General features: G+C 63.9%; 56 protein-coding genes (2 of these 56 cut by a window edge). 27 read left to right on the forward strand and 29 right to left on the reverse strand.

Translation table 11 applies throughout. From position 1 onward, the window contains the following. The 6 genes in view from metW to I9018_RS30435 are tightly spaced (at most 29 nt apart) and all read left to right on the forward strand, a layout consistent with a single transcriptional unit that may run on beyond the window. Window positions 1-307, forward strand: the 3' end of a protein-coding gene (metW, locus tag I9018_RS30410; RefSeq protein ID WP_068575481.1) for a methionine biosynthesis protein MetW. Its footprint begins 314 nt before the window's first position; only the last 307 of its 621 coding nucleotides appear in the window; its start codon lies beyond the left edge, outside the window; the stop codon is at window positions 305-307. Between the two features lie 26 nt (window positions 308-333). Continuing rightward, window positions 334-768, forward strand: a complete 435-nt coding sequence (locus I9018_RS30415) for a DUF4426 domain-containing protein (RefSeq protein ID WP_068575480.1) — start codon at window positions 334-336, stop codon at window positions 766-768. Further along, window positions 765-1,361, forward strand: coding sequence for an RdgB/HAM1 family non-canonical purine NTP pyrophosphatase (gene rdgB, locus I9018_RS30420; RefSeq protein WP_083235652.1), 597 nt, complete (start codon window positions 765-767; stop codon window positions 1,359-1,361). Before I9018_RS30415 ends, rdgB begins: the two co-directional genes overlap by 4 nt. Then, window positions 1,358-2,560, forward strand: a complete 1,203-nt coding sequence (gene hemW / locus I9018_RS30425; protein WP_241108231.1) for a radical SAM family heme chaperone HemW — start codon at window positions 1,358-1,360, stop codon at window positions 2,558-2,560. Before rdgB ends, hemW begins: the two co-directional genes overlap by 4 nt. 9 nt (window positions 2,561-2,569) lie before the next feature. Beyond that, the gene (locus I9018_RS30430; protein WP_022641629.1) at window positions 2,570-2,893 is read left to right on the forward strand and encodes a DUF3392 domain-containing protein; all 324 of its coding nucleotides are present in this window, start codon (window positions 2,570-2,572) and stop codon (window positions 2,891-2,893) included. 29 nt (window positions 2,894-2,922) lie between these two features. Then, window positions 2,923-3,471 (forward strand): RNA 2'-phosphotransferase, encoded by a 549-nt coding sequence (locus tag I9018_RS30435; protein ID WP_241108232.1) that lies wholly within the window; start codon window positions 2,923-2,925, stop codon window positions 3,469-3,471. Window positions 3,472-3,525: 54 nt separating this feature from the next. Here I9018_RS30435 and trmB read toward each other — a convergent pair whose 3' ends face one another. The 4 genes from trmB to I9018_RS30455 form a co-directional block, all read right to left on the reverse strand. Further along, window positions 3,526-4,251, reverse strand: a complete 726-nt coding sequence (gene trmB, locus I9018_RS30440) for a tRNA (guanosine(46)-N7)-methyltransferase TrmB (RefSeq protein WP_241108233.1) — start codon at window positions 4,249-4,251, stop codon at window positions 3,526-3,528. Between the two features lie 9 nt (window positions 4,252-4,260). Then, window positions 4,261-5,055 (reverse strand): thiazole synthase, encoded by a 795-nt coding sequence (locus I9018_RS30445; protein ID WP_068575475.1) that lies wholly within the window; start codon window positions 5,053-5,055, stop codon window positions 4,261-4,263. 185 nt (window positions 5,056-5,240) lie between these two features. Continuing rightward, the gene (gene thiS / locus I9018_RS30450) at window positions 5,241-5,441 is read right to left on the reverse strand and encodes a sulfur carrier protein ThiS (protein WP_164487305.1); all 201 of its coding nucleotides are present in this window, start codon (window positions 5,439-5,441) and stop codon (window positions 5,241-5,243) included. Window positions 5,442-5,512: 71 nt separating this feature from the next. Then, on the reverse strand, window positions 5,513-5,893 hold the full coding sequence (locus tag I9018_RS30455; RefSeq protein WP_068575474.1) for a DUF423 domain-containing protein: 381 nt from the start codon (window positions 5,891-5,893) through the stop codon (window positions 5,513-5,515). Between the two features lie 74 nt (window positions 5,894-5,967). On the opposite strand from I9018_RS30455, the gene mtgA reads away from it, so the two are divergent. The 3 genes from mtgA to I9018_RS30470 all read left to right on the forward strand — a co-directional run bounded on the left by mtgA (window position 5,968) and on the right by I9018_RS30470 (window position 7,438). After that, window positions 5,968-6,690 carry a monofunctional biosynthetic peptidoglycan transglycosylase gene (gene mtgA / locus I9018_RS30460; protein WP_241108234.1) on the forward strand — a complete coding sequence of 241 codons (723 nt, stop codon included), beginning with the start codon at window positions 5,968-5,970 and terminating at the stop codon, window positions 6,688-6,690. A gap of 143 nt (window positions 6,691-6,833) precedes the next feature. Next, window positions 6,834-7,148, forward strand: coding sequence for a type II toxin-antitoxin system RelE/ParE family toxin (locus I9018_RS30465; RefSeq protein WP_241108235.1), 315 nt, complete (start codon window positions 6,834-6,836; stop codon window positions 7,146-7,148). After that, on the forward strand, window positions 7,148-7,438 hold the full coding sequence (locus I9018_RS30470) for a helix-turn-helix domain-containing protein (protein ID WP_241108236.1): 291 nt from the start codon (window positions 7,148-7,150) through the stop codon (window positions 7,436-7,438). The genes I9018_RS30465 and I9018_RS30470 overlap by 1 nt, the downstream gene beginning before the upstream one ends. Window positions 7,439-7,536: 98 nt before the next feature. On the opposite strand, the gene rpoH is transcribed toward I9018_RS30470, so the two are convergent. From rpoH to ftsY, 4 genes are all read right to left on the reverse strand, one after another. Then, the gene (gene rpoH, locus I9018_RS30475; RefSeq protein WP_068575472.1) at window positions 7,537-8,391 is read right to left on the reverse strand and encodes an RNA polymerase sigma factor RpoH; all 855 of its coding nucleotides are present in this window, start codon (window positions 8,389-8,391) and stop codon (window positions 7,537-7,539) included. Window positions 8,392-8,504: 113 nt separating this feature from the next. Beyond that, window positions 8,505-9,527: a permease-like cell division protein FtsX gene (ftsX, locus tag I9018_RS30480; protein ID WP_068575471.1), complete on the reverse strand. Its 1,023-nt coding sequence runs from the start codon at window positions 9,525-9,527 to the stop codon at window positions 8,505-8,507. Continuing rightward, complete coding sequence (gene ftsE / locus I9018_RS30485; protein ID WP_068575470.1) at window positions 9,524-10,195, reverse strand: cell division ATP-binding protein FtsE; 672 nt, start codon at window positions 10,193-10,195, stop codon at window positions 9,524-9,526. Before ftsE ends, ftsX begins: the two co-directional genes overlap by 4 nt. Then, a complete protein-coding gene (gene ftsY / locus I9018_RS30490) occupies window positions 10,192-11,736 on the reverse strand; it encodes a signal recognition particle-docking protein FtsY (RefSeq protein WP_241108237.1) in 1,545 nt (514 codons plus the stop codon). Before ftsY ends, ftsE begins: the two co-directional genes overlap by 4 nt. Before the next feature lie 427 nt (window positions 11,737-12,163). Between ftsY and I9018_RS30495 the strand changes: the two genes are divergently transcribed. The 5 genes from I9018_RS30495 to I9018_RS30515 are packed head-to-tail and all read left to right on the forward strand — an operon-like array spanning window position 12,164 to window position 17,504. Further along, entirely contained in the window at window positions 12,164-13,519 is a 1,356-nt protein-coding gene (locus tag I9018_RS30495; RefSeq protein WP_068575468.1) for a pitrilysin family protein, read from the forward strand. Beyond that, entirely contained in the window at window positions 13,512-15,002 is a 1,491-nt protein-coding gene (locus I9018_RS30500; RefSeq protein ID WP_241108238.1) for a pitrilysin family protein, read from the forward strand. The genes I9018_RS30495 and I9018_RS30500 overlap by 8 nt, the downstream gene beginning before the upstream one ends. After that, a complete protein-coding gene (gene rsmD, locus I9018_RS30505) occupies window positions 15,002-15,622 on the forward strand; it encodes a 16S rRNA (guanine(966)-N(2))-methyltransferase RsmD (protein ID WP_068575466.1) in 621 nt (206 codons plus the stop codon). Before I9018_RS30500 ends, rsmD begins: the two co-directional genes overlap by 1 nt. Before the next feature lie 54 nt (window positions 15,623-15,676). Further along, window positions 15,677-16,678, forward strand: a complete 1,002-nt coding sequence (locus I9018_RS30510; protein ID WP_124347165.1) for a hydrolase — start codon at window positions 15,677-15,679, stop codon at window positions 16,676-16,678. Beyond that, entirely contained in the window at window positions 16,671-17,504 is an 834-nt protein-coding gene (locus tag I9018_RS30515) for an AraC family transcriptional regulator (protein ID WP_068575464.1), read from the forward strand. The genes I9018_RS30510 and I9018_RS30515 overlap by 8 nt, the downstream gene beginning before the upstream one ends. 91 nt (window positions 17,505-17,595) lie before the next feature. Here the strand turns inward: I9018_RS30515 and I9018_RS30520 are convergent, their stop codons facing one another. Both I9018_RS30520 and I9018_RS30525 read right to left on the reverse strand, forming a co-directional pair. Then, window positions 17,596-18,450: a sulfurtransferase gene (locus tag I9018_RS30520; RefSeq protein WP_241108239.1), complete on the reverse strand. Its 855-nt coding sequence runs from the start codon at window positions 18,448-18,450 to the stop codon at window positions 17,596-17,598. 35 nt (window positions 18,451-18,485) lie between these two features. Continuing rightward, window positions 18,486-19,157, reverse strand: a complete 672-nt coding sequence (locus I9018_RS30525; protein WP_068575462.1) for a TetR/AcrR family transcriptional regulator — start codon at window positions 19,155-19,157, stop codon at window positions 18,486-18,488. Window positions 19,158-19,303: 146 nt separating this feature from the next. Between I9018_RS30525 and I9018_RS30530 the strand changes: the two genes are divergently transcribed. From I9018_RS30530 to I9018_RS30550, 5 genes are all read left to right on the forward strand, one after another. Beyond that, window positions 19,304-20,734, forward strand: a complete 1,431-nt coding sequence (locus I9018_RS30530; RefSeq protein ID WP_068575461.1) for a coniferyl aldehyde dehydrogenase — start codon at window positions 19,304-19,306, stop codon at window positions 20,732-20,734. Between the two features lie 81 nt (window positions 20,735-20,815). After that, window positions 20,816-21,361, forward strand: a complete 546-nt coding sequence (locus I9018_RS30535; protein ID WP_124347164.1) for a twin-arginine translocation pathway signal protein — start codon at window positions 20,816-20,818, stop codon at window positions 21,359-21,361. Window positions 21,362-21,448: 87 nt separating this feature from the next. Continuing rightward, window positions 21,449-23,044: a GMC family oxidoreductase gene (locus tag I9018_RS30540; RefSeq protein WP_241108240.1), complete on the forward strand. Its 1,596-nt coding sequence runs from the start codon at window positions 21,449-21,451 to the stop codon at window positions 23,042-23,044. Between the two features lie 115 nt (window positions 23,045-23,159). Further along, a complete protein-coding gene (gene coaD / locus I9018_RS30545) occupies window positions 23,160-23,639 on the forward strand; it encodes a pantetheine-phosphate adenylyltransferase (RefSeq protein WP_007953414.1) in 480 nt (159 codons plus the stop codon). Window positions 23,640-23,772: 133 nt separating this feature from the next. Next, window positions 23,773-24,024 carry a YfhL family 4Fe-4S dicluster ferredoxin gene (locus I9018_RS30550; RefSeq protein WP_011064042.1) on the forward strand — a complete coding sequence of 84 codons (252 nt, stop codon included), beginning with the start codon at window positions 23,773-23,775 and terminating at the stop codon, window positions 24,022-24,024. A 73-nt stretch (window positions 24,025-24,097) separates the two neighbouring features. On the opposite strand, the gene mutM is transcribed toward I9018_RS30550, so the two are convergent. Next, window positions 24,098-24,910, reverse strand: coding sequence for a bifunctional DNA-formamidopyrimidine glycosylase/DNA-(apurinic or apyrimidinic site) lyase (gene mutM, locus I9018_RS30555; RefSeq protein WP_068575458.1), 813 nt, complete (start codon window positions 24,908-24,910; stop codon window positions 24,098-24,100). Then, window positions 24,910-25,722: an HDOD domain-containing protein gene (locus I9018_RS30560; protein WP_164487358.1), complete on the reverse strand. Its 813-nt coding sequence runs from the start codon at window positions 25,720-25,722 to the stop codon at window positions 24,910-24,912. Before I9018_RS30560 ends, mutM begins: the two co-directional genes overlap by 1 nt. A gap of 214 nt (window positions 25,723-25,936) precedes the next feature. Between I9018_RS30560 and I9018_RS30565 the strand changes: the two genes are divergently transcribed. Beyond that, window positions 25,937-27,133 carry a class I SAM-dependent rRNA methyltransferase gene (locus I9018_RS30565; protein ID WP_124347162.1) on the forward strand — a complete coding sequence of 399 codons (1,197 nt, stop codon included), beginning with the start codon at window positions 25,937-25,939 and terminating at the stop codon, window positions 27,131-27,133. A 108-nt stretch (window positions 27,134-27,241) separates the two neighbouring features. Beyond that, a complete protein-coding gene (locus I9018_RS30570) occupies window positions 27,242-28,435 on the forward strand; it encodes an MFS transporter (RefSeq protein WP_068575455.1) in 1,194 nt (397 codons plus the stop codon). On the opposite strand, the gene I9018_RS30575 is transcribed toward I9018_RS30570, so the two are convergent. Then, window positions 28,404-28,916, reverse strand: a complete 513-nt coding sequence (locus I9018_RS30575) for a hypothetical protein (RefSeq protein ID WP_241108241.1) — start codon at window positions 28,914-28,916, stop codon at window positions 28,404-28,406. The two genes, I9018_RS30570 and I9018_RS30575, sit on opposite strands and share 32 nt — an antisense overlap. Before the next feature lie 366 nt (window positions 28,917-29,282). Between I9018_RS30575 and ilvD the strand changes: the two genes are divergently transcribed. Continuing rightward, window positions 29,283-31,124: a dihydroxy-acid dehydratase gene (gene ilvD / locus I9018_RS30580; protein ID WP_068575453.1), complete on the forward strand. Its 1,842-nt coding sequence runs from the start codon at window positions 29,283-29,285 to the stop codon at window positions 31,122-31,124. 67 nt (window positions 31,125-31,191) lie between these two features. Here the strand turns inward: ilvD and I9018_RS30585 are convergent, their stop codons facing one another. The 4 genes from I9018_RS30585 to I9018_RS30600 all read right to left on the reverse strand — a co-directional run bounded on the left by I9018_RS30585 (window position 31,192) and on the right by I9018_RS30600 (window position 36,200). Continuing rightward, complete coding sequence (locus tag I9018_RS30585) at window positions 31,192-32,415, reverse strand: SGNH/GDSL hydrolase family protein (protein ID WP_241108242.1); 1,224 nt, start codon at window positions 32,413-32,415, stop codon at window positions 31,192-31,194. Between the two features lies 1 nt (window position 32,416). Then, on the reverse strand, window positions 32,417-33,550 hold the full coding sequence (locus I9018_RS30590) for an SGNH family hydrolase (RefSeq protein ID WP_241108243.1): 1,134 nt from the start codon (window positions 33,548-33,550) through the stop codon (window positions 32,417-32,419). Further along, window positions 33,537-34,937 (reverse strand): MBOAT family O-acyltransferase, encoded by a 1,401-nt coding sequence (locus I9018_RS30595; protein ID WP_241108244.1) that lies wholly within the window; start codon window positions 34,935-34,937, stop codon window positions 33,537-33,539. Before I9018_RS30595 ends, I9018_RS30590 begins: the two co-directional genes overlap by 14 nt. Before the next feature lie 207 nt (window positions 34,938-35,144). Further along, window positions 35,145-36,200 carry a phosphorylcholine phosphatase gene (locus I9018_RS30600; RefSeq protein ID WP_068575449.1) on the reverse strand — a complete coding sequence of 352 codons (1,056 nt, stop codon included), beginning with the start codon at window positions 36,198-36,200 and terminating at the stop codon, window positions 35,145-35,147. 240 nt (window positions 36,201-36,440) lie between these two features. Here I9018_RS30600 and I9018_RS30605 point away from each other — a divergent pair, with 240 nt between their 5' ends. Together I9018_RS30605 and I9018_RS30610 are read left to right on the forward strand one after the other, a co-directional pair. After that, a complete protein-coding gene (locus tag I9018_RS30605; protein ID WP_022641662.1) occupies window positions 36,441-37,832 on the forward strand; it encodes an L-cystine transporter in 1,392 nt (463 codons plus the stop codon). 353 nt (window positions 37,833-38,185) lie between these two features. Next, window positions 38,186-39,160 carry a transposase gene (locus I9018_RS30610; RefSeq protein ID WP_241106977.1) on the forward strand — a complete coding sequence of 325 codons (975 nt, stop codon included), beginning with the start codon at window positions 38,186-38,188 and terminating at the stop codon, window positions 39,158-39,160. A gap of 22 nt (window positions 39,161-39,182) precedes the next feature. Here the strand turns inward: I9018_RS30610 and I9018_RS30615 are convergent, their stop codons facing one another. Then, window positions 39,183-39,695 (reverse strand): dihydrofolate reductase, encoded by a 513-nt coding sequence (locus tag I9018_RS30615; protein WP_241108245.1) that lies wholly within the window; start codon window positions 39,693-39,695, stop codon window positions 39,183-39,185. Between the two features lie 120 nt (window positions 39,696-39,815). On the opposite strand from I9018_RS30615, the gene I9018_RS30620 reads away from it, so the two are divergent. Continuing rightward, entirely contained in the window at window positions 39,816-41,195 is a 1,380-nt protein-coding gene (locus I9018_RS30620; RefSeq protein ID WP_124347158.1) for a DUF2868 domain-containing protein, read from the forward strand. Further along, complete coding sequence (locus I9018_RS30625) at window positions 41,188-42,564, forward strand: GTPase/DUF3482 domain-containing protein (protein ID WP_241108246.1); 1,377 nt, start codon at window positions 41,188-41,190, stop codon at window positions 42,562-42,564. The genes I9018_RS30620 and I9018_RS30625 overlap by 8 nt, the downstream gene beginning before the upstream one ends. 102 nt (window positions 42,565-42,666) lie before the next feature. On the opposite strand, the gene I9018_RS30630 is transcribed toward I9018_RS30625, so the two are convergent. The 7 genes from I9018_RS30630 to I9018_RS30660 form a co-directional block, all read right to left on the reverse strand. After that, window positions 42,667-43,224 (reverse strand): phosphonate degradation HD-domain oxygenase, encoded by a 558-nt coding sequence (locus I9018_RS30630; protein ID WP_241108247.1) that lies wholly within the window; start codon window positions 43,222-43,224, stop codon window positions 42,667-42,669. Further along, window positions 43,224-44,357 carry a TIGR03364 family FAD-dependent oxidoreductase gene (locus I9018_RS30635; protein WP_241108248.1) on the reverse strand — a complete coding sequence of 378 codons (1,134 nt, stop codon included), beginning with the start codon at window positions 44,355-44,357 and terminating at the stop codon, window positions 43,224-43,226. The genes I9018_RS30630 and I9018_RS30635 overlap by 1 nt, the downstream gene beginning before the upstream one ends. A 61-nt stretch (window positions 44,358-44,418) precedes the next feature. Beyond that, window positions 44,419-45,444: a putative 2-aminoethylphosphonate ABC transporter substrate-binding protein gene (locus tag I9018_RS30640; RefSeq protein ID WP_068575444.1), complete on the reverse strand. Its 1,026-nt coding sequence runs from the start codon at window positions 45,442-45,444 to the stop codon at window positions 44,419-44,421. 46 nt (window positions 45,445-45,490) lie between these two features. Continuing rightward, window positions 45,491-47,215: a putative 2-aminoethylphosphonate ABC transporter permease subunit gene (locus I9018_RS30645; protein ID WP_068575443.1), complete on the reverse strand. Its 1,725-nt coding sequence runs from the start codon at window positions 47,213-47,215 to the stop codon at window positions 45,491-45,493. Window position 47,216: 1 nt separating this feature from the next. After that, entirely contained in the window at window positions 47,217-48,293 is a 1,077-nt protein-coding gene (locus tag I9018_RS30650) for a putative 2-aminoethylphosphonate ABC transporter ATP-binding protein (protein WP_068575442.1), read from the reverse strand. Window positions 48,294-48,474: 181 nt separating this feature from the next. Then, window positions 48,475-49,338, reverse strand: a complete 864-nt coding sequence (locus tag I9018_RS30655; protein ID WP_241108249.1) for a LysR family transcriptional regulator — start codon at window positions 49,336-49,338, stop codon at window positions 48,475-48,477. Window positions 49,339-49,445: 107 nt separating this feature from the next. Then, window positions 49,446-51,788: a heavy metal translocating P-type ATPase gene (locus I9018_RS30660; protein WP_241108250.1), complete on the reverse strand. Its 2,343-nt coding sequence runs from the start codon at window positions 51,786-51,788 to the stop codon at window positions 49,446-49,448. Window positions 51,789-51,876: 88 nt separating this feature from the next. Between I9018_RS30660 and cadR the strand changes: the two genes are divergently transcribed. Further along, the gene (gene cadR / locus I9018_RS30665; RefSeq protein ID WP_068575437.1) at window positions 51,877-52,326 is read left to right on the forward strand and encodes a Cd(II)/Pb(II)-responsive transcriptional regulator; all 450 of its coding nucleotides are present in this window, start codon (window positions 51,877-51,879) and stop codon (window positions 52,324-52,326) included. A 24-nt stretch (window positions 52,327-52,350) separates the two neighbouring features. On the opposite strand, the gene I9018_RS30670 is transcribed toward cadR, so the two are convergent. From I9018_RS30670 to I9018_RS30685, 4 genes are all read right to left on the reverse strand, one after another. Further along, window positions 52,351-52,935, reverse strand: a complete 585-nt coding sequence (locus I9018_RS30670) for an undecaprenyl-diphosphatase (RefSeq protein WP_068575436.1) — start codon at window positions 52,933-52,935, stop codon at window positions 52,351-52,353. Window positions 52,936-53,113: 178 nt separating this feature from the next. Next, the gene (locus I9018_RS30675) at window positions 53,114-54,085 is read right to left on the reverse strand and encodes a thymidylate synthase (RefSeq protein ID WP_241108251.1); all 972 of its coding nucleotides are present in this window, start codon (window positions 54,083-54,085) and stop codon (window positions 53,114-53,116) included. A gap of 48 nt (window positions 54,086-54,133) precedes the next feature. Beyond that, window positions 54,134-54,943: a prolipoprotein diacylglyceryl transferase gene (gene lgt, locus I9018_RS30680; RefSeq protein WP_241108252.1), complete on the reverse strand. Its 810-nt coding sequence runs from the start codon at window positions 54,941-54,943 to the stop codon at window positions 54,134-54,136. A gap of 79 nt (window positions 54,944-55,022) precedes the next feature. Then, on the reverse strand, window positions 55,023-55,395 hold the 3' portion of the coding sequence (locus tag I9018_RS30685; RefSeq protein WP_068575434.1) for a sulfite exporter TauE/SafE family protein. 410 nt of this gene lie beyond the right edge of the window; only the last 373 of its 783 coding nucleotides appear in the window; its start codon lies beyond the right edge, outside the window; it ends in the stop codon at window positions 55,023-55,025.

Here is a 55,395-nt window from a genome sequence, read left to right on the forward strand (position 1 = left end):
GTGCATCATCACCTTCCCCAACTTCGGCCACTGGCGCTGCCGCTGGTACCTGGCCAGCAAGGGCCGGATGCCGGTGTCGGAATTCATGCCGTACACCTGGTACAACACGCCGAACATCCACTTCTGCACCTTCGAGGATTTCGAAGCGCTGTGCCGCGAGCGCCAGGCCCGGGTGATCAACCGTCTTGCGGTCGATCAACAACACCGCCATGGGTGGGCCAGTAAGCTATGGCCTAATCTCTTAGGGGAGATCGGTATCTACCGCCTCAGCAGTCCCGGCCTGCAGGAGCACAAGGTCGCGGTTTAACCCACGTTGCGTCGAGGAGAACGATCATGGGACGTCTGGTTACTTTTCTACTGGCTGCCTGCCTGAGCTTCACAGCCCTGGCAGCGGACCCGATCAAGGGTGAACGCCAGGAGGTGTTCGGCGATATCACCGTGCACTACAACACGTTCAACTCCACCTACCTGCAACCTGACATCGCCAGGGCCGCGGAGCTGGTTCGCAGCAAGAACCAGGGGGTGATCAACGTTTCGCTGATCAAGGACGGCAAGCCGTTGGTCGCTCAAGTCAGCGGTACGGTCAAGGACCTGACCAGCAAGAGCATTCCGCTGAAGTTCCGCCAGATCACCGAACAGGGTGCGATCTACTACATCGCCCAGTTCCCGGTGGAACAGCAGGAAAACCGTACGTTCACCATCAGCGTCCAGACTGGCGGTGACACCAACAGCTTCAGCTTCAACCAAGAGCTATTTCCGGGCGAATGATGAATCTCACGCAACTCGTATTGGCCAGCCATAACGCTGGCAAACTCAAAGAACTCCAGGCCATGCTCGGCGCCTCGGTGCAGCTGCGCTCGATCGGCGAGTTCAGCAGCATCGAGCCCGAGGAAACCGGCCTGTCGTTCGTCGAGAACGCCATTCTCAAGGCGCGCAATGCCGCGCGCATCTCCGGCCTGCCGGCGCTGGCGGATGACTCCGGCCTGGCAGTGGACTTCCTCGGCGGCGCCCCGGGCATCTATTCGGCGCGCTACGCCGATGGCCAGGGCGATGCGGCGAACAACGCCAAGCTGCTAGAAGCCCTCAAGGACGTACCCGAGGACCAGCGCGGTGCGCAGTTCGTCTGCGTCCTGGCCCTGGTGCGCCACGCCGACGACCCGCTGCCGATCCTCTGCGAAGGCCTCTGGCACGGTCGCATCCTCACCGCTGCCAGTGGCGAACACGGCTTCGGCTACGACCCGCTGTTCTGGGTACCGGAGCGCAATTGCTCCAGCGCCGAACTGAACCCGGTGGAAAAGAACCAGCTCAGCCACCGCGCTCGCGCCATGGCCATCCTGCGGCAACGCCTGGGCCTGCAATGAATCACGATCCAGCCGCGTCGCCACTGATCCTCGGTGGCGCGCAAGCTCCCCGGGCGGCCCTGCCCCAGCTACCGCCCCTGGCGCTGTACATTCACATCCCGTGGTGTGTACGCAAATGCCCCTACTGCGACTTCAACTCCCATGCCGCCAGCCCGACGCTGCCGGAGCAAGAGTATGTGGACGCCCTGCTGGCCGACCTCGACCAGGACCTGCCCGCCGCGTACGGCCGGGAACTGAGCTCGATCTTCTTCGGCGGTGGCACCCCGAGCCTGTTCAGCGCCCAGGCCCTGGGCCGGCTGCTGGCCGGGGTACAGCAACGCATCCCGTTCGCCGGTGACATCGAGATTACCCTGGAGGCCAACCCCGGGACCTTCGAGCAGGAGAAGTTCACCGCCTATCGCGCCCTCGGGATCAACCGCCTGTCCATCGGTATCCAGAGCTTCCAGGAGCAGAAGCTCGAGGCCCTGGGTCGCATACACAGTGGTGCCGAAGCGGTGCGGGCCGCCGACATGGCGCGCCAGGCCGGGTTCGACAACTTCAACCTGGACCTGATGCACGGCCTGCCGGACCAGTCCCTGGAGGATGCCCTGGGCGACCTGCGCCAAGCCATCGCCATGAAGCCGACCCACCTGTCCTGGTACCAGCTGACCCTGGAGCCCAACACGGTGTTCTGGAGCCAGCCGCCGACCTTGCCGGAGGACGACATCCTGTGGGACATCCAGGAAGCTGGCCAGGCACTGCTGGCCGAGCATGGATACGCCCAGTACGAGGTCTCGGCCTATGCCCAGCCCGGCCATGCGGCACGACACAACCTGAACTACTGGAGCTTCGGCGACTTCATCGGCATCGGCGCCGGGGCCCACGGCAAGCTCAGTCACCCGGACGGACGCATCCTGCGGACCTGGAAAACCCGCCTGCCCAAGGACTACCTGAACCCGGCCAAGCCGTTCAAGGCCGGCGAAAAGACCCTGGGCAACGATGAGCTGCCGTTCGAGTTCCTGATGAACGCCCTGCGCCTGACCGATGGCGTGGATGCCGTGCTGTTCGCCCAGCGTACCGGCCTGGACCTGGCCAGCCTCGCCGAAGCCCGGCGCCAAGCCGAACAAAGCGGCTTGTTGCAGGTCGAACCGTCACGCCTGGCGGCCACGCCCCGTGGGCAACTGTTCCTCAACGACCTGCTGCAATACTTTCTGATCTAAGGAAATCACATGGATCTGGTACTCGACCTGCTTGCCACCGTGTCCCGCTGGAGCCGCAGCAATCTCTCGGAAATCTCCCTGGCGCTGGTGGGCTGCCTGTTGGTGCTGTTCGGTGCCGACATCAAGGGCTGGGTGGAGGCACGCCTGGGTGGCCTCGCCGGCGCCCTGCGGGTACCCCTGATGGCCCTGCTGTGCATGATCGGCAGCGGCCTGGCACTGATCTATGCCACGCCGTGGATCGTCCGCGGCCTGAGCCAGTTCAACAACTACAGCCTGGCGCCCGTGCTGCTGGTGGTACTGGTGCTGATCGGCGTGGTCGCCGATCGCCGCTGATGCGGGCTTGTAGCTGAACAAGGACATGTATGAGCAAGAACCTCATGGAAACCACCAGCAAGTTCCTCAGCTATGTGCTGCGCCATGAACCCCAGGCCATTGGCCTGGAACTGGACAGTGAAGGCTGGGGCGAGGTCGACGCGCTGATCGCCGGCGCGGCCAGCGAAGGCCGGCCGCTGACTCGGGAACTGATCGAGCAGGTGGTCCGCGATAGCGACAAGAAACGCTTCACCCTGTCGGCCGACGGCCAGCGCATTCGCGCCGCCCAGGGCCACTCCAACAAGGCCGTGCAGCTGCAACTGCAAGAGCGCCAGCCGCCAGCCGTGCTCTATCACGGCACCGCCACGCGCTTCATGGATTCGATCAACCAGCAGGGCCTGGTTCCGGGCTCGCGCCATCACGTACACCTGTCCCATGACCCAGACACTGCCCGCTCGGTGGGCCAGCGCTACGGCCAGGTGGTGTTGCTGCAGGTCGATACCCAGGCCATGCAGGCCCAGGGCTGCAAGTTCTACCAGGCGGAGAATGGCGTGTGGCTGACCGACCAGGTGCCGGCCAGCTGCATCACCGAGGTGTAGCGGCCGGGCCACTGCAGGGCCCGGCAAGAACCCCTCGGGAAGAGGGGCGGCAGGTCAGTCCAGCTTCTCGAACTTCAAGTCCCAGACACCATGGCCCAGGCGCTCGCCGCGGCGCTCGAACTTGGTGATCGGACGCTCGGCCGGACGCGGCACGCACTTGCCGTCCTCGGCCAGGTTGCGATAACCCGGGGCGACGTTCATCACTTCCAGCATGTACTCGGCGTAGGGCTCCCAGTCGGTGGCCATGTGCAGGATACCGCCGACCTTCAGCTTGCTGCGCACCAGCTCGGCGAAGGTCGCCTGGACGATACGGCGCTTGTGGTGCCGGCTCTTGTGCCACGGATCGGGGAAGAACAGCATCAGGCGATCGAGGCTGTTATCGGCCACGCAGCGGTTGAGCACTTCGATGGCGTCGCAGTCGTAGACCCGCAGGTTGGTCAGGCCCTGGGTCAGCACGCCGTTGAGCAGCGCACCAACGCCCGGACGGTGGACTTCCACGCCGATGAAATCCTGCTCCGGGGCCGCCGCGGCCATTTCCAGCAGCGAGTGACCCATGCCGAAACCGATTTCCAGGGAGCGTGGCGCCGAACGACCGAACACCTGGTCGTAATCCACCGGGGCATCGGCCAGGGGCAGCACATACAGCGCAGCGCCCTGGTCCAGGCCGCGTTGCTGGCCTTCGGTCATGCGTCCGGCGCGCATCACGAAGCTCTTGATACGGCGGTGCTGGCGTTCGTCGCCAGCTTCCGGCTCGATTGGCGTGTCGTTTGATTCAGTCATCAATGGCTCTTACTTGATCAGACCATCCAGCGGCGAGGATGCGCTGGCATAGAGTTTCTTCGGCATGCGACCGGCGAGGTACGCCAGGCGGCCCGCGACAATCGCGTGTTTCATGGCTTGCGCCATCATCACCGGCTGCTGCGCGTGGGCGATGGCCGAGTTCATCAGCACCGCCTCGCAGCCCAGCTCCATGGCGATGGTGGCATCGGAGGCGGTGCCGACACCGGCATCCACCAGTACCGGGACCTTGGCTTCTTCGAGAATGATCTGCAGGTTATAGGGGTTGCAGATTCCCAGCCCGGTACCGATCAGGCCGGCCAGCGGCATGACCGCGATGCAGCCCATTTCCGCCAGCTGGCGGGCAATGATCGGGTCATCGCTGGTGTAGACCATCACGTCGAAACCTTCCTTGACCAGCACTTCGGCGGCCTTGAGGGTTTCCAGCACGTTGGGGAACAGGGTCTTCTGGTCGGCCAGGACTTCCAGCTTCACCAGGTTGTGGCCATCGAGCAGCTCGCGGGCCAGGCGGCAGGTGCGCACGGCTTCCACCGCGTCATAGCAACCGGCGGTGTTGGGCAGGATGGTGTAGCGGTCCGGCGGCAGGATATCCAGCAGGTTCGGCTCGCCCGGGTTCTGGCCGATGTTGGTCCGGCGCACGGCTACGGTAACGATCTCGGCGCCGGAGGCCTCGATGGCCAGGCGAGTTTCTTCCATGTCGCGGTACTTGCCGGTGCCTACCAGCAAACGCGACTGGTACGTCCGACCGGCCAGGACGAAAGGCTTGTCACTACGAACGTTGCTCATCGGAAATCCTCTGTTGGGGTGAGGTTCTTGCAGAATTCTTTGGTAGACCGAACGCCGCGAGGGCCTAGCGAGCGAAGGAAAGGCAAGGCAAACAGGCGAGAAAGCGAAGACCAGGGACTGGTGGGGCATTCCAAGCTGTTTTCAACGCAAGCCTTTCTGAGCGCTGTAGTTCTCGCGGTGCCTGGCTAGCCGCCGCCGATGGCGTGGACGACTTCCACCTGGTCACCCTCGTTGAGGGTGGTTTCGGCGTGCTGGCTGCGCGGAACGATATCCAGATTGAGCTCCACTGCGATCCGGCGCCCGGTCAGCTCCAGGCTCGTCAGCAGGGCCGCAACGGTCGAGCCGTCGGGCAGTTCAAAGGATTCACCGTTCAACTGAATGCGCATGCTCGAGGCCGCCATCATTTTTAGGGGCCAGCATTCTAGCCCGATCATGACCTAAAGGTCAGCTACAAGCGTCAGGCGGCTGCTTGCAGGCGCCAGGCGGCAAGCCCCAGCAGCAACCAGCCAGCAAGGAACGAGGCGCCACCCAGGGGGGTGATGATGCCCAGCTTGCCAATCCCCGTGAGGGTCAGCAGGTACAGGCTGCCGGAGAACAGCAGGATGCCCAGGGTGAAGGCCCCTCCCGCCCAGGCCACCAGTCGCCCCGGAACCTGGGTGGCCAGCAGGGCTACGCCGAAGAGGGCCAGGCAATGCACCAACTGGTAAGTGACCCCGGTATGGAAAATGGCCAGGTACTCGGCGCTCAGGCGATTCTTCAGGCCGTGGGCGGCGAAAGCACCCAGGGCGACCCCGGTGAAACCGAAGAAGGCAGCCAGCATCAGGAAGCCACGCAACATGGGGAACTCCAGTCAGATTCAGCGCAAAGGGTCTGTATAATGGCGCGCTCAAACGGTTCGGCCAAGCCATCTCTATGCTGCGTTATCTGTTTCGTCGTCTGGTAAAAGCCTTGAAATGGTTCGTCATCGGCAGTATCGCGCTGGTGCTGTTGTTGCGTTTCATACCGCCGCCAGGCACGGCCTTGATGGTGGAGCGCAAGATCGAGTCCTGGATCGACAACGACCCCATCGACCTGCAACGCACCTGGACCCCCTGGGACGAGATCTCCGATAACCTCAAGGTCGCGGTGATCGCCAGCGAGGACCAGAAATTCCCCGAGCACTGGGGGTTCGACTTCGACGCCATCCAGGCGGCCCTGGTCTATAACGAGCGTGGCGGCAAGATCCGCGGCGCCAGTACCTTGAGCCAGCAAGTGTCGAAGAACCTGTTCCTGTGGTCTGGCCGCAGCTACCTGCGCAAGGGCCTGGAAGCCTGGTTCACCGCTCTGATCGAGGTGCTCTGGCCAAAACAACGAATTCTCGAGGTCTACCTCAACAGCGCAGAATGGGACGAAGGCGTGTTCGGCGCCGAGGCCGCTGCGCGCCATCACTTCGGCGTCAGCGCCGCCAATCTCAGTCGCCAGCAGGCCAGCCTGTTGGCCGCAGTACTGCCCAACCCCCGGGTCTGGAGCGCAGCTCGCCCCAGCACCTACGTGCTCCAGCGTGCCGGCTGGATCCGGCGGCAGATGAGCCAACTGGGCGGGGCCGCCTACCTCAATCGCCTGGACGAATCACGCCGGGCGCCCTGGGCCGAGTAAATCCGACTGCCTGCGCCATGGCTGCGAGTGCCCTCTGGCATGCAGCCCATGCTGCCAATTGAGGCTGTTCGTCCGAACGATATTGTCCGTCGCTACTCGACCGACTAGCCTATCTATACGCCAATGACGGATAGGTCGCAGGGATGATTTTCATCGAATCACCTATTTTCACGGAAGATCTGAAGAGCCTCTTGAGCGACGAAAGCTACAGAGCGTTTCAGGAGTACCTGGCCGAGAATCCAACCGCAGGCGATATCATCCAAGGGACCAATGGCCTCAGGAAAGTCCGCTGGGGTGCCAATGGACGGGGTAAAAGCGGCGGGGCCAGGGTGATCTACTATCACGTCACAGCGGCCTATCAGATCCGTCTGATCCTGATTTACCGCAAAGGCATCAAGGATGACCTATCGCCCAGTGAGAAAAAGATACTGAGTGAAATAAACAAAGGGTGGCAATGATGGAAAAGAACCTCTTCAACCGCTTGGTCGAAAGCATGACCCAAATGGATGAAATTCAGCGTGGTGAACGTTCTCCATCCCGTGAATTTCACATCGATGCTCTCAAGGTCAAAATGATTCGCAAGGCATCGGGACTTTCCCAGGCCCGCTTCGCCAAAGCCATCGATGTCCCGGTGGGCACGCTGCAAAACTGGGAACAGGGTCGTCGTGAGCCAGAAGGGCCTGCACGCGCTCTGTTACGAGCAATACACAATGATCCTGAACATGTGCTTGCCGCTCTTGAACACTAGATAGAGCAAACCCCGACTCCACTGGCCCGGTCAGAAAGCTGCATAAACAAAAACGCCCCGATCATCTCGGGGCGTTTTGCTTGGCGCCTGGCTTGGTATTACGCGGCAATGGACAACTTCAGCTTGTTCATCGCGCTCTTTTCCAGCTGGCGAATACGCTCGGCCGAAACGTTGTACTTCTGCGCCAGGTCGTGCAGCGTCGCTTTCTCCTCTGCCAGCCAGCGCTGGTAGAGAATGTCGCGGCTACGCTCGTCCAGCACTTCCAGCGCTTCGTGCAGGTTGTTGGTGGAGTTGTCGCTCCAGTCAGCATCCTCCAGCTGCAACGCCGGGTCGTAGCGGTGATCTTCCAGGTAGTTGGCCGGCGACTGGAAGGCGCTGTCGTCGTCGGCTTCGGCAGCCGGGTCGAAGGCCATGTCCTGGCCGGTCAGGCGACTTTCCATCTCGCGCACTTCACGCGGCTCCACACCGAGGCTTTCCGCCACGCGATGGACTTCCTCGTTGTTCAACCAGGCCAGGCGTTTCTTCTGGCTGCGCAGGTTGAAGAACAGCTTGCGCTGGGCCTTGGTGGTCGCGACCTTGACGATCCGCCAGTTGCGCAGGATGAACTCGTGGATTTCCGCCTTGATCCAGTGCACGGCGAAAGACACCAGGCGCACGCCCATTTCCGGGTTGAAGCGCTTCACGGCTTTCATCAGGCCAACGTTGCCTTCCTGGATCAGGTCGGCCTGGGCCAGCCCGTAGCCGGAATAGCTGCGGGCGATATGTACGACAAAACGCAGGTGGGCAAGCACCATCTGCCGAGCTGCCTCAAGATCCTGCTCATAGTAGAGACTCTCGGCCAGTTCACGCTCCTGCTCCGGCGTCAGCAGTGGAATGCTGTTCACCGTGTGCACATAGGCCTCCAGGTTTGCGCCCGGAACCAATGCGTAAGCAGGTTGCAAAGAAGTGGTCATACGAAAAAACCTCCGACTCACATAACTCGTGCAGTTCAGCACTGCGAAAATTGACCAGGAACCGCTAAACAAGTTCCCATGAACGCTGAAAGGTCAATACAAGCAAAAAGACACTACTTCGGTGCCAGCTCCCTCAGGTGGCGGGCCACCGCAATCCACGCACCGATATAACCCAACAGCACCGCCCCTAGCAAGAGCGACAGACCATCGGCAACAGGGACTCCCGCCAGGGCGAAATCACTGCCGTAGAGGCCGGCCAGGCCGACCACCGCATCGTTCAGCCAGTTAAGGCCAAAGGCCAGGACACCCCAGGACAGAATCCCCGCACCGAAGCCATACAACGCCCCCATATAAAGGAAAGGACGTCGCACGTAGCTGTCTGTGCCGCCAACGAGTTTAATCACTTCTATCTCGGTGCGGCGGTTTTCAATATGAAGACGAATGGTATTGCCTATCACCAAAAGTAATGCGGAAACCAGCAGCACCGTCAGGCCGAAGACAAAACGATCCCCCAGCTTGAGGATCGCGGCCAGCCGCTCGACCCATACCAGGTCAAGCTGCGCCAGTTGCACCTTGGGCATGTCCGCCAGGCGCTGGCGCAGGGCTTCCAGGGTTGCCTTGTCCACTTCGTCAGGGGTTACCAGGACCACTCCCGGCAACGGGTTATGGGGCAGTTCACGCAGTGCCTCGCCCAGCCCGGATTGCTGCTGGAACTCTTCCAGGGCCTTTTCCTTGCTGATGAACTCGGCGTCTGCCACGCCAGGCAGCGCCTTGATCTGCTCACTGAGCTGCTCGCCTTCGTTGGCCGATGCCCCCAGTTCCAGGTACAGGGAGATCTGTGCCGCACGCTGCCAGGAACCGCCCAGGCGCTCGATATTGTTGAGCAACAGTGACAAGCCCATGGGCAAGCTCAAGGCCACGGCCATCACCAGGCAGGTGAAGAAGCTGCCAATGGGCTGCTTGCCCAGGCGACGCAAGCTGTCCATCAGGCTGGCACGATGACTTTCGATCCAGGCGTGCAACAGGGTGCCGAAATCCGGACCGTCGTCCTCACTGCCTTTTTTCTTTGGCGGCGGCGCATCGGATGCCTTGGGCGCTACGCGCTCCGCCACTTTAGGAGTACGTGTGGCACTCATACGCCAGCCTCCCCGTCACCGATCAATCGCCCGCGCTGCAGGGTCAGCATGCGATGGCGCATGCGGGCAATCAGGGCCAGGTCGTGGCTGGCGATCAGCACGCTGGTACCCAGACGATTGATATCTTCGAATACGCCCATGATTTCCGCCGCAAGACGCGGGTCGAGGTTACCGGTGGGCTCGTCCGCCAGCAGCAAGGCCGGACGGTGGACGATGGCCCGGGCGATACCCACCCGCTGCTGCTGGCCAGTGGACAGGTCGCCAGGGTAGAGCTCGGCCTTGTCCGACAGGGCCACGCGCTCCAGGGCCGAATCCACGCGCTTGGCAATCTCGGCCTTGGACAGGCCGAGGATTTGCAGCGGCAAGGCCACGTTGTTGAATACCGTGCGATCGAACAACAACTGGTGGTTCTGGAACACCACGCCGATCTGGCGGCGCAGGAACGGAATCTGCGAGTTGCTGATCTGCCCCAGGTCTTGCCCGGCCAGCAGCAACTTGCCCGAGGTCGGGCGTTCCATGGCCAGCAACAGGCGCAACAGGGTGCTTTTACCGGCACCGGAGTGGCCGGTGACGAACAGGAATTCGCCGCGCCGGACGCGAAAGCTCAGCTCATGCAAGCCAACGTGACCATTGGGATAGCGCTTACCGACCTGTTCGAAACGAATCATGAACGCTCCCGCTCGGCAAACAGTGCCTGGACAAAGGGTTCGGCCTCAAAAGTACGCAAGTCGTCGATGCCCTCGCCCACCCCGATGTAGCGGATCGGCAGGCCGAACTGCTTGGCCAGGGCGAAGATCACGCCGCCCTTGGCGGTACCGTCGAGCTTGGTCAGGGCCAGGCCGGTCAACGTGACCGTCTGGTTGAACTGCTTGGCCTGGTTAATGGCGTTCTGGCCAGTACCGGCGTCCAGCACCAGCAGCACCTCATGAGGCGCATCGGCGTCGAGCTTGCCGATGACCCGACGGACCTTCTTCAGCTCTTCCATCAGGTTGTCCTTGGTGTGCAGGCGCCCTGCCGTATCGGCGATCAGTACGTCGATACCCCGGGCCTTGGCGGCCTGCACGGCGTCGAAAATCACCGAGGCCGAGTCGGCGCCCGTGTGCTGGGCAATCACCGGGATCTTGTTGCGTTCGCCCCAGACCTGCAGTTGCTCTACCGCTGCGGCACGGAAGGTGTCGCCAGCGGCCAGCATGACTTTCTTGCCTTCGAGCTGCAGCTTCTTGGCCAGCTTGCCGATGGTGGTGGTCTTGCCAGCACCATTGACACCCACTACCAGGATCACGAATGGCTTGTTCTGGGCAACGACTTTCAGCGGCTGCTCCACCGGCTTGAGCATGCCAGCCAGCTCGGCCTGCAACGAGGCATATAGCGCGTCGGAGTCGGTCAGCTGCTTGCGCGCCACCTTCTGGGTCAGGTTCTGGATGATCACCGAAGTGGCCTCGACACCAACGTCGGCGGTCAGCAGGCGGGTCTCCAGGTCTTCGAGCAGTTCGTCGTCGATGGCCTTCTTGCCCAGGAACAGGCTGGCCATGCCTTCGCCGATGCTGGCGCTGGTCTTGGACAGGCCTTGCTTGAGGCGGGCGAAGAAACCGACCTTGCCTTCATCGCTCGAACGAGCAGGCTCGGCAACGACCTCAGGCTCAGGCTCGACAACCGCCACCGGCGCCACGACAGGAGCAGGAGCAGGAGCAGGAGCAGGAGCAGGAGCAGGAGCAGGAGCAGGAGCAGGAGCAGGAGCGACAGGCTCGGGGGCGACGAATACCGGGGCAACAGGTGCCTGGACGTCAGTCACCGGAGCGATCACCGGGGCCTCGACCACTGGCTCAGGCGCTGCGGCCACGGTTGGAATCGCTGGCGTCACGTGCTCGGCCTGGACATCCTCCACCAGGGCCGCGGGCTCCTCGGCCACCGGCAAGGTCAACCAGGGCTTGTGCTCGGGATTCGGAGTCAAGGGCAGGTCGGGGGCAACCGGCGCGGAGGAATGCGGCTGCGCCTGGGGTTGCACCACGGGTTCGGCGACCGGAGCAACCACCGGTTCAGCCGGGATGGTGCTCGGTGCAGGCTCGATGACTGGAGCCGCTACCGGCTCGGCAGGCACTGGTGGCTGCTGGACGACGGGTTCCTGCGGCTTCTTGCGCAGCCACCCGAACAGGCCTTTCTTCTCGCCAGCCGCGGCTGGAGTCTTTTTGTCGTCGTTGGAACCAAACATGGAGACGGCTATCTCAAGGTAGCGATGCGCCAGCAGGCGCCTCGGTAAATAAATATTCGATGCAGAACAGACTATGTTTCATCCAGCTTGTTCACGCGCAACATGTTGTCGAAATGCCCGGAGGCACCTCAGGGATCGATTTTACTAAAGGACTGGAACGGCAAAATCGGCGAAACGTCGAATTTTAGCTGATAAATCAAGGATTATTGCCGGAAACTCATGCAACCTGATCAAGTTATTGCTGACCCGCGAGAACCTGATAGGCGTGGCCGCCAGTAAAACGGATCAGTATCCTAGGGCGTGTCACCCCTCATTACCAGTACCGCGTGGCCACCCGCAAGGCCCGGCCCGGTAATGAATGGCGACACGCCCCAACCTCTCGCCCGCAGGCCAAGACCCAGCGGACAGCCCAACAGGTTTAAAACGAATGAATGCTCTAGCCCGCCGCGCCGCAGGCCTGCTGCTCAGCACAGTTTGTCTGCCGCTTGCAGCCCTGGCTGCCGACCCGCAACCCACCCACGAATTCACCCTCGACAACGGCCTGAAGGTCGTAGTCCGCGAAGACCATCGTGCCCCGGTGGTGGTCTCACAGGTCTGGTACAAGGTCGGCTCCAGCTACGAAACCCCAGGCCAGACCGGCCTTTCCCACGCCCTGGAACACATGATGTTCAAGGGCAGCGAGAAGGTCGGCCCCGGCGAAGCCTCGTTGATCCTGCGAGACCTGGGCGCCGAAGAGAACGCCTTCACCAGCGATGACTTCACCGCCTACTACCAGGTCCTGGCTCGCGACCGCCTGGGCGTGGCCCTGGAACTGGAAGCCGACCGCATGGCCAGCCTGCGCCTGCCGGCCGACGAATTCAGCCGCGAAATCGAGGTGATCAAGGAAGAGCGCCGCCTGCGCACCGACGACAAGCCCCTGTCCAAGGCCTACGAGCGCTTCAAGGCCATGGCCTACCCCGCCAGCGGCTACCACACGCCGACCATCGGCTGGATGGCCGACCTGAACCGAATGAAGGTCGAGGAACTGCGCCACTGGTACCAGTCCTGGTACGTGCCCAACAACGCCACCCTGGTAGTGGTTGGCGATGTCACCCCAGACGAGGTCAAGAACCTGGCCCAGCGCTATTTCGGTGCGATTCCCAAACGTGACGTACCGCCAGCGAAGATCCCCATGGAACTGGCCGAACCCGGTGAGCGCCTGATCACCCTGCATGTGAAGACCCAGCTGCCCAGCCTGATGCTGGCCTTCAACGTGCCAAGCATCGCCACCGCCGAGGACAAGCGCGCAGTCAACGCCCTGCGCCTGGCCGCTGCGCTGCTGGACGGTGGCTACAGCGCCCGTATCCCGACCCAGCTGGAGCGCGGCGAGGAGCTGCTGTCCAATGGCTCCAGCAGCTACGACGCCTATACCCGTGGCGACAGTCTGTTCATGCTGTCCGCCACCCCCAACGGCCAGAAGAAAAAAACCATCGCCCAGGCCGAAGCCGGGCTGTGGCGCCTGCTGGAGCAACTCAAGACCACCCCGCCCTCCGCAGAAGAGCTGGAACGGGTCCGGGCCCAGGTGATTGCCGGCCTGGTCTACGAGCGCGACTCGATCACCAGCCAGGCCACCGCCATCGGTCAGCTGGAAACCGTCGGCCTGTCGTGGAAGCTGATGGACACCGAGCTTGCCGAACTGCAAAGCGTGACCCCGGAAGACATCCAGAAGGCCGCCCGCACCTACTTCACCCGGGAACGTATGAGCGTGGCCCACGTACTGCCTGAGGAGTCCGCTCATGAATAAGCGCAAGAATGCTTCACCGATCCTGCTGGGCGCCGCATTGGCGGCCCTGCTCACCGCCGGCGGCCTGTACCTCTCGCGATCCGGCGAAAGCAATGCCAGCCAGGCCCTGGACAACGCCAAGAGCAGCCAGAAGCTGCAATCTCTGGCCGAGCTCGATGGCAAGGCTCCCAGCCACCGCAACCTCAATGTGCAGACCTGGAGCACCGCCGAAGGCGCCAAGGTGCTGTTTGTCGAGGCCCGCGAGCTGCCGATGTTCGACATGCGCCTGATCTTCGCCGCCGGCAGCAGCCAGGATGGCAACACCTCCGGCCTGGCCCTGCTGACCAACGCCATGCTCAACGAGGGCGTGGCCGGTAAGGATGTGGGCGCCATCGCCCGAGGCTTTGAAAGCCTGGGGGCGGATATCGGCAACGGCGCCTACAAGGACATGGCCGTGGTCTCGCTGCGCAGCCTCAGCGCGGTGGATAAACGCCAGCCGGCACTGAAGCTGTTTGCCGAAGTGGTGGGCAAGCCGACCTTCCCCGCCGACTCCCTGGCCCGGATCAAGAACCAGCTGCTCGCCGGCTTCGAGTACCAGAAACAGAACCCCGGCAAGTTGGCCAGCCTGGAGCTGATGCAGCGCCTGTACGGCAGCCATCCCTATGCTCACGCCAGCGAAGGCAACGCCAAGAGCGTTCCGGGCATTAGCCTGGCGCAACTGCAGGCGTTCCACGCCAAGGCCTATACCGCCAGCAATGGGGTGATCGCCCTGGTGGGCGACCTCTCGCGCAGCGACGCCGAGGCGATTGCCGCCCAGGTTTCCGCCGCCCTGCCCAAGGGCCCGGCCCTGGCGAAAATCGAGCAGCCGGTAGAACCCAAGGCCAGCGTCGGCCACATCGAGTTCCCATCGAGCCAGACCAACCTGCTGCTGGCGCAACTGGGCATCGACCGTGACGACCCGGACTACGCCGCGGTATCCCTGGGCAACCAGATTCTCGGCGGTGGCGGTTTCGGCACCCGGCTGATGAGCGAAGTGCGCGAGAAGCGCGGCCTGACCTACGGCGTCTACTCCGGCTTCACCCCAATGCAGGTCCGCGGCCCGTTCATGATCAATCTGCAGACCCGTGCCGAGATGAGCGAAGGCACCCTCAAGCTGGTGCAAGATGTATTCGCCGACTACCTGAAGAACGGCCCGACCCAGAAAGAACTGGACGACGCCAAGCGTGAACTGGCCGGCAGCTTCCCGCTGTCCACCGCCAGCAACGCCGATATCGTCGGCCAACTGGGCGCCATGGGCTTCTACAATCTGCCGCTGAGCTACCTGGAGGACTTTATGCGTCAATCCCAGGAGCTGACGGTGGAACAGGTCAAGGCCGCCATGAACAAGCACCTTAGCGTCGACAAGATGGTCATCGTCAGCGCCGGCCCGACCGTCGCCCAGAAGCCGCTACCACCCCCTACTGACAAACCCGCCGAGCAACCGCTCGGGGTTCCGGAGCACTGATGGCCCGTCCAGCCCGTCCCAGCAAGAAACCCGTCCATAACCAGCACAACGGCGTGGGCCAGCTGCGCATCATCGGCGGCGAGTGGCGCAGCCGCAAGCTGAGCTTCCCCGACCTGCCGGGCCTGCGCCCGACCCCGGACCGGGTGCGCGAGACCCTGTTCAACTGGCTCGCACCCTATGTACCCGGGGCCAAGGTGATCGACCTGTTCGCCGGCAGCGGCGCGGTGTTCCTCGAAGCCCTGTCCCGCGGTGCTGCCTCGGGCCTGGCGCTCGATAGCAGCAGCGTTGCGGTGTCCAGCCTGCGCGAACACCTGGGTACCCTGCGCTGCACCGTCGGCCAGGTACAAACGGCCGACGCCTTGCGTTATCTGGAAACCCAACCGGCCACCGCCTTCGACCTGGCTTTCCTCGACCCACCGTTCAACCAGAACCTGCTACCCGCGGCCTGTGCCTTGCTGGAAGAGCGTGGCTGGCTGGCGGACGATGCCTGGATCTACACCGAAAGCGAGGCAGCGCCCTCGACCCTGGGCCTGCCGGCACGCTGGCGCCTGCATCGTGAGCAAAAATCCGGGCAAGTGCATTACGCGTTGTGGCAACGTATGGCGGACAACGCCGCTTAAGCCGGCTGCAAGCACAGCCCCCGGGCTGTGCACCGCTGCCTAGAGATCCTCCCCGTGTCCGATTCGCCTGATCGCTTCACCCCTGCCTTCGGCCTTGGCAATCCGCACCTGCAGACCTTGTGGGGCCCGCTGTGGCGCCCCACCACGCACCTGGAACGCCAGCGCGAGCGCCTGTGGCTGGAGGACGGCGACTTCCTCGATCTCGACTGGCACGGCCCCCATAGTGCCGATTCACCCTTGGTACTGGTACTGCATGGCCTGACCGGCTCCTCCAACTCACCCTACGTGGCCGGCCTGCAACAGGCGCTCGCCGCCCGCGGCTGGGCCAGCGCCGCGCTGAACTGGCGTGGTTGCTCGGGCGAACCCAACCTGCTGCCGCGCAGCTATCACTCCGGTGCCAGCGAAGACCTGGCCTCGGCCATCGCCCACCTGCAGGCCAGGCGCCCCCAGGCACCGCTGTACGCCGTGGGCTACTCCCTGGGGGGCAACGTGCTGCTCAAGTACCTGGGGGAAACCGGCAGCGCCAGCCCACTGCAAGGAGCCGCGGCGGTCTCGGTACCCTTTCGCCTGGACCAGTGCGCCGACCGGATCGGCCAGGGTTTCTCCAGGGTCTACCAAGCGCACTTCATGCGCGAGATGCTGGCCTACATCAAGGACAAGCAGCGCCAGTTCCAGCACGACGGCCGCCATGACGGACTGGCGACCCTGGCACAACTGGGACCACTGACCAAGATGCGCACCTTCTGGGATTTCGATGGCCGGGTCACCGCGCCACTGCATGGTTTCGCCGACGCCCAGGACTATTACCGGCGCGCCTCCAGCCGCTACTTCCTGGGGGAGATCCGCACCCCGACCCTGATCATCCAGGCCGCGGATGATCCTTTCGTCTTCCGCCACAGCCTGCCCGAAGCCAGCGAGCTGTCGGCCAGCACCCACTTCGAGCTACAGGCCAGGGGCGGGCATGTCGGGTTCGTCGAAGGCACCCTCAAGCACCCCGGCTATTACCTGGAGCGGCGCATTCCACAATGGCTGGCAGGCCTGGGGCGCCATGGATAGCCCCGCCCGCGAATCGATCCGTTTCTGGCAGACCGCCCCGCTGACAGGCGTCGAGCTGCTCTCGGCACGCTACATCGAGCATCGTTTCGTACCCCACGTGCATGACGGTTTCGTGATCGGCATGATCATGGCCGGGGCCCAGCGCTACCGCTATCGCGGCGCCGAGCACCTGGCGGGTAGCGGCACCCTGGTGCTGATCAACCCCGACGAACTGCACACCGGGGCCAAGGGTACCGAGGACGGCTGGCTGTACCGAGCCTTCTACCCAGACAACCAGCAGGTGCTCGGCCTGCTCGGCGAACTGGGCCTGCCCAACAGTAACCTGCCGGCATTTGGCGCGACCCTCTACCGCGACCCGGACCTGGTCAAGGGATTCACCTGCCTGCACCACTTGCTGGAAAGCCCTGCCACGGCTTTGCAACAGCAGACCCAATGGCGTGAAATGCTGCTCCTGCTGCTCCAGCGTCATGCCAGGGTCAAGGCGCCGAAGGCGCCTGGGCAGGAGCACCGGGCCATAGTCCAGGCCAAGGAACTATTGCGTGAGCAGTTGGCAGCACCGCCGTCCCTGGAAGAACTGGCTGCGGCAGTGAACCTGTCGCCCTTCCACTTTGCCCGGGTGTTCCGCCATGCCACCGGCATTCCTCCCCATACCTGGCTGATGCAGCAACGCATCGCCAAGGCTCGGGCCCTACTGCGCGAAGGCTGTTTGCCACTAGAAGTGGCGACGCAACTGGGCTTCGCCGACCAGAGCCACCTCAGCCGGCAGTTCAAGCAGGTCTATGGGGTCGCGCCTGCGGCCTACCGCAGTGCCCTGCAAGGCCACTGAATCCGGCCGTGCCTGGTGAGGCACCGGCCGGTATCAGCTCGCGCAGTCCACAAACTTGCGCAATGAGAAGCGAACGCTGGCAATAGCGGGCTCAGTCGCCCGTGGCAATGGCCCGCGCAGGATCGGTGATCCACTCGCTCCACGAGCCGGCATACAGCCGGGCCAGCGGGTACCCGGCCAGGCACAGGGCGAACAGGTTGTGACAGGCCGTCACACCGGAGCCGCAATAGGCCACCAATTGCTCCGGTGAACGCCCGGCGAGTTTCTCGGCAAAGCGCTGCTTGAGCTGTGGCGCTGGCAGGAAGCGGCCATCGCTGCCCAGGTTGTCGGTGAACGCGGCGCACTGTGCCCCGGGAATGTGCCCGGCCACCGGGTCGATCGGTTCCACCTCGCCACGAAAGCGAGGCAATGCCCGGGCGTCCAGCAGGGTCAGCTCCGGCTGGCCCAGGCGTCGCTGCAAGTGCTCGGCATCCAGCAACAGGCTGTGGTCAGGCTGGCCGCTGAAGTGCCCCTGGACATGGGGCGGGGCATCCAGGCTCAGCGGCAGGCCAGCGCCATGCCAGGCCTTGAGGCCGCCATCGAGGATGAACACGCCCTCACGCTTGCCCAGCCAGGCCAGCAGCCACCAGGCGCGGGCGGCATAAGCGCCGGGGCCATCGTCGTACAGCACGATGTCGCTGTCGTTATCGACTCCCCAGGCTTGCAGGCGCTCCACCAGCCGGGCCGGGTCCGGCAACGGATGCCGGCCCGTCACGCCCTTGGTCACCGGCCCACTGAGATCCCGGTTCAGGTCGGCGAAATGCGCCCCGGCCAAATGCCCCTCGGCATAGCAACGCTGCCCGTAGTCCGGGTCTTCCAGGGCAAAGCGGCAATCCAGAATCACCAGGCCAGGCTGTTGGCGCTTCTGGTCCAGGGCTAGCGGGCTGATCAATTGCGCAAGGGGCATAGCGGGCTCCTGTGAATGAGGGTCGAAACTGGATCCTACTGCACTTCTTCCAGGGCTTGGGCCAGAGGCACGTAAAACTCCTCGAACAGTCCGTTGACCGCTTCCCGGGCCTGCTCGGTGACAAAGCCGGCTTCCAGCACCAGCACCTGGTAGACGCCACGCTTGATCGCCTCCTCGCTCAGGTGCGTGGAGTTCTCGCGAGTCGTGCACAAGAAACGCACCCAGGAGGTGAGGATGATCCAGGCATTGAGGGTCAGGGATTCGATCTGCACCCTGTCCATGGCGATGATCCCGGCATCGACGAAACGTCCATAGATGGCCATGCCCTGGATCAGGCAGCGCTGCGAGAAGCGCCGATAACGCGCCGCCAGCTCAGGGTCGCTGTCGAGCAGGTGCTCCAGGTCCCGGTGCAGGAAACGGTAGCGCCACATGGCCGCCAGCAGGGCCTGCAGGTAGTAGCGCTTGTCCTCTACGGTGACCGCCCGCCCGGGAGGCGGACGCAGGAAGCTGTCCACCAGGCTTTCGTACTCGGCGAAGAGCACGGCGATGATCGCCTGCTTGTTGGGGAAGTGGTAGTACAGGTTGCCCGGGGATATCTCCATATGCGCGGCAATGTGATTGGTACTGACATTGCGCTCGCCCTGCTGGTTGAAGAGCTCCAGGCTGAACTGGACGATGCGTTCACGGGTTTTTATACGTGGGGCCATGGATGTGGGCTTTAATTCGGAAGACTGGGTGCATTTTACGACCTATTCCCCCTGGGGATAAATCGCGACCGGCACGGGATGGTAATTGACAATTTAGAGCATAAGCTCTAAAAAACTAGCCACCTCACAAAAACCGGAGCCCGGTCATGTCTGCCGAAATCGCCTACCTACAGGATTCCCTTCAGCAACAGGACGGGCTGCTGGAGCTGTTCGAAGCCCAACGCCGGGCCTATGCCGCCAACCCGATGCCCCCTGCCGCCCAGCGCGACCAATGGCTCAAGGCATTGCAGGAGCTGCTGAGCAATGAACGCCAGGCGCTGGTCGACGCCATCAGCCAGGACTTCAGCAACCGCAGCGCCAATGAAACCCTGGTGGCAGAAATCATGCCCAGCCTGCATGGCATCCACTATGCCCGCAAACACCTGAAGGGCTGGATGAAACCCTCCCGCCGCGCTGTCGGCCTGGCCTTCCAGCCGGCTTCAGCCAAGGTGATCTACCAGCCGCTGGGCGTGGTGGGGGTCATCGTGCCCTGGAACTACCCCCTGTTCCTGTGCATGGGCCCACTGACCGGAGCCCTGGCCGCCGGCAACCGGGTCATGCTCAAGCTCAGCGAGTCGACCCCCGCCACCGGCCTGCTGCTCAAGCAACTGCTGGCGCGGATCTTCCCCGAAGACCTGGTGTGCGTGGTCCTGGGCGAGGCGGAGGTGGGCATGGCCTTTTCCAAGCTGCCCCTGGACCACCTGCTGTTCACCGGCGCCACCAGCATCGGCAAGCATGTGATGCGTGCCGCGGCGGAAAACCTGACCCCGGTGACCCTGGAGCTGGGAGGCAAGTCCCCGGCCATCGTCTCCCATACCGTGCCGCTCAAGGATGCTGCCGAGCGTATCGCTTTCGGCAAGACCATGAACGCGGGCCAGACCTGCGTCGCCCCGGACTATGTGCTGGTGCCGGAGGAGCGCGTGGACGCCTTCGTCGAGGCCTATCGCCAGGTAGTGAACCGCTTCTTCCCGACCCTGGCGGACAACCCCGACTACACCGCCATCATCAACCAGCGCCAGTTGGCGCGGCTCAACAGCTACCTGAGCGACGCCACCAGCAAGGGCGCGCAGGTGGTGTCGCTGTTCGATCAGGGCCAGGAACGCCGCCTGCCCCACAGCCTGCTGCTCAATGTCACCGATGACATGACAGTCATGCAGGATGAGATCTTCGGGCCGATCCTGCCCGTGGTGCCCTACAAGACCCTGGACCAGGCCCTGGCCTATATCACCGAACGGCCTCGCCCCCTGGCGCTGTACTACTTCGGCTACGACAAGGCCGAGCAGCAGCGCGTGCTCACCGAAACCCATTCCGGTGGCGCCTGCATGAACGACACCTTGTTGCACGTGACCCAGGACGACCTGCCATTCGGCGGCATCGGCCCTTCCGGCATGGGGCACTACCATGGCCATGAAGGCTTCCTGACCTTCAGCAAGGCCAAAGGGGTATTCATCAAGCAGCGGTTCAACGCCGCTCGCCTGATCTATCCGCCCTATGGCACATCGATCCAGAAGCTGATCCAGAAGCTGTTCATCCGCTAGGAGCCGTTGAAAGCAGAGCGGCTGCCAGCGCGGTCGCTTTTCGAGAGACCTCAACCAGTAGATCGCAGGGTAATAACAACAATGACCCCTAGCCTGACCGAAACACCCGCGCTGTCACGGCGCGGCCTGCTGAAAATCGGCCTGTGCGCCAGTGCTTTCCTGGCCACCGCCGGCCTGGGTGCCAGCCTCAGTGGCTGCTCCGCCAGCACACCGGCCAACGGTTTCGCCATCTTGCGCAACAATGAACTGCCGTTTCTGAGGGCGTTGATCCCGGTGATGCTCGAAGGCGCCGTGGCAGCGGACAGGATGTCCACTGCCATCGACGCTACCCTGGTAAACCTGGACAACGCCCTCAACCATCTGTCGCCGGAAATGCTCAAGCTCACCCAGCAGCTGTTCGACGTGCTGGGCATGGCCGTGACCCGGGGGCCACTGACGGGGATCTGGGGCAGCTGGGAGAATGCCAGCGCAGACGATATCCGCAACTTCCTCAAGCGTTGGGAGAACAGCTACCTGTCGCTGCTGCGCATGGGCCACGCCTCGTTGCTGCAGCTGGTGATGATGGCCTGGTATACCCGCGCCGAATCCTGGGCGCACTGCGGCTACCCCGGGCCACCCAAGATCTGATCCAGCCAGCCGCCACCGGTCGCATCAGGGAGATGTGCGGCCCCAGTACCTTTGCGCCACGACCTCAATAATAAGAGAGCACCCGCTATGCCCGTACCTGATCTGTTCCGCGAAGGCCTGAACCGTGGCTGGAAAACCTACAACGGCTCGCAACTCGAGCAGGACCTGACGCTTGAAGCCGACGTCGCCATCGTCGGCAGCGGTGCGGGAGGCGGCACTACCGCCGAGATCCTCAGCGCCGCCGGCTACAAGGTGCTGCTGATCGAAGAGGGCCCGCTCAAGACCAGCGACGACTTCAAGATGCTCGAGGACCAGGCCTACACCAGCCTGTACCAGGAGGGCATCGGCCGCATGAGCAAGGACGGCGCCATTACCATTCTCCAGGGCCGTGCCGTCGGGGGCACCACCCTGATCAACTGGACCTCGAGCTTCCGCACTCCCGATCCGACCCTGGAGCACTGGGCCCGCGAGCACGGGGTCGTGGGCCACAGTTCGGCCGAGATGGCGCCCTGGTTCGAGAAGATGGAGCAACGCCTGGGCGTCGCGCCCTGGGCCATGCCGCCCAATGCCAACAACGATGTGATCCGCAAGGGCTGCGAAACCCTGGGCTACAGCTGGCACGTGATTCCGCGCAACGTGCGTGGTTGCTGGAACCTGGGCTATTGCGGCCTGGGCTGCCCGACCAACGCCAAGCAATCGATGCTGGTGACCACCATCCCCGCCACCTTGGAAAAAGGCGGAGAGCTGCTGTACCTGGCCCGTGCCGACCGCCTGCAGATCAGCGGCGACAAGATCACCAGCCTGCAATGCCAGGCCATGGACGAGCGCTGCGTGGCCCCTACCGGCCGCAAGATCACCGTCAAGGCCAAGCACTATGTGCTGGCCGGTGGCGGCATCAACAGCCCGGCCCTGCTGCTGCGTTCCGATGCGCCGGACCCGCACTCGCGGCTGGGCAAGCGCACCTTCCTGCACCTGGTGAACTTCTCCGCTGGACAGTTCGACGAGGTGATCAATCCGTTCTATGGCGCGCCGCAGTCGATCTATTCCGACCATTTCCAGTGGCAGGACGGCACCACCGGCAAGATGTCCTACAAGCTCGAGGTACCGCCTCTGCAACCGGCCCTGGCCAGCACCCTGCTGGGCGGCTTCGGCCCCCAGAGCGGCCTGACCATGGAGCAACTGCCGCACACCCACGCCATGCTGGCGCTGCTGCGGGACGGCTTTCATCCCGATAGCACCGGCGGCAACGTCGAACTGCGCGGTGATGGCAGCCCGGTGCTCGACTACCAGGTCTCGCCCTACGCCTGGGACGGCCTGCGCCGGGCCTTCCATAGCATGGCGGAGATCCAGTTCGCCGGTGGCGCCAAGGCCGTCAAGCCGCTGCACAGCGACGCACGCTTCGCCAAGACCCTGGCCGAGGTCCGCACCCAGATCGACGGGCTGGACCTGGCCCTGTACCGCACACGCCTGGGCAGTGCCCACGTGATGGGCGGCTGTGCCATGGGCGAGGACCCGAAAACCGCAGTCACCGACAGCCAGGGTCGCCATCACCAGCTGCGCAACCTGTCGGTCCACGACGGCTCGCTGTTTCCCACCAGCATCGGCGCCAACCCGCAACTGTCGGTCTATGGCCTGACCGCACAACTGGCCACGGCCCTGGCGGAACGCTTGAAATCGGCGTGAAGGAACTCGGTATTCGTGGCGTCTATAGTGCTTTGTAAGCCAAAAGGCGACTTGGCCGACCGGAAAGGCTGCGATACCATCCGACTCCCCAACGGATTCCCGCCAGGACGACGCGATGAACCGAGTGCTGTACCCAGGTACCTTCGACCCTATTACCAAGGGCCACGGCGATCTGGTCGAACGCGCCTCGCGGCTGTTCGACCACGTCATCATCGCTGTTGCGGCCAGCCCCAAGAAAAACCCGCTCTTCCCCCTGGAACAGCGCGTGGAGCTGGCGCGAGAGGTGACCAAGCATCTGCCCAACGTCGAAGTCGTCGGCTTCTCGACACTACTGGCGCATTTCGCCAAGGAGCAGAACGCCAATGTCTTCCTGCGCGGCCTGCGGGCGGTTTCGGACTTCGAATATGAGTTCCAGCTGGCCAACATGAACCGGCAACTGGCCCCGGACGTGGAGAGCCTGTTCCTCACGCCGTCCGAGCGCTATTCGTTCATTTCCTCGACGCTGGTCCGTGAAATCGCAGCCTTGGGCGGTGACATCAGCAAGTTCGTCCATCCGGCCGTCGCCGAAGCCTTGACCCTGCGCTTCAAGAAGTAGAGCCCCGGGCCCCGCCAGGGGCCACGGCTCGCTGTCAGCCATCGCGCCCGCGTGCACTGTGGGCGCCAATACGGCACAATTGCGCGCATTCGTTTTTACATGCCCGGGCCTGCCGCCCAGGCCGGAGTACCCCATGTCCCTGATCATCACCGACGATTGCATCAACTGCGACGTCTGCGAACCCGAGTGCCCTAACGCGGCCATCTCCCAAGGCGAAGAAATCTACGTCATCGATCCGAATCTGTGCACCCAGTGCGTCGGCCACTATGACGAACCGCAGTGCCAGCAAGTGTGCCCGGTGGATTGCATTCCCCTGGACGAGGCCCGTCCGGAAACCGAAGAAGAGCTGATGGCCAAATACCGCAAGATCACCGGCAAGGCCTGATCTGTTTGGGGCCATGGCGGCCCCGGTGTTTGCCAAGGCACGACTGGATGGATATTGCCAGGTGAAGCAGGAATCAGCTCTGGCAGCGTGGGCAGTAGACGCTGGCGCGCTGGCCCAGCTTGATTTCCCGCAATCCCGTACCGCAGACCTTGCAGTGCTCCCCACCCCGCCCGTAGACGAACAGTTCCTGCTGGAAGTAGCCGGGCTGGCCATCGCCGCCGATAAAGTCGCGCAAGGTGGTGCCACCCTGCAAGATCGCCGCCGCCAGGATCCGCTTGATCTCGATCGCCAGCTTCAAGTAGCGCGCCCGGGAAATGCCCTTGGCCTCGCGACGTGGGTCGATGCCTGCGGCGAACAGCGCCTCGGTGGCGTAGATGTTGCCCACCCCCACCACCACGGCGTTGTCCATGATGAACGGCTTGACTGCCATGGAGCGCCCACGGGACAGCTGGAACAGGCGTTCGCCGTCGAACAGGTCGGTCAGTGGCTCCGGGCCCAGCCGCGCCAGCAGCTCGTGGTTCAACGGATCGAGGCTCCAGAGCATGGCGCCAAAGCGCCGCGGATCGGTGTAGCGCAGCGCCAGGCCCGACTCCAGCTCGATATCCACGTGTTCATGCTTGGCCGCCGGCAGGCCGACTTCCACCAGACGCAGGTTGCCCGACATGCCCAAGTGGCTGATCAGGGTCCCGACCTCGGCATTGATCAGCAGGTACTTGGCCCGTCGGTCCACCTGGACGATACGCTGTCCGGACAGGCGCACGTCCAGGTCCTCAGGGATCGGCCAGCGCAGGCGCCGGTCACGCACGATCACCCGGCTGACCTTCTGGCCCTCCAGGTGCGGCGCGATCCCGCGGCGGGTGGTCTCTACCTCCGGTAATTCCGGCATCAGTGGGCGCCCAGTTCGCGCACGGTTTCCTTGAGGTTCTCGAAGTCGTAATCCGACAGGCCGACATAATCGAGAATCAGGTGGCCGATGCTGTTCCACTCGTGGTCTTCGACCTGGTTGCCCAGGACCCGGTGCGAAGCGCAGATGTGCTCGGCCATCTTCAGGATCGCCAGCAGGTTCTTCAGCTGGCTGTTGCGCGAGGACTCATCGCTGAAGATCGCCAGGGCGTTGTGATGGTTGGCAATGGCGTTGGTCACGTGTTCCGGCAGGCGCCAGGACTTGGCCGTGTAGTAGCCCACCACCGCATGATTGGTATTGAAGGCACGGTTCTCGGTATCCACCACCCGACGCTCGGGGCCGGCGCTGCCGTAGGCTTCTTCCAGTACCGTCATGTAGTCGGGGAAGCGCTTGAGCATCAGTGGCACGCCGCAATCGTGGAACAGGCCCAGCGCATAGGCCTCGTCCACGGCCTGGGCGCCGGTGCGCTTGGCCAGGGTCAGGCAAGTCATGGCCACGTCCTGGGCGGTGTCCCAGAAGCGGTTGAGGGTGACGATGGTTTCATCGCTCATCTCGCCCTTGATCGACTGCGCGTTGATCAGGTTGATGATCGAGCGGCTGCCCAAGAGGTTAACCGCGCGCTGGATCGAGGCGATCTTGTTGCTCAGGCCGTAGTACGGCGAATTGACGATCTTCAGCAGCGCGCCGGACAGCCCCGGGTCCTGGGATATCAGCTTGGCGATCACCTCCAGATCGGGATCGGGCATGTACTGCTCCATCTGCAGATCCACCATGATCTGCGGCTGGGGCGGCACGCTGATGCCTTGCAGGGCCTGTTGAATCTGTTCGGCTGATAGCTCTTGGGACATAAGTACACACTCTGGGTCAGGCGGCGATTCTACCCCCTATCTCGGCAATGATGGGCAAACCCGCAGGAACTTTACCTTGCACATTTAGCCGCAGGTCCAATGGCCCTCACCGAATGCGTCCGAAGGGGTATAATCGCGCCCTTTTTTCCGGAGCGACGTCATGTCCCTGCCAAGCCTGCGCCTCAAAGCCAACGCCGACCGCCGCCTGCGCGCCGGCCACCTGTGGGTCTACAGCAACGAGATCGATGTAGCCGCCACTCCTCTGCATGGCTTCAAGGCAGGCGACCAGGCGCTGCTGGAAGCCGCCGGTGGCAAGCCCCTGGGCATCGTGGCCATGAGCCCCAACAACCTGATCTGCGCCCGCCTGCTGTCGCGCGATGTACGGTTGGCCCTGGACAAGTCGCTGCTGGTCCATCGCCTGAACGTGGCCCTGTCCCTGCGCGAGCGGCTGTTCGACAAACCCTTCTACCGCCTGGTGTACGGCGATTCCGACCTGCTGCCGGGCCTGGTGGTGGATCGCTTCGGCGACATTCTCGTGGTGCAACTGGCCTCGGCCACCATGGAGCGTCACAAGGACGACGTGATCGCCGCCCTGGTCCAGGTGCTCAAGCCCAGCGGCATCCTGTTCAAGAACGATTCCGCCGCCCGTGACGCCGAGGGCCTGGAGCGCTACGTCGACACGGTGTTCGGCGTGGTGCCGGAGTGGGTCGCCCTGGAAGAGAACGGCGTGAAGTTCGAAGCCCCGGTGATGGAAGGCCAGAAGACCGGCTGGTTCTACGACCACCGCATGAACCGCGCGCGCCTGGCGCCCTACGCCAAGGGCAAGCGCGTGCTGGACCTGTTCAGCTACATCGGTGGCTGGGGCGTGCAGGCTGGCGCATTCGGCGCCAGTGAAGTGTTCTGCGTCGATGCCTCGGGCTTTGCCCTGGACGGCGTGGAGCGCAACGCCGCGCTGAACGGCATCGCCGACAAGCTCACCTGCATCGAAGGCGATGTGTTCGAGGCCCTCAAGGAGCTCAAGGCCGCCGAAGAGCGTTTCGACGTGATCGTTGCCGACCCACCCGCCTTCATCAAGCGCAAGAAGGACCTGAAGAACGGCGAAGGCGCCTATCGCCGCCTCAACGAACAGGCCATGCGCCTGTTGACCAAGGACGGCATCCTGGTCAGCGCCTCGTGCTCGATGCACCTGCCCGAGGACGACCTGCAGAACATCCTGCTCACCAGCGCCCGCCACCTGGACCGCAATATCCAGTTCCTGGAGCGCGGCGGCCAGGGCCCGGACCACCCGGTGCATCCGGCCATCCCGGAGACTCGCTACATCAAGAGCATCACCTGCCGCCTGCTGCCCAACAGCTAAGGCCGCCGGCCGGCCCTTGCCCCGGGAAACGGCCAGCCGATAGCGTTTGACTTTGCAGGGCCGCGACTCGATCCTCGGAACCACCTCAAGGATCGAGTTCGCCGCCCCATGGACCACGCTGCCAAACCTGCGCAAAAGACCCCGGCCATCATCCTGCTCATGACCATGACGCTGCTAGGCGTCTTCCCCCTGGACGTCATCCTGCCCTCCTTCCCTGCCCTGGCCGAACGCTTCCAGACGTCGAGCGCCGATATCGCGCTGTCCGTCAGCCTGTTCGCCATCGGCCTGTCCTTTTCCCTTTTGGTGGTCGGGCCGCTGTCCGACTCCCTGGGCCGCAAGAAGCTGCTGCTGGCGGGCATGAGCGTGGCGATCGCCGGCGCCGCTGGTTGCATCATGGCCAGTGAATATCCGTGGTTCCTGTTCTTCAGGGTGATCCAGGCCATTGGCTGCGGCTGTTTTGTCCTGTCCCAGGCGCTGGTGCAGGACCTGTTCGTGGGCAAGGAGCAGGAGCGCCTGCGCATCGCCCTGGTCACCGCCAGCGGCATCTTCATTTCCTTCTCGCCACTCTTGGGCACCTGGTTGCAGGAGCAACTGGGCTGGCAAGGCAGCTTCGAGGTCTTCATCGCCATCGGCCTGCTGGTGATCCTCAAGGCCTGCCTGCTGCTGGAGAACACTTCGGGCACCGCGTCATCCCGGCACAGGAACATTCTCGCCGCCTACTGGCTGGTCTGCTCGGAGCCGCGATTCGTGGGTTACTGGCTGATCTCGGCCCTGGCCTTTGCCTGCCATTTCTCGTTCATCGTCATCTCGCCGATCATCTTCATGGAGCAGTTGCAGCTCTCGCCCTACCAATACGCCCTGGCGCTGTTGATGTACGGCGCGGCCTATGTGCTGGGCGGTTTTGCCGCGGGAGTGATGAATCGGCACATGCAGGCCAGCACCCAGATCATCACCGGACTGTTGCTGATCGCCCTGTCCGGCCTACTGATGCTGTTTCTGCTGCAATCGAGCATGAGTGCGATCACGGTGCTCCTGCCAATGATCGTCTGCACCGCCGGCACAACCATCACCCGGCCGGTCGCCACGTCCCGGGCCATGGGCCTGTTCCCGCAGAACGCGGGGACCTCGGCTTCGGCCGGCAACATGATCATCTTTACCTGTGGCGGCCTGATCAGTGCGTTCATCAATCTGAGCGCCAGCAACCTGATCATGGCCCTGGGCTTGTGCTTCCTGGTATTGAGCGCAAGCGCCCTGACCCTGAACAGCCTGGTCAATCGGCACAATCAGCGGGCCTGCGCCTGAATCCCCTGGCCCGCCACGAGTGGCCGAGAAACAGCGCAACCGAGAACGCCAGGGGCGGACCGGTGAAGAAGGCCAGTGACAGGAGCCCATCCTTGAAAGGGTCCAGGTGCCGATAGGCAAGCCACGCCTTGAACAGCCTTTGGACCAGCCAGGGCCACGGCAGCGCCAGTAGCAGCCACAGGCCGTTATCGAGCAGCCGGCGTCCCAACCGGGGCCCGCCCTGCGCCAGGGTGGCGCCCAGGAGCGCGATCAGCAGCAAGGCAGCACCGACGCCATAGACCACCAGCATGGTCGAAGGCAGTGCCAGGCATGCGAGCGCCAGTGCCGCCGCAACCAGGCCCACCAGCAGCACGGCGACCCCGCTGCGCAACCGGCGCCATTGCTCGCCCTGAAGCTGCAGCGTCGTGCCGCCCGCCAACAGGACAGCGGCCAGCACCGCCATGGCGCTAAAGGTCCAGCCGCTATGGAGAAGCAGCCACATCAGCAAGCCTCCCTGCAACACGCCAACAGCCAGGTACAACTTCACGGATCGAAAGGGGGCAGGCATTCCAGTTCCATTGGAGGCAGATCGAAGGAACGCGAGTCTAAAGCAATCCTTCGGCCCAGGTGACCTAGGGAGCAATCGATATCGCACCGTGGCCTCGGCATTCCTTCCTGACGCCAGCGGTGTAGAATCGCCAGATTCATCGCCAGTCATCCCCCGGCGGGTTTATGAGCTCAGGCTGAGTCTCGCGGCGATCCCGCGGTGTCATCGGCAGCTTCGGACACACGGCCATTTCTGAGTGTTCCCGAGGTCAATAGAAGCTCACTCCCCATTTGTCACCTGATTAGCCGCCCGGAGTGCTCCATGCCTGATTACCGCTCGAAAACGTCCACCCACGGCCGCAACATGGCCGGCGCCCGCGCCCTGTGGCGCGCCACGGGGATGAAAGATGCCGACTTCAAGAAGCCGATCATCGCCATTGCCAACTCCTTCACCCAGTTCGTCCCGGGGCACGTGCACCTGAAGGACCTGGGCCAGCTGGTCGCCCGCGAGATCGAACGCGCCGGTGGCGTGGCCAAGGAATTCAATACCATCGCCGTGGACGACGGCATCGCCATGGGCCATGACGGCATGCTGTACTCGCTGCCCAGCCGCGAGATCATCGCCGACTCCGTGGAGTACATGGTCAACGCCCACTGCGCCGATGCCATCGTCTGCATCTCCAACTGCGACAAGATCACCCCCGGCATGCTGATGGCCGCCCTGCGCCTGAACATCCCAGTGATCTTCGTGTCCGGCGGGCCGATGGAAGCCGGCAAGACCAAGCTCGCCTCCCACGGCCTGGACCTGGTGGACGCCATGGTCATCGCCGCCGACTCCAGCGCTTCTGACGAGAAGGTCGCGGAGTACGAGCGCAGCGCCTGCCCGACCTGCGGTTCGTGCTCCGGCATGTTCACCGCCAACTCCATGAACTGCCTGACCGAGGCCCTCGGCCTCGCCCTGCCAGGCAACGGTTCGACCCTGGCCACCCACAGCGACCGCGAACAGCTGTTCCTGCAGGCCGGACGCACCATCGTCGAGCTGTGCCAGCGTTACTACGGTGAGAACGACGAATCCGTGCTGCCGCGCAACATCGCCAACTTCAAGGCATTCGAGAACGCAATGATGCTCGACATCGCCATGGGCGGTTCGACCAACACCATCCTGCACTTGCTGGCTGCCGCCCAGGAAGCCGAGATCGATTTCGACCTGCGCGACATCGACCGTCTCTCGCGCAGCGTGCCGCAACTGTGCAAGGTCGCGCCGAACATCCAGAAGTACCACATGGAAGACGTGCACCGTGCCGGCGGCATCTTCAGCATCCTCGGTTCGCTGGCCCGTGGCGGCCTGCTGCACACCGACCTGCCGACCGTGCACAGCCGCAGCATGGAGGAAGCCATCGCCAAGTGGGACATCACCCAGACCACCGATGAAGCGGTGCACCACTTCTTCAAGGCAGGCCCTGCCGGCATCCCGACCCAGACGGCGTTCAGCCAGTCGACCCGTTGGGAAACCCTGGACGACGACCGTGAAAACGGCTGCATCCGCAGTTTCGAACACGCTTACTCGAAAGAAGGCGGCCTGGCCGTGCTGTACGGCAACATCGCCCTGGACGGCTGCGTGGTGAAGACCGCCGGCGTCGACGAGTCGATCCACGTGTTCGAAGGCAATGCCAAGATCTTCGAAAGCCAGGACAGCGCGGTACGCGGCATCCTCGCCGACGAGGTGAAGGAAGGCGATATCGTGATCATCCGCTACGAAGGTCCCAAGGGCGGCCCTGGCATGCAGGAGATGCTGTATCCGACCTCCTACCTGAAGTCCAAGGGCCTGGGCAAAGCCTGCGCCCTGCTCACCGACGGCCGCTTCTCTGGCGGCACCTCGGGCCTGTCCATCGGCCATGCTTCGCCGGAAGCTGCCGCTGGCGGCGCCATCGGCCTGGTACAGGACGGCGACAAGGTGCTGATCGACATCCCCAACCGCTCGATCAACCTGCTGGTCAGCGACGAGGAGCTGGCTGCCCGCCGTGTCGAACAGGACAAGAAAGGCTGGAAACCTGCGGAAGTTCGCCCACGCAAGGTGACCACCGCCCTGAAGGCCTATGCCCTGCTGGCCACCAGCGCCGACAAGGGTGCGGTCCGCAACAAGGCCCTGCTCGACAGCCTGTGATCGCCACCGGCAAATGAAAATGCCCCGCCATGTGCGGGGCATTTTTTTACCTTGCGCCAGTGCAGGCTCAGGGCATGCGCTCGCCCAGCTGCGCGCGCAGGAAGCGATACAACCCGTCGGCGCTCTTGCGATAGCCGTCGGCGGTCAGGTGGACCAGGTCGTTGCGTGCCAGGTCGCTGGCCTGCCAACGACTGATGGAGCAATCGCCGCCCATGAACGCCTGCCAGTCCCAGAACAGCATGCGGCTGTTTTTCGCCACGTCCTTCTGAATCTGGATGATCTGGCGCAGTGGCTGAGGTTGCGAGGCTGCACAGCTACCGGCATTGCGGCGCTTGATGGAGTCCGGCGGGCCGACCAGCAGGATCACCGTCTTGGGCAGGTTCTTGCGCAACAGCGCGACCTTCTCCTGCAACTGGCTGCGATACAACTGCAGATCGATATCGTCATCGAAGGCCTCGTTGGTGCCATAGGCCAGCACCACCATGTCCGGGCGCAGGGCCTTGAGGGCCTCCAGCCAGCCGGGCTGCCACTTGTCCAGCACATCCAGGCGCGCACCGTTGATACCCAGGGCGGAATAGATCACCCCGGCGCTCTTCTGTCCGAGAATGTTCCAGCCACCCAGGGCCAGGCCCTGGCTGTTGGCCACATTCAGGTCCAGGGGCAGGGTCAGGTTGTTGAACGGAGGGCTCATGCGCCATTGCCCGCCAGTGGCAGCCAGCATGCGGCTGCTCTTGTTGAGGTTGTCCCGGGCGGTCAGGGTATTGTTGCTGGCCGCCTGGTACAGCGCAGAGATGCGGTATTGCTGGTTGCTCGCCTCGCGCTCGGCGATGTGCACCCGGGCACCCGGGGTCATCGGCAGCGACAGGTAGCCACCCAGGGGAAACTGCGTGCTCTGCTGGTTGCGCGCCGACACCAGCGACCACTGGCGCTTGGCGGCGCTCAAGATCACGCGCTCGTAGCGGGTCCCGGGTACCGGCGTGGCCGCTACGAAGCCAATGCCGCCATCACCATATTGTGCCTGCAGCAGGCGTCGCATCTCACCGCTGAACAGGTCGGCCGCGGTATGCGAGTCGCCCAGTTGCACGATGCTGATCGGCGTACGGTTGGAAGTACTGAACTTGCGCGCCAGCAGTGCCAGGTTCGGGTCACTGCCGGCGGTCACGACCTTCTTCTGGCTCGGGCCAGACTTGGCCAGCGCCGAGGCAGGAGTGGCCTGGACCTCGGTGGTCGGGCTGCAACTGCTCAGCAAGGTGATGCCCAGCAACAGCGCAATACCTTGCAGTCGCCCCATATCAATGCTCCGTTAATTGTTGACTGGGAAAATTGATCATCGAGATCACACGCTCAGCGATCAGCTTCTGCCCAGTGGGTGTGAAGTGAATACCGTCATCGACCCGGGTCTTGACCTTCTGGCCATCGGCGGTGGTGCGGTAGTAGGAAAACTCGTCGTTGCGGTAGCCGAGAATCTCGTTGGCCGAAACGAAGTGCTGGTGGTACTGCTCGATCTGGCTCTTGTACAGATCGCTCAGGTAAGCCATTGCCGTAGACAGCTTGGCTTTCTCCATGTTCGGCGGGCCGACCCAAATCACCTGCACATTATGCGCCTGGGCGGTGTCGAGGATCGAATCGATGCGCTGGCGATAGGTCTGTTCCCAGTCCGGCGTCCTGAAACGCAGGAATGGCTTGCCCTTGACCACAGGCATGTCCCAGGGATCGTTGGGCCCCAGGAAAATCACCATCAGGCGGATATTGGGATTGCCGGCCAGGGTGTTCTCGACGGTCTTGGGCCAGTTGAAGAAGCTCGGGTAGGCAAGGCCGGTACTCTGCTTGCTCAGGTTCAGGCTCTTGACGTTGTAGCGCTTGCGCAAGGTGTTGGCCATGTGAGGCGCCACGCCTTGCATCAACGAGTCCCCGACGAAGAACACTTCGTCGCCGCTGCCGAGGCTGGCCATTAGCGGCGCCGTCACCGGTTGCCCGGGCTCGGCCATATGCCTGGCCGCAGGCGCCGCGACCACCGGCTGCGCAGCCGCGACGGCCAGTTGCGGCGGACTCGGGTGAGCGCTGGTCACCGGAGCCTGGTGCGCCGGAGCAGGCGGCGTGACGACTGGCGCGACTGGCTCGGGCTCTACCTCCACAGCGGCCTGGGCCTGGGCTACCAGGTTCACCTCGCCCTGCACGGCAAAACTGTCGACGAAGGCCACCCGAGCGTTTTCCAGGGCCTGGTTGAGCTGCGCGCCAAAGCGCCACTGCGGATTCTGTGACAAGCCTGGAATCTCACAGGCTTCATGGTATTTCTGCTGGCAGTAGAGACGGATCGACTGCTGGTTGAACCACACCAGCAGCACGCTGGTCACCACCAGGGCATAGAGCACCTTGGCCGCACTGCCAAAGCCTTTCGACAGGGACGAACGGTTAGAAACTGGCATAGATGAACCCCGGCACGCCCGACGGTGAGGCGAAAATGACCACGCAGATAAACAGCCCCAACGGCACTGGATACAGCAGCCATGGCAAGCGGGTGGCCGCATCGAACAGGCGGCGCAGCAGCGCTACGATCCGCGGGTAGAAGGCCACGAACAGCAGGCAGCCCACCAGCGACAAGGCACTGCCGGCCAACCCCGCCAGGGACAGGCCGCCCAGGCCACCAAGCATGTCCAGGGCATCGGGCAGGGTCGCGCAGCGGAAGAAGATCCAGGCCAGCGCCACATAGTGGAAGGTCAGCAGGCGAGCCAGCAGGTCGGACCGGACCCAGGCCGGGCCCCGCGCCAGCAATGGGCTGCACAGTTTGTACAGCGCCAGGCCGACGCCATGCAGTGCCCCCCAGATAATGAAGTTGGCACTGGCGCCATGCCACAGGCCGGAGATCAGCATGGCCAGCAGCATGTTCAGGTTGCCGCGCCAGACCGGGCCACGGTTGCCTCCCAGCGGGATGTACACATAGTCGCGGATGAAGGTCGACAGACTGATGTGCCAACGCCCCCAGAATTCCTTGAGGTTGCGCGCCGCATAGGGGTAGTTGAAGTTCTCAGGCAGGCGGAACCCCAGCAGCAGGGCGATACCGGTCACCAGGTCGGTATAGCCGCTGAAGTTGAAATAGATCAGGAACGAGTAACCATAGACCGCCCGCAGGATCTGCTCGGCGGAATAGGCCACGGGGCTTTCGAATACCGGGTCGACCCATTCGTTGGCCAACCACGAGCTGAGGAAGAACAGCTTGACCACCGCCACCGCGATCAGGCCCAGCGCCCGTTGCGGCTCCAGCACCTGGCGCAGCTGTGGCGGGTTGATCTGCCCCAGCATTGGCACCGCCCGATTGACCGGGCCGGCTACCAGGCTGGGGAAAAAGGCCAGGTACAGCGCCAGGTCGAAGGGCGAGCCAGGCGTCAGCTCGCGCCGGTTGATCGACACCAGGTAGCTGACCGAGTGGAAGGCATAGAACGACAACCCCACGGGCAGCAGCACCTCCAGCAACGGCAGGGATACTTCCACGCCGAACTGGGCGAAGACGCCCTGCACGCTACTGGTGAAGAAATCCTGGTACTTGAACAGGTAGAAGGCTCCCAGCACCAGCAACAACATCAATCCGTTGACCCAGCCGCGTCCAGGGTAACGCTGGCTGAGCAGGCCCAGCAGGTACACCAGGGCGGTATAGCCCAGCAGGATATAGAGGAAGTTCGGGCTGAAGCTGGCCAGGATGGCGTAGCTGGCGGCCAGCAGCAGGACGTTCTGCAAGCGCAGACTGAAGCCCAGGCTCCAGTACAGCATGAAGAACAGGATGAAGCAGAGGCCGAATTCGATCGAGAGATAGCTCACAACGTAGTCCATTACGTGCAGACGGGGGCTAACCCGGCACAGGGAGAGCAGGCGGGAGAGTACAAACGGGCGCGATTATGGCAGAGGGGCTTTGCCTGTCACAAGTTGAAACACTCGCCCTTCCAGGGCTCTGCGGCCCTGGCGGCAGTGCGGATGGGCCGCGGGAGAAAGCGCCGGTGAAAACCTTTCTCCCCGGCGCACAGCGCCTTACTGGATATCTTCGGGCTTGACGATCACCCAGTTCTTGTCGGCAGTCACCGCCAGCCCTTCCTTGGCCTGGGCCGCGGCATGCTTGGCAATCATGCCGTTGAGCTGGGTCATGTACTTGTCCTTGCGATTGACCCACAGGTGGATGCCGCCCTTGGCCACGTCCACATCGTGGAACAGCATGTAGCCATCGCTGGTGGGGGTATCGCCGCCTACCAGCACCGGCTTCTTCCATTCATCGATGTAGGTCATGATCGCCGCGTGCTTGCCGGCCATCCAGGTAGCCGGAGTCCACAGGTAGGGCGTCAGCTCCAGGCCCAGGTTGGCCTTCTCGTCATACTTGCCCTCGGCGATCTGCTTGCGGGCGGTGGTCAGGGCGCCGGTCTTGCGGTCCTTGAGCAGGGTAGTGACGCCGATGACGTTCTGCGGCTTGACGTTGTAGCCGTACTTGGGGTCCGCGGCGACCATGCGCACCAGCTCCTCGGAAGCGGCGGTCATCACGTAGACCTCGATGCCGTTCTCCATCAGCTTGTTGTACAGCTCGGCCTGGCCAGTGAAGACCTTGGGCGGGTTGACCTCGATGGTCTTGACCACATCGCCGTCGTAGTAGGTGCTCGATACCGGCTTGCCGGAGGCCATCAATTCGTCCACATGGCCCTTGAGTTCCTTGAGGGTGAAACCTGCAAATACCTGGGCGACCCAGGGGTAGCAGACCATGTCGTCGATCTCGCAGAGCCGGTAGTAGTAGCTGAACAGGCTCTCCTTGTGCTCGGCGGTGTCCTTGAACGGGATCAGCTTCAGCGACGGGTCGAGGGTGTCGCGGGTGATCAGGCCCTTGTTTTCCAGGTAGGGCAGCAAGGACTCTTCCAGGTCGTAGCGGTAACTGGTGTTGTCCATGTCGAACACCGCGTAGTTACCCTTGTTGGCGTTGGCTGCGATCATCGCCTCCAACTGCTTGGCCTGTTCTTGCGGCCAGTGTTTCAACTCGGTGGCGAAAACCTGGCCGGCGAGGCCCAAGCAAAGGGCGGCGGCGAGCAGTTTGGGTGCGAATTTCATCGGCGATTTCTCCCTGGGTGAAAGTCATCGACGCTAACAAATCCTTGTGACAGTTCTCGTCTGTGCGCGACTTTTCGTGTCCCATGAGCGCCAACCCCATGTGCTATAGCGTCACCGGCTTATTCCAAAAACGACGGTCGACATGCGATATCGTTATTAATTCAATAGATTTCAAGCTGTTAGGCTTGCCGGTTCGCAATCGCCCCGAGCCGCGATTGGCACATGTTTACCGGAGCCCCAATGAATCTGCCGCTGATCCTCAACCTGCTGGTGTTCCTGGCCCTGCTGCTGGGCCTGGCACAAACCCGCCACACCACCTGGAGCCTGGCCAAGAAGGTCCTGCTGGCACTGGTGCTGGGCGTGGTGTTCGGTATCGCCCTGCACAGCATCTACGGTGCCGGCAACCCGGTCCTCAAGGCCTCCATCGGCTGGTTCGACCTGGTGGGCAACGGCTACGTGCAATTGCTGCAAATGATCGTGATCCCGCTGGTGTTCGCCTCGATCCTCAGCGCCGTGGCCCGCCTGCACAATGCCTCGTCCCTGGGCAAGATCAGCTTCCTGACCATCGGCACCCTGCTGTTCACCACGGCCATCGCGGCCCTGATCGGCATCGGCCTGACCAACCTGTTCGGCCTGAGCGCCGAAGGGCTGGTGGCCGGCACCCAGGAACTGGCTCGCCTGCAAGTGATCCAGAGCGACTACGCCGGCAAGGTCGCCGACCTCAACGTGCCGCAATTGCTGCTGTCGTTCATCCCGCAGAACCCCTTCGCCGACCTGGCCCGGGCCAAGCCGACCTCGATCATCAGCGTGGTGATCTTCGCCGCGTTCCTGGGCGTTGCAGCATTGCAACTGTTCAAGGACGACGCTGATAAAGGCCAGAAGGTGCTCAATGCCATCGACACCCTGCAAGCCTGGGTGATGCGCCTGGTGCGCCTGGTGATGAAGCTCACGCCCTACGGCGTGCTGGCCTTGATGACCAAGGTGGTGGCGGGCTCCAACCTGCAGGACATCATCAAGCTGGGCAGCTTCGTGGTGGTGTCGTATATCGGCCTGGGCCTGATGTTCGTGGTCCACGGCCTGCTGGTCGCCCTGGCCGGGATCAACCCGCTACGCTTCTTCCGCAAGGTCTGGCCGGTGCTGACCTTCGCCTTCACCAGCCGCTCCAGCGCCGCGAGCATTCCCCTGAGCATCGAGGCGCAGACCCGGCGCCTGGGCATCCCGCAGTCCATCGCCAGCTTCGCTGCTTCGTTCGGCGCCACCATCGGCCAGAACGGCTGCGCCGGCCTGTATCCGGCCATGCTGGCAGTGATGGTCGCCCCGACTGTAGGCATCAACCCGCTGGACCCGCTGTGGATCGCCACCCTGGTGGCCATCGTGACCTTGAGTTCGGCCGGTGTGGCCGGCGTCGGCGGCGGCGCGACCTTCGCCGCGCTGATCGTACTGCCGGCCATGGGCCTGCCGGTATCCCTGGTGGCCCTGCTGATCTCGGTGGAGCCGCTGATCGACATGGGACGTACCGCGCTGAACGTCAGCGGCTCGATGACCGCCGGCGCCATCACCAGCCAGGCGATGGGACAGACCGACAAGGCCCTGCTGGACGCCGACGAGCACGAAGACCTGGCCCACGCCTGACGGCTCCGTGTAGCCGCTGCCGCAGGCTGCGCATGGCCCGCTGGGCCACGGGGACATCGAAATCGCTGAAGGTCCTGCGGACCTTTACGCGGCCTCGCAGGCTCGGCAGCGGCTTGTATCTCGACTATCGCGTTTACACACGCGATAGTTCTCGACTGATCATCGAGGAAGAGGAATGAAGCCGGGCAGCGGCTAAGGCCTTGAGCCTGCACTGTAGATTGAGCTCCTCCTCTTCAACCTCACTCGCTAAGTCCGAACGGTATCCTGAGCCCTGCATCGCACGGTAGCTCGCATCAACAAGGCTGAGACCGAGTGATGGATGATCCTCAACCCGCGCATACGAGGAAGAGAATATGTCTAACGTCATCGGGATCGATATCGCCAAGAACACATTCGATGTCGCCACGCCTCTGCCCAACGGCAAGTACCGCACACGCGGCAAGATTCCCAACAATGCCGAGGGCTTCGCCCAGCTCGACCAGTGGCTCAAGTTGCATGCGCAGCCCGACGCCAGGGTCGTCATGGAAGCCACCAGCGTTTATCACGAAGCCCTGGCAGAGCACCTGTACCACCAGGGTTACGAAGTCATCGTGGTCAACCCAGCCCGGGTCCATTACTTCAAGAAAAGCGAAGGAATCAACTACAAGACCGACAAGGTGGACGCCAAGTTGCTGGCCGCCTTTGCCCAGGCCAAGCACGAGTCACCCTTGACGCCCTGGGCGCCGGAGCCTGTGGCGATCCGCCGGCTACGGGTCCTGCTGCGACGCCTGGACGACCTGCAGGAGATGCTGCAGATGGAACGTAATCGCCAGGAAGTGGCGGATACGGTGGTTCAGGAATCGATCCAGTCGCACATCAGCCACATCGAAAAAGACATCGTCCAGACCCGCCAGATGATCAAGCAGCATGTCGACGATGATCCCGACTTGCGGGGCAAACGGGATCTGCTGTTGAGCATCGACGGTATCGGCGAGAAGACCGCGTCAGTGATCCTGGCCGAACTGGGCGATCTCAAGGAGTTTCGTAGCGCCCGGGCCGTAGTCTCGTTTGCGGGGTTGAATCCGCAGTTGGCCGAATCCGGCAAATTCAAGGGCCGCACGCTGATCAGCAAGGCTGGTTCGGGGCGTATCCGCCGAGCGTTGTACCTACCCAGCATCACCGCCATGAACATGAGTGAGCCCCTCATGGCGATGAAAGAGCGGCTGCGCGCCAAGGGTAAAGCGGGCAAACAGATCGTCTGTGCGGTGATGCGCAAGATGCTGCACATCGTATTTGGCGTGCTGAAATCGGGCCATCCTTATGACCCGAAATTGGCGCTTGCCCGGTAACGGGCAAGACGGTATCTACAACTCAGGCTCGTTCCCAGACTTCGAAGCTGTAGGCCGGCTTGTCGCCTTCCGCCGGGTTGGGCAGGTCGGACACCCGCTTCCAGCGCTGTTCATCGAACTCTGGGAACCACGCATCCCCTTGCGGGCTCAAGGCCACTCGCGTCAGGTACAGGCGATCCGCCTGTTCCAGGCCCTGGGTGTAGAGCTGCGCGCCACCAATCAGCATCAGCTCGCTGGCGCCCTGTTCCAGGGCCCATTGCTCGGCACGCGCCACCGCAGCTTCCAGCGACGGGTACACCTCGGCACCTTCGAGCGCCAGATCGGTCTGACGACTGACCACGATGTTCAATCGCCCGGGCAACGGCCGGCCAAGGGAGTCCCAGGTCTTGCGCCCCATGATGATCGGCTTGCCCAGGGTCGTGGCCTTGAAGTACTTGAAATCCCCCGGCAGGTGCCAGGGCATGCTGTTGTCGATGCCGATCACGCGGTTTTCAGCGAGTGCCGCGATCAGGCTCAGAGGGAGTGATTTTTTCATGCCGGCGAGCATACCAGAGGGCCGGGGATCTGTTCCCGCCCCACGGCGAATCCCGGCGATCTAACCCGACCAACGCTGCAGCAGTTATGCTCAGCGCACTCTTGAGCGATGGAATGACGCGTGACTGCAATGACTCCCCTGCAACGACTGTGGCTGACCGAAACCGTGCGCCTGCGCGAGGAACACGCCGGCCCCCTGGATGACCAGGAAGCCAACCGCGTGGCCCGGCAACAGGGTGGCGACCTGGCCAGCCGGATCCAGGCCCGGGCCCTGTGGCTGGCCCGGCGCGACGGCTTGGACAGCGCGCTGCTGCACTGGTGGCAAGGGGCACGCCTGGCCTTCCTGGTCCTGGCGGTGCTGGCGGTCCTCAGCGGGGCCGGCCTGGCTTTCAGCGCCCTGGGCAACACCCGGGAGCCGGTGAATGTGTTCTGGGCCCTGGGCAGCCTGCTGGGGATCAACCTGCTCCTGCTGCTGGGCTGGCTGGCCGGGTTGCTGCTGTTCGGCGGCCACGATTCCGGGCTGGGCCGCCTGTGGCTGTGGCTCAGTGAAAAATGCTCGCGCGATGCCAAGGCCGCCCAGTTGCCGCCGGCGTTGCTGCTCCTGCTGCAACGCCACAAGCTCAACCGCTGGGCCCTGGGCACCCTGGTCCACGGCCTGTGGCTGCTGGCCCTGCTCAGCGCCATGAGCATGCTGCTGGCGCAACTGATTACCCATCGCTACGACTTCGTCTGGGAGAGCACCCTGCTGGGGGCCGACGCCTTCGTCTCGATCACCAACTTCCTGAGTGCCGGCCCTCGGGCCCTGGGCTTCGGCGTACCGACCGTGGAAATGATCCAGGCCAGTACCCGGGACGTCTACAACACCGAACTGGTGCGCCAGTCCTGGGCGGTGTGGCTGGTGGCGTCGCTGGTGATCTACGGCGTGCTGCCGCGCCTGGTGCTGATGCTGCTTTGCCGCTGGCGCTGGGTCCACGGCCGGGCCCGCCTGCAACTGGACCTCAAGCTGCCCGGTTACGCCCAGCTGCGCGAGCGCCTGATGCCCAGCAGCGAACGCCTGGGGGTCAACGACCTGGCGCCAGAACACCTGCATCAGATCGCCGGCGGCAGCAGCAGCCTGGACAGCAGCGGTGCCTTGCTGGTGGCCATCGAATTGGACGACCAACGCACCTGGCCGCCGCAGTTGCCCGAAGCGGTCAAGGACGCCGGGATCCTCGACAACCGCGAATCGCGCCACCGCCTGCTGGAGCAGATGAGCCGCTTCCCCCCTGCCCGCCTGCTGATCGCCTGCGACCCTCGGCGCTCCCCCGACCGCGGTAGCCTGGGGTTGATCGCCGAACTGGCCCGCAATGCCGGCGCCACCCGCATCTGGTTGCTGCAGGCCCCAGCCGGCCAGGCCCTGGACGCCGATCGCCTGGGCGACTGGCACGCCGCCCTGGAGCGACTGCAACTGCCGTTCGCCGACTGCGCGCCCTTCAACTGGCTGGAGACCGGCCATGACTGATACCCGCACCCGGCCGCTGACACTGGCGGTGGTCGGCCACACCAACGTCGGCAAGACCTCGCTGCTGCGCACCCTGACCCGGGATGTGGAGTTTGGCGAAGTATCCCATCGCCCCAGCACCACTCGCCATGTGGAAGGCGCGCGGCTGTCGGTGGATGGCCAGCCGCTGCTGGAGCTCTATGACACCCCGGGCCTGGAAGACGCCATCGCCCTGCTGGACTACCTGGAACGCTTGGAGCGTCCCGGCGAGCGCCTGGATGGCCCGGCGCGCCTGGCCCGCTTTCTCGATGGCAGCGAGGCGCGCCAGCGCTTCGAGCAGGAAGCCAAGGTCCTGCGCCAGCTGCTGGCCTCGGATGCCGGGCTCTATGTGATCGATGCCCGGGAACCGGTCCTGGCCAAGTATCGCGACGAACTGGAAGTGCTGGCCGGCTGCGGCAAACCGCTGTTGCCGGTGCTGAACTTCGTCAGCAGCGCCACCCAGCGCGAAGCTGACTGGCGCGAAGCCCTGGCCCGCCTGGGGCTGCACGCCCTGGTGCGGTTTGACAGCGTGGCCCCGCCGGAAGACGGCGAACGGCGCTTGTACGAAAGCCTCGGGCTGTTGCTCGAACAGGCCCGCCCGGCGCTGCAGCGGTTGATCGACGACCAGCAGGCCCAGCGCCTGGCACGCCGCCACAGCGCAGCACGGCTGATCGCCGAGCTGCTGGTGGATTGCGCGGCATGCCGGCGCAGCGTGGCCAGCGACGCCGAGCAGGAGCGCCAGGCCGTCGCCACCCTGCGCCAGGACGTACGCCAGCGCGAGCAGCGCTGCGTCGAGGCTTTGCTCAAGCTGTACGCCTTCCGCCCCCAGGACGCCTGCGCCAGCGACCTGCCATTGCTGGACGGGCGCTGGGGCGATGACTTGTTCAATCCTGAAACCCTCAAGCAGCTGGGTGTCCGGGTCGGGAGTGGGATCGCCGCTGGCGCGGCGGCCGGGGCCGGAGTGGACCTGCTGGTGGGTGGCCTGACCCTGGGCGCGGCGGCCATCGCCGGGGCCATCGCCGGCGGCGCCCTGCAAACCGCCCGCAGCTACGGCAACCGCCTGCTGGGCAAGTTCAAGGGCCAGCGCGAACTGACCGTGGACGATAGCGTGCTACGCCTGCTGGCCCTGCGTCAGAAACAGCTGGTGCAGGCCCTGGACCTGCGCGGGCACGCAGCGCTGGAGAGCATCCAACTGGCCACCCCCGAGGATAAAAGCTGGCGCGAGGGCAAGCTGCCGCAAGCCCTGGACAAAGCCCGGGCCCACCCGCAGTGGTCGTCCCTCAACCCCGGCAAGCGCCTGGAGCAGGCCGAACGCCAGGAGCAGATCGAAATCCTGGCCCAGGACCTGTAATCCTGCGTGTAACCGCTGCCGCAGGCTGCGCATGGCCCGCAGGGCCACGGCGGCGGCAAGATCGCTGAAGGCCTGGCGGCCTTGTCGCAGGCTCGACAGCGGCTACAGGGGTTGCAGCAGGGCTGCGGCCTTGTCCTTGAGGATCTGCAGGTCCATCACCGGCACCCACTGCTGCTTGGCCTGTTCGTCCCACTGGCGCAGGCGCAGGCTCAGCGCACACAGCGGGTCCTGCTCGAATGCCGTGGCTTCCTCGGCCGTCATCACCCCGCCCTGGTACTCCAGGGTGCGGCGACTGGCCTCGCTCAGGCGCTGGAAATACCCCGGCTCCTTGAAGGTCAGGTAGCGCTTGGCCTGCACGTGGTACTCCACCAGTTTCGCCATACGCTCGCTGAAACCGGCCCGGCGCAGGTAGTCGGCCCCCAGCCGTTCATGGCTGACCACGCCAAAACCGCCCATGTTCTCGGCATCTTGCTGGCAGATATGCCCGATATCGTGGAAGAACGCCGCCAGTACCACTTCATCGTCGTGCCCTTCGGCCAAGGCCAGCTGCGCGGCCTGGGACATATGCTCGATCTGTGAGATTGGCTCGCCGATGTAGTCATGGTCGCCAAAACGCTCGTACAGGCCGAAGACCTCGGCGATCGCCCGTTCGCGGTCCATCAGGCTTCCTCCAGCAACTGGGCGATGTTGCGCTCGGCCAGCGCCGGGCCGACGCTCATGCCGACGCCGGTGTGCATCAACGCCGCATGCACCCCGGGCATCGCTTGCAGGAATGAAAACGGCCCCGGCCCACGGGCGCCATAGACACCCTGCCAACGCTCCACCACCTGGACCTTGCAGCCCAGGGTCTGTTCGGCCAGCTCCAGCAGCCAGCTGTCCACCTGTTCGCTGTTGAAAGGCGACGGATCGCTGCCGTAGTCATGGGAATCGCCGATGATCAGCTCGCCATAAGGCGTCGGGCTGATCAGCAGGTGGATACCGTGCTCATGCAGATGCGCAGCCTCGCGCAGGATCTGCGCCTGTACCGCCTGTGCCTCGGGCAGGTCAGCGAAGGCGCCGTAGTGCACGCAACTCAGGCCGGTGAGCAGGGCATGCTGAAGGTTCAGGTTGACCTGGGGCCGGGCGCGCAACATTTGCAGGCGGCAGATCTGCGGCTGCAGGGCGGCGATCTGTTCGGCCAGCAGGGTCTGGTAGTCGTGCCCCGAGCACAGCAGGATGCGCGGTGCCTGGAAGGTCCCGGCGGTGCTGCGCAGCAGGCCTGGCTCGATATCGCGCACCAGGGTCGAAAAGTGGAACTGCACGCCCAAATCCCGGCGCAGGTAGTCGATCAGCATCGGCAGTGCTTCGCGCGAATACAGCTGCTGGTCGTCCAGACCGTGCAAGGCAGCGCGGTGATGACGGAACTGGCCGCCGTACAAATCGTTGAGCGCCGCCCCCTGCAACAGTTCGACCCGATAGCCATGCTCCCGCGCGCGCCCGGCGCAAAAGGCTTCCAGCAGTTGCTCCTCGGCCTCCGTACGGGCGAACAGGTAGGAACCATTGCGCTTGAGCTGCAGCCCGGCCAGTTGCTGCCAGTCGGCCCAGATCTCACGGCTGGCCCTGGCCAGATCCAGCATGGTGCCCGGCGGCTGGCCGGTCACCAGGGCCTGGCCGAAGTTGCGCACCGACGCCCCCTGGGGCGTCGCGCTGCGCTCGAATACGTGCACCCGCAAACCGCGCTTGGCCGCCGCATAGGCGTGGGACAGGCCCAGGATGCCGGCGCCGACGATCAGCAGATCGCTGTGGTTGGTCATGTTCATGTCTCGTTGGTTATGGCGAGGGAGCAAGCTCCCCCGCCACGGCAAGTACCTGTCGTTATTGCGCGGCGACCTTCTCCGACTTGCCGTCATAACGCTTGCGCCACTCGGCGAGGATCTCGTCGCGGTTCTTCGAGGCCCAAGTGAAGTCGTTCTTGATCAAACGCTGCTCGTAGTCCGCTGGCAGTTCGGTCTGCGGCCTGGCGATACCCGGCTGGGCCAATACGGCAAAGTTTTCCTTGTACAGCTCCATGGCCGCTGGGCTGGCAGAGAAGTCGGCAAGTTTCTTGGCCGCTTCCTCGTGGGCGGTACCCTTGATCACCGCAGTCGCCTCGATTTCCCAGCCCAGGCCTTCCTTGGGCAGCACGATGTCCAGCGGTGCCCCTTTGCGCTTGAGCTGCACGGCCGGGTACTCGAAGGAAATGCCGATGGGGAACTCGCCGGCGGCGGCCAGCTTGCACGGCTTGGAGCCGGAGTGGACGTACTGGCCAATGTTCTGGTGCAGGTCATCCATGTATTTCCAGCCCTGCCTCTCGCCGAAGGTCTGCAACCAGGCACTGACATCGAGGAAACCGGTGCCCGAGGAGGCCGGGTTGGGCATGACGATCTTGCCCTTGTACTCAGGCTTGGTCAGGTCTTGCCAGCTCACCGGCTTGCTCAAGCCTTGTTTCTTGGCTTCCACAGTGTTGAAACAGATGGTGGCGGCCCACACGTCCATGCCGACCCAGGCCGGTGGATTGGCGGCATCGCGGTAGTTGCCGCCAATCTTGTCCAGATCCTTGGGCGCATAGTTCTGCAGCATCTTCTGCTGATTCAGGATCGCCAGGCTGGATGCTGCCAGCCCCCAGACGGCATCAGCCTGTGGACGGTCCTTTTCCGCCAGCAGCTTGGCGGTGATGATCCCGGTTGAGTCACGCACCCACTTGATCTCGATATCCGGGTTGGCTTGTTCGAAGGCCTGCTTGTAGGTCTTCAATTGTTCAGCTTCGAGGGCGGTGTAGACCGTCAGCTCGGTCTTCGCAGCAAAGGCGTTCAGGCTGACAGCGCAGAGGACAGAAGCGGCAAGAGCCAAAGGCTTGAACATGGTGCGGTTCCTTGGTGAGTGCGGATCAGTGGGTGGTTGGGTGAATTCAATGACCGGGCGCCGTCTGGCGCCAGGCCTGGGAACGACGCAGCAGGCCGCGCGAAGCACCGGCCAGGAGCAGCGATACGCCGATCGAGGTGAACAGGATCAGGGTCGACATCGCCGCGGCGCCGCCGACGTTGCCGGCGTCGTCCATGTTCAGCACGGCGACGGCGGCCAGGATGGTGTCGGGGCTGTAGAGGAAGATCGCCGCCGAGACTGTGGTCATGGCCGAAACGAACAGGTAGCGCACGATGTCCAGCAGCGCCGGCAGGCAGATCGGCACCGTGACCCGCAGGTAGTGGCGGTACAGCGGCGCCTTGAGGGACAGCGCCGCCGCCTCGAACTCCGCGTCCAGCTGGCGCAGGGCGGTGGTGGCGGTCATCTGCGCGGTGGTCAGGTAGTGGGCGATGGTGCACACCACCAGCAGCGCCATGCTGCCGTAGAACACATGCAGCGGATTGCCGTTGAGATTAAAGAAGAAGACGTAGCCCAGGCCCAGCACCAGCCCGGGTACCGCCATGGGCACGAAGCTAAGCATGCGCAGGGCCAGGTTCAAGCCGCGCTGGCCGCTGGTTTTCTCCATCAGGTAGGCCCCGGTGAAGATCACCACGCTGCCGATCAGCGCCGTGCACAGGGCCATGGTCAGGCTGTTGCGATAGGCCAGCCAGCCGCCGCCGGCGGTTTCGTCGAACTGGTAGTGGTTCAGCGACAACGACAGGTTGTAGGGCCAGAACTTCACCAGCGATGAGTACACCGCCATGCCGAACACCAGCAGCAGCGCCGCGCAGATCAGCAGCACGATGACCAGGTAGCAGCCATCACGCAGCCGCGAGGGGGTCGGCTTGAACACCTGGGCCCGGCCGCTCATGGAGTCGCCATGGCGCCGGCGCAACCAGGCATCGACGCCGAAGCTCAACAGGGCCGGCACCAGCAGCACCATGCCGATCAGCGCACCACGGCCGAACTGTTGCTGCCCGACCACGGCCTTGTAGGCCTCCAGGGCCAGCACCTGGTAGTCCCCGCCCACCACCACCGGCACCCCGAAATCGGTGATGGTCAGGGTGAACACCAGGCAGAACGCGGCGAACACCGCTTGCCGCGTGGCCGGCCAGGTGATGCTGCGAAACGCCTTGGCCGGGCTCGCGCCCATGCTCGAGGCGGCATCGAACAGCCGCGCATCGGCCAGGGACAGCGCCGACAGCAGGATCATCAGGGCATGGGGAAAGGTGTAGATCACCTCGCCCAGGACGATGCCCCAGAAACCGTAGATGTTGTCGGCGAACAGCCCGCGCAGCAGGCCCTGGTTGCCGAACAGGTAGACCAGGGCGATGCCCGGCAGCATCGACGGCGCCATCAAGGGCAGCAGCGACAGGCCGCGCCAGATGCCCTTGCCGGGGATCAAGGTACGTTGCAGGGCGTAGGCGAACAGGTAGGCCAGGGGCACGACGATGGCGGCCACGCTCAGGGAGACTTTCAGGCTGTTGCCCAGCAGCCAGTGGAAGTTGGCGCTGGTCACCAGCTCGCGGGCGGCCAGCCAGCCACCGCCCTGCCCGGCCTCGGCACTGAAACCGCGCCAGAAGATCGCCAGCAGCGGCAGCAGCACCGCTACCCCCAGCAACACCAGCAGCAAAACCTTGCCACCGATGACAAACACTCGATCGCCGATCTCGGCCCGGGAAACCTGGCGCGCCCGTTTGGCGGGTAGCGGCAAGGACATTTCGACGGCCATCTCAGGCAAACACCTGCAGGCTGCGCGGTGGCAGGGCCACCCAGATGTCCTGGGCTCCCAGGCGCGGCATGGCCTCCGGTGCCAGCTCCGCCAGCAGCGGATGCCCCGGCAACTGGTTGAGTTCGAAACTCATGCGGCAGCGGTTGCCGAGGAAGGTGATCTCGCGGACCTTGGCCGGGAACAGGTTTTCCTCATGCACCGGCGGGTTCACGCTGATGGCCTCCGGACGGCAGAACAGGCGTCCCGAGGCGGCCTTGGCCGAGTCGTCGGCCAGGCGCAGGTTCATCCCGCCGACCTGGGCATGGCTGTCGCTGCTGCGGCTGAAGGGCAGCCAGTTGCCCTGGCCGACGAACTCGGCGACGAACGGCGTGGCCGGACGATCGTAGATTTCCTGGGGCGTGGCGTACTGCTCGACCTTGCCGTTGTTCATCACGGCGATGCGGTCGGCCATCAACATGGCCTCGTCCTGGTTGTGGGTCACCATCAGGGTGGTGATGCCCAAGCGTCGCTGCAGCTGGCGCAGCTCGGTGCACAGGTGCTCGCGCACGCGGGCGTCGAGGGCCGACATCGGCTCGTCCAGCAACAACAGCGACGGCGAAGGGGCCAGGGCGCGGGCCAGGGCCACCCGCTGCTGCTGGCCGCCGGACAACTGGCCGGGGTATTTCTTCTCGCTGCCGGTCAGGCCCACCAGTTCGAGCATCTGCGCCACGCGCTTGCGGGCTTCGTCACGGCCACTGCCAGCCAAGCCATAGGCAATGTTGGCCTCCACCGTGAGGTTGGGGAACAGCGCATAGGACTGGAACAGGATGCCGTAGTCCCGGGCCTGCGGCGCCAGGTTCGAGACGTCACGCTGGCCCAGGTACAACTCGCCCGCATCCTGGCGCTCCAGGCCGGCGATGCAACGCAACAAGGTGGTCTTGCCGCAGCCCGACGGCCCCAGCAGGCACACCAGCTCACCAGCGGCCACGTCCAGGGACACGTTATCCAAGGCAGTGAAGGCGCCGAAGCGCTTCTGGATGCCGCGCACCTTCATCGGCGCGCCAGGGTTGCTCAGGGCGGTTGCGGGGGAGTTGTTCATGGACGGACCTCATCTGGCAGATGCAGGCCATCCTAGGGAACGAATGCGTAGGTCTTATGGCAATCAGATAAAAGTTGCCGATAGCGGTATTGGCAGATTTGGGTTGCTCCATGGGCAGGGAGCAAGACTGGGCCAATCCCACATCGGGCAAGAACCTGGCTCCCACGCCAGGATGGTGATTTCAACAGCCGGCCATTTCCTGGGCCAGGCCGAGGAAGGCTGCCGGCAGGCGTGCGTTCTTGCGCTCCTTGAGGCAGTACAGGTATTCAACGATCTGCGGCGCATGTTCGATGGTCAGCACCCGCAGTTGCGGATCGTGGGGAACCTCCTGGCGGGCGATGATGCTGATGCCGATATTGCGCAATACCGCCTCGCGGATCGATTCACGGCTGCCAATCTCCAGCAACGGGCCAAAGCTGACGTTGGCGCTCTTGAGCAGTGCCTCAGTGAGGCTGCGGGTGGTGGAACCCGGCTCGCGCATCAGCAGGGTATGGCCAGCCAGGGCACTGAGCGGCACATGCTCCAGGGCCGCCAGGGGGTGATTGCGATGCACCGCCAGCACCAGCGGGTCGCTGCCCAGCACCCGGCGCACCAGGCGCGAGTCCTCCAGCAATTGGGAAGAGGCCGCCACATCGACCCGGTATTCCTCCAGGGCCTCCAGCACCTGCTGGGAGTTGCCGATTTCCACCGACACCTCCACTTGGGGCAAGTGCTGGCGGAAGGTCTTCACCAGGTCGAGGATGTAGTACGGCGCGGTGGCGGCGATCCGCAACGTGCCCTGGACCTGCCCGCTGTTACGCAGGAAGAACTCGATATCGGCCTCCTTCTGCAACAGCTCCTTGACCATCGGCAGCAAGCGCGCGCCCTCGTCGCTCAGGCTCAGGCGCCGGCCACCGCGGTAGAACAACTCCACCGAGTACTGGCTTTCCAGGTTGCGGATCTGGGTGGTCACCGTGGGCTGGCTGAGGCCGAGCTTCTTCGCCGCCTGGGTGATGCTGCCCAGCCGCGCGACCATGTAGAAAGCCTTCAGCTCGGCACTCAGCATGACGGCTTACCGCGGCTGCAAGCTTTCAGCGGCAAGCCGCAAGCTGAAGCCGGTGTGCGTGAGTTCATCACTCTGATTCCCCCTCAGTTGCTTGCAGCTACGGTGTCCTATTTGCGCAGCAGGCGCAGGCCGTTGAACACCACCAACAGGCTGACCCCCATGTCGGCGAACACGGCCATCCACATGGTGGCCAATCCGGCAAAGGTTACCCCAAGAAAGATCGCCTTGATCACCAGGGCCAGGGCGATATTTTGCTTGAGCACTGCCGAGGTCTGGCGCGACAGGCGGATGAAGGCCGGGATCTTGCGCAGATCGTCGTCCATCAGCGCGACATCCGCAGTCTCGATGGCGGTATCGGTGCCGGCGGCCGCCATGGCGAAGCCGATCTCCGCCCGGGCCAGGGCCGGGGCATCGTTGATGCCGTCGCCCACCATGCCCACTCGGTGACCCTGGGCATACAGGTCCTCGATGGCTTGCAGCTTGTCGGTGGGCAACAGGTCGCCCCGGGCCTGGTCGATGCCTACCTGAACGGCGATGGCCTTGGCGGTGTGGGGGTTGTCGCCGGTGAGCATCAGGGTCTTGATGCCCAGCTCGTGCAGTTGCTGGATCGCTTCGCGGCTGGACTCCTTGACCGTATCGGCCACCGCGAACAGCGCCAGCGGACCCTTGTTGTCCAGCAGCAGGACCACGGTCTTGCCTTGCTTCTCCAGGGCGAAGAGCTTTTCTTCCAGGGCTGGCGAGCACAGGCCCAGTTCCTCCACCAGGCGGTGGTTGCCCAGGTGGTACAACTGGCCGTCGATTTCACCGCGCACGCCACGGCCAGCCAGGGCCGCGAAGTTATCCACAGGATGCATGGCCAGCTGTTTATCCACAGCCGCCTGGGCGATGGCCAGGGACACCGGGTGATCTGAACGGCCAGCCAGGCTGGCGGCCAGGGCCGGGGCGCTGTCGTTGGCCAGCGGGTCCAGGGGCAGGAAGTCGGTCTGCACCGGCTTGCCATGGGTAATGGTGCCGGTCTTGTCCAGGGCCAGGTAATCCAGCTTGTAGCCACCTTCCAGATAGACCCCGCCCTTGACCAGGATGCCCTTGCGCGCTGCGGCAGCCAGGCCGCTGACGATGCTCACCGGGGTCGAGATCACCAGGGCGCATGGGCAGGCCACCACCAGCAGCACCAGGGCGCGGTAGATCCAGTCGAACCACAGGCCACCCATGAACAGCGGGGGAATCAGCGCCACCGCCAGGGCGAAGGCGAACACCGCCGGGGTGTAGATTTTCGAGAAACTGTCGACGAAGCGCTGGGTCGGCGCCCGTGCTCCCTGGGCCTGTTCCACGGCGTGGATGATCCGCGCCAGGGTCGAGTTGTTGGCCGCAGCGGTGACCCGGTATTCCAGGGCGCCGGCCTGGTTGATGGTGCCGGCGAACACCTTGTCGCCCACGGTCTTTTCCACCGGCAGGCTTTCACCGGTGATCGGTGCCTGGTCGATGGTGGAACTGCCACTGGTCACCTCGCCATCCAGGCCGATGCGCTCACCCGGGCGCACCCTCACCAACGCGCCAAGCTCGACGCTTTTCGCCTCCTGTTCGCTCCAGCTACCGTCGGTTTGTTGCACCGTGACCTGCTCCGGGGTCATCTGCATCAGGCCACTGATGGCATTGCGCGCGCGGTCCAGGGAGCGAGCCTCGATCAACTCGGCCACGGTGAACAGGAACATCACCATGGCCGCCTCTGGCCACTGGCCGATCAGCACCGCGCCGGTCACGGCGATGCTCATCAGCGCATTGATGTTGAGGTTGCGGTTCTTCAGGGCGATCCAACCCTTCTTGTAGGTGCCCAGCCCGCCGCTGAGGATCGAGACCAGGGCCACCAGCGCTACCAGCCAATCCGGCCCGGCACTGGTGAAGTGAATGACTTCGGCAGCCAGCGCGCCGACGCCGGACAGCGCCAGCGGCCACCAGGGTTTCTTCACCGGCTGCGCACTGACAGGCTGGCTATCGCTCCCTGCCTCCAGGGGTTCGGCATGCATCCCGAGGGACTTGATGGCCTCGACGATCGGCGCAGTGTTCGGCAGGTCGTGGGTCACGCCCAGCACCCGGTTGATCAGGTTGAACTCCAGGGCCTGGATGCCGGCCAGCTTGCCCAGCTTGTTCTGGATCAGGGTCTGTTCGGTGGGGCAATCCATGGCCTCGATGCGAAAGCTGCTCAACCGCGCCCCGGCAGCCGATGCCTCGCCCAGGACCACCCGGGATGGTACGGCAGCCGCAGAACCACAGCAGGAACCGCCATGACTGGCGTGATCGTGGGACTTGAGCGGCTGCAGCTTGCCCACGGCAGCGTGGGCATGGCTGTGGTCGTGATCGTGATCGTGATCGTGATCGTGATCGTGATCGTGATCGTGGCCAGCATGGGCATGCTGGGCGGGCTTGCGCGGATTGTGCAGGGAATCGCTCATGGGGTCGCGTCCGTATGAAAGGTGCTTGTTGCCAAGTGAACACCCTGTAGCCACTATAGGGTCAAGCACCTATTCGGAGACGATGGCGATGAAAATTGGCGAACTGGCGAAACTCACCGACTGTCAGGTCGAGACCATCCGTTACTACGAACGCGAAGGACTGCTACCGGAACCGGCTCGCAGCGAAGGCAACTACCGCCTCTATACCCAGGCTCACAGCGAGCGCCTGACCTTCATCCGCAACTGCCGCAGCCTGGACATGACCCTGGAAGAGATCCGCAGCCTGCTGAATCTGCGGGACAGCCCCCAGGACCAGTGCGCCAGCGTCAACGCCCTGATCGACGAGCACATCCATCACGTCAAGGCGCGGATCGACGGTTTGCTGGCCCTGCAAGAGCAACTGGTGGACCTGCGCCAGCGCTGCAGCGAGGCGCCAGACCTTGAGCACTGCGGCATTCTCCAGCGCCTGGAAGTCAGCGGTTCGGTGGCCCCCAGCGAGGCCGAGCCGTCCCACGTCGGCCGCAGCCACGGCCATTGAGCCGCAAGGACGGGCGCCACGTTCTCAGGAGCCGTGGCGCCCAGGCAGCAACCGCAGGTAGACCCCTTCCAGCAACGCCAGCAAACGCTGGTCCAGCTGATGCCAGGCGATCCCGCGGCGCACCAGCCAGGCACTCCCCAACCCCACCAGGCAACCGCCGAGGATATCGAACGGGAAGTGCACCCCCAGGTAGACCCGTGCCCAACTCACCAGCAATGCCAGGGCCAGCATCACCAGGGCGGTCTTGCGCAGGGAAGCCAGCAACAGGGCAAACCCCATGGCGAACATGCCGCTGGCGTGGTCGCTGGGGAAGGACGCGCCGGGTGCATGAGCCAGGAAGTTCTGTCCCAACTCCAGCATGAAGGGCCGAGGATGGAACCACAGGCCGCGAATCAGCAGGTTGCTGGCCAGGGCCAGGATGATGCTCAAGGTGGCCAATAGCACCACCATTCGCTGGCGTCGCTCGCCGAACACCCAGAACAGCAACAGCAGCAGCGGCACGCTCAGCACCACCCATTGCGCCAGGAAAACCGCCAGTTCACGCATGAGCATCGAGGCGTCGGCACTGGCATTGATGGCCAGGAACAGGCTGCGATTGAGTTCTTCCATTCAGGGGCTCGTGTTCAGAAAAATAAGAGGAGTGCAGCTCATAAGAGCTTAGTTGCCCGTCCGGCACGGCAATGCCCGGGACACGTCCCGGGCAAGCTCGATAACGGCAACGGCAGAATCGACCGGGGGCCGTGCGATATGGATCGCAAGGCCCCCGATTGGTTCAGGACAGGGGGGGCTAGACCGCCATGGGCGCGGTCATTGGCGCATGGTGTTCGTAGCCTTCCAGGGAGAAGTCGCCCGGCTCGATCAGCTCCAGCCACTGCGGCTGGTACACGCCGGTCTTGGCGAACTCCGGCACCCGGTCGGAGATCACCAGCTTGGGCATCGGGAACGGCTCGCGCTTGAGCTGCTCGTTGAGCATGTCCAGGTGGTTCTCGTAGACGTGGGCATCACCGATGAAATAGGTGAACCAACGTGGGGTATAGCCAGTCAGGCGACCGATCAGGCTCAGCAGCGCCGCGCCCTCGGTGAGGTTGAACGGTGTGCCCAGGCCCAGGTCGTTGGAACGGATGTAGAGGGTCAGGGAGATTTCCCGGGTCTCGACATTCGGATGGAACTGGTACAGCAGGTGGCACGGCGGCAAGGCCATTTCATCCAGCTGGGCGCAGTTCCAGCCGTGGAACAGGATGCGCCGGCTGCCCGGGTCGTTGATGATGGTATCGACGCACTGGCGCACCTGGTCGATGGCCTTGTACAGCACCACGTAGGCTTCGCCCTCTTCTTCGCCCGCGGCGATCTGCCGGTAGCCCTGGCTCAGCGCCAACTCGATGGCGGCCTGGTTGGCGACCTTGATCTGCTTGTAGGCCGGCCATTTGCGCCATTGCACGCCGTAGATCTCGCCCAGGTCGTCCTCGCCCTGGCGGAACGGGTTGGCCAGCCACTGGGCGTTTTCGTTGGCGTTCTGGTCCCAGACCTTGCAGCCCAGGGCACGGAACTCGGCGGCGTTGTTCACACCGCGCAGGAAGCCAACCATTTCGCCAATGGCCGACTTGAACGCCATCTTGCGCGTGGTGATGGCCGGGAAGCCTTCCTTGAGGTCGTAGCGCAGCATCGCCCCGGGGAAGCTGATGGTGTTCACACCGGTGCGGTTGGCCTGCTTGGTGCCGTTGTTGATGACGTGGGCCACCAGATCAAGATATTGCTTCATGAATTACCTGCATCCCTGAACCCGGGACCTGCGCCCCGGGATTCGAATTTATTGCGCGGCACTCTTGGCCGGAGCGCGATGATAAGCCAGCCAGATCAATCCGAGGCCACCGAGGATCATCGGAACGCACAGAATCTGACCCATGGTCAGCCAGTTCCACGCCAGGTAGCCCAGCTGGGCATCCGGCACCCGCACGAATTCGACGATGAAACGGAATATTCCGTAGAACAGCGCGAACATCCCCGAGACCGCCATGGTCGGGCGCGGCTTGCGCGAGAACAGCCAGAGGATCAGGAACAACGCCACACCTTCCAGGGCGAACTGGTACAGCTGCGACGGATGGCGCGGCAACTGCGCCGGATCGCTGAACGGCGGGAACACCATGGCCCAGGGCAGGTCGGTGGCCTTGCCCCACAGCTCGGCGTTGATGAAGTTGCCGATGCGCCCGGCGCCCAGGCCGATCGGCACCATGGGGGCGACGAAGTCCATCAGTTCGAAGAAGGTCTTGTTGTTGCGCTTGCCAAACCACCAGGCCGCCAGCATCACCCCGATGAAACCGCCGTGGAACGACATGCCACCCTTCCACACCTCGAAGATCAGGGTCGGGTTGGCCAGGTAGGCGCCGAGGTCGTAGAACAGCACGTAGCCCAGGCGCCCGCCGACGATCACGCCCATGGACAACCAGAACACCAGGTCCGAGAGTTTTTCCTTGGTCCAGGTCGGATCGAAGCGGTTCAGCCGGCGCGACGCCAGCAACCAGGCACCGCCGATGCCGATCAGGTACATCAGGCCGTACCAGTGGATTTTCAGCGGGCCGATGGCCACGGCCACCGGATCAATCTGCGGGTAAGGCAGCATTACGACTCCTCGTAAGGGTTGGGACTTCGGTTCCGGGCGAAACTGTCACGCCAGGATTAAGCCAGGATTGCGTCACGACTCAGAACAGGAAGCTGGTCCCCACGCAGAACAGCAGCGCGGCGAACATTCGCTTCAACAGTCGCGGTGACAGTTTGTGGGCCAGGCGCGCACCGATACGGGCGAACACCATGCTGGTCAGGGCGATGCCCAACAGCGCCGGTAGATAGATGAAGCCCAGACTATGAGCCGGCAACAGGGGATCATGCCAGCCCAGAATCATGAAACTTAACGCACTGGCCAGGGCGATGGGCAAACCGCAGGCCGAGGAAGTGGCCACGGCCTGCTGCATCGGCACGCTGCGCCAGGTGAGGAATGGCACCGTCAGCGAGCCACCACCAATGCCAAAGATCGCCGAGGCCCAGCCGATCACCCCACCGGCAGCGGTCAGGCCA

Origin of the sequence: Pseudomonas sp. MPFS (assembly GCF_022537035.1) — a bacterium.
GTDB lineage: Bacteria > Pseudomonadota > Gammaproteobacteria > Pseudomonadales > Pseudomonadaceae > Aquipseudomonas > Aquipseudomonas sessilinigenes.

Excerpts from the sequence above, each read along its gene's own strand:
- I9018_RS30415 (WP_068575480.1), top strand. The coding sequence starts at position 334 with ATGGGACGTCTGGTTACTTTTCTACTGGCTGCCTGCCTGAGCTTCACA.
- rdgB (WP_083235652.1), top strand. The coding sequence starts at position 765 with ATGATGAATCTCACGCAACTCGTATTGGCCAGCCATAACGCTGGCAAA.
- hemW (WP_241108231.1), top strand. The coding sequence starts at position 1,358 with ATGAATCACGATCCAGCCGCGTCGCCACTGATCCTCGGTGGCGCGCAA.
- I9018_RS30430 (WP_022641629.1), top strand. The coding sequence starts at position 2,570 with ATGGATCTGGTACTCGACCTGCTTGCCACCGTGTCCCGCTGGAGCCGC.
- I9018_RS30435 (WP_241108232.1), top strand. The coding sequence starts at position 2,923 with ATGAGCAAGAACCTCATGGAAACCACCAGCAAGTTCCTCAGCTATGTG.
- trmB (WP_241108233.1), bottom strand. The coding sequence starts at position 4,251 with ATGACTGAATCAAACGACACGCCAATCGAGCCGGAAGCTGGCGACGAA.
- I9018_RS30445 (WP_068575475.1), bottom strand. The coding sequence starts at position 5,055 with ATGAGCAACGTTCGTAGTGACAAGCCTTTCGTCCTGGCCGGTCGGACG.
- thiS (WP_164487305.1), bottom strand. The coding sequence starts at position 5,441 with ATGCGCATTCAGTTGAACGGTGAATCCTTTGAACTGCCCGACGGCTCG.
- I9018_RS30455 (WP_068575474.1), bottom strand. The coding sequence starts at position 5,893 with ATGTTGCGTGGCTTCCTGATGCTGGCTGCCTTCTTCGGTTTCACCGGG.
- mtgA (WP_241108234.1), top strand. The coding sequence starts at position 5,968 with ATGCTGCGTTATCTGTTTCGTCGTCTGGTAAAAGCCTTGAAATGGTTC.
- I9018_RS30465 (WP_241108235.1), top strand. The coding sequence starts at position 6,834 with ATGATTTTCATCGAATCACCTATTTTCACGGAAGATCTGAAGAGCCTC.
- I9018_RS30470 (WP_241108236.1), top strand. The coding sequence starts at position 7,148 with ATGGAAAAGAACCTCTTCAACCGCTTGGTCGAAAGCATGACCCAAATG.
- rpoH (WP_068575472.1), bottom strand. The coding sequence starts at position 8,391 with ATGACCACTTCTTTGCAACCTGCTTACGCATTGGTTCCGGGCGCAAAC.
- ftsX (WP_068575471.1), bottom strand. The coding sequence starts at position 9,527 with ATGAGTGCCACACGTACTCCTAAAGTGGCGGAGCGCGTAGCGCCCAAG.
- ftsE (WP_068575470.1), bottom strand. The coding sequence starts at position 10,195 with ATGATTCGTTTCGAACAGGTCGGTAAGCGCTATCCCAATGGTCACGTT.
- ftsY (WP_241108237.1), bottom strand. The coding sequence starts at position 11,736 with ATGTTTGGTTCCAACGACGACAAAAAGACTCCAGCCGCGGCTGGCGAG.
- I9018_RS30495 (WP_068575468.1), top strand. The coding sequence starts at position 12,164 with ATGAATGCTCTAGCCCGCCGCGCCGCAGGCCTGCTGCTCAGCACAGTT.
- I9018_RS30500 (WP_241108238.1), top strand. The coding sequence starts at position 13,512 with ATGAATAAGCGCAAGAATGCTTCACCGATCCTGCTGGGCGCCGCATTG.
- rsmD (WP_068575466.1), top strand. The coding sequence starts at position 15,002 with ATGGCCCGTCCAGCCCGTCCCAGCAAGAAACCCGTCCATAACCAGCAC.
- I9018_RS30515 (WP_068575464.1), top strand. The coding sequence starts at position 16,671 with ATGGATAGCCCCGCCCGCGAATCGATCCGTTTCTGGCAGACCGCCCCG.
- I9018_RS30520 (WP_241108239.1), bottom strand. The coding sequence starts at position 18,450 with ATGCCCCTTGCGCAATTGATCAGCCCGCTAGCCCTGGACCAGAAGCGC.
- I9018_RS30525 (WP_068575462.1), bottom strand. The coding sequence starts at position 19,157 with ATGGCCCCACGTATAAAAACCCGTGAACGCATCGTCCAGTTCAGCCTG.
- I9018_RS30530 (WP_068575461.1), top strand. The coding sequence starts at position 19,304 with ATGTCTGCCGAAATCGCCTACCTACAGGATTCCCTTCAGCAACAGGAC.
- I9018_RS30535 (WP_124347164.1), top strand. The coding sequence starts at position 20,816 with ATGACCCCTAGCCTGACCGAAACACCCGCGCTGTCACGGCGCGGCCTG.
- I9018_RS30540 (WP_241108240.1), top strand. The coding sequence starts at position 21,449 with ATGCCCGTACCTGATCTGTTCCGCGAAGGCCTGAACCGTGGCTGGAAA.
- coaD (WP_007953414.1), top strand. The coding sequence starts at position 23,160 with ATGAACCGAGTGCTGTACCCAGGTACCTTCGACCCTATTACCAAGGGC.
- I9018_RS30550 (WP_011064042.1), top strand. The coding sequence starts at position 23,773 with ATGTCCCTGATCATCACCGACGATTGCATCAACTGCGACGTCTGCGAA.
- mutM (WP_068575458.1), bottom strand. The coding sequence starts at position 24,910 with ATGCCGGAATTACCGGAGGTAGAGACCACCCGCCGCGGGATCGCGCCG.
- I9018_RS30565 (WP_124347162.1), top strand. The coding sequence starts at position 25,937 with ATGTCCCTGCCAAGCCTGCGCCTCAAAGCCAACGCCGACCGCCGCCTG.
- I9018_RS30570 (WP_068575455.1), top strand. The coding sequence starts at position 27,242 with ATGGACCACGCTGCCAAACCTGCGCAAAAGACCCCGGCCATCATCCTG.
- I9018_RS30575 (WP_241108241.1), bottom strand. The coding sequence starts at position 28,916 with ATGTGGCTGCTTCTCCATAGCGGCTGGACCTTTAGCGCCATGGCGGTG.
- ilvD (WP_068575453.1), top strand. The coding sequence starts at position 29,283 with ATGCCTGATTACCGCTCGAAAACGTCCACCCACGGCCGCAACATGGCC.
- I9018_RS30585 (WP_241108242.1), bottom strand. The coding sequence starts at position 32,415 with ATGGGGCGACTGCAAGGTATTGCGCTGTTGCTGGGCATCACCTTGCTG.
- I9018_RS30590 (WP_241108243.1), bottom strand. The coding sequence starts at position 33,550 with ATGCCAGTTTCTAACCGTTCGTCCCTGTCGAAAGGCTTTGGCAGTGCG.
- I9018_RS30600 (WP_068575449.1), bottom strand. The coding sequence starts at position 36,200 with ATGAAATTCGCACCCAAACTGCTCGCCGCCGCCCTTTGCTTGGGCCTC.
- I9018_RS30605 (WP_022641662.1), top strand. The coding sequence starts at position 36,441 with ATGAATCTGCCGCTGATCCTCAACCTGCTGGTGTTCCTGGCCCTGCTG.
- I9018_RS30610 (WP_241106977.1), top strand. The coding sequence starts at position 38,186 with ATGTCTAACGTCATCGGGATCGATATCGCCAAGAACACATTCGATGTC.
- I9018_RS30615 (WP_241108245.1), bottom strand. The coding sequence starts at position 39,695 with ATGAAAAAATCACTCCCTCTGAGCCTGATCGCGGCACTCGCTGAAAAC.
- I9018_RS30625 (WP_241108246.1), top strand. The coding sequence starts at position 41,188 with ATGACTGATACCCGCACCCGGCCGCTGACACTGGCGGTGGTCGGCCAC.
- I9018_RS30630 (WP_241108247.1), bottom strand. The coding sequence starts at position 43,224 with ATGGACCGCGAACGGGCGATCGCCGAGGTCTTCGGCCTGTACGAGCGT.
- I9018_RS30635 (WP_241108248.1), bottom strand. The coding sequence starts at position 44,357 with ATGACCAACCACAGCGATCTGCTGATCGTCGGCGCCGGCATCCTGGGC.
- I9018_RS30640 (WP_068575444.1), bottom strand. The coding sequence starts at position 45,444 with ATGTTCAAGCCTTTGGCTCTTGCCGCTTCTGTCCTCTGCGCTGTCAGC.
- I9018_RS30645 (WP_068575443.1), bottom strand. The coding sequence starts at position 47,215 with ATGGCCGTCGAAATGTCCTTGCCGCTACCCGCCAAACGGGCGCGCCAG.
- I9018_RS30650 (WP_068575442.1), bottom strand. The coding sequence starts at position 48,293 with ATGAACAACTCCCCCGCAACCGCCCTGAGCAACCCTGGCGCGCCGATG.
- I9018_RS30655 (WP_241108249.1), bottom strand. The coding sequence starts at position 49,338 with ATGCTGAGTGCCGAGCTGAAGGCTTTCTACATGGTCGCGCGGCTGGGC.
- I9018_RS30660 (WP_241108250.1), bottom strand. The coding sequence starts at position 51,788 with ATGAGCGATTCCCTGCACAATCCGCGCAAGCCCGCCCAGCATGCCCAT.
- cadR (WP_068575437.1), top strand. The coding sequence starts at position 51,877 with ATGAAAATTGGCGAACTGGCGAAACTCACCGACTGTCAGGTCGAGACC.
- I9018_RS30670 (WP_068575436.1), bottom strand. The coding sequence starts at position 52,935 with ATGGAAGAACTCAATCGCAGCCTGTTCCTGGCCATCAATGCCAGTGCC.
- I9018_RS30675 (WP_241108251.1), bottom strand. The coding sequence starts at position 54,085 with ATGAAGCAATATCTTGATCTGGTGGCCCACGTCATCAACAACGGCACC.
- lgt (WP_241108252.1), bottom strand. The coding sequence starts at position 54,943 with ATGCTGCCTTACCCGCAGATTGATCCGGTGGCCGTGGCCATCGGCCCG.